The organism is Pseudomonas sp. LARHCG127, from assembly GCF_052871455.1.
Genome location: NZ_JBIXJT010000008.1, coordinates 186,334 through 242,213 on the forward strand (window position 1 = coordinate 186,334; position 55,880 = coordinate 242,213).

Genomic DNA, 55,880 nt, shown 5'->3' on the forward strand with positions numbered 1-55,880 from the left:
AGCGGGCTTGCTCGCGAAAGCGGTGGGTCAGCTTGCATCGATGCTGAACATGCCGCCCTCTTCGCGAGCAAGCCCGCTCCCACAGGGTTATGCGGAGGATTGCTAAATCTCGCACACAAAAAAGGCCTGCAATCGCAGGCCTTTTTTTGTGCTCCGAACGCCCTACGGCTTATGCGCCCGCGCCAGGAATTCGTGGGATTGCATTTCCAACAAGCGACTCAGGGTCCGCTGGAATTCGAAGGTCAGGCGACCGCCGGTGTAGAGATCCTTGAGTTCGACTTCAGCCGAAATGATCAGCTTCACGTTACGGTCGTAGAACTCGTCGACCATGTTGATGAAGCGACGGGCGATGTCGTCGGTGGTGACGCTCATCTGCTCGACATTACTCAGCAACACGGCGTGGAAGATCTTGCCCAGTTCGATGTAATCGTTCTGGCTGCGCGGGCCGTCGCACAGTTCGCGGAAGTCGAACCAGGCGACGTCGTCGCAGGTGCGAATGGCGCGGATCTTGCGATTTTCGATGATCAGTTCGTCGTTTTCGACCGCTTGGGTGCATTCCGGTGTCAGGGCGCGGAAGCTCTTGCGCAGGCTTTCTTCGGCGGCGGCATCCAACGGGAAGTGGAACAGTTCCGCTTGTTCGAGGTGGCGCAGGCGGTAGTCGACGCCGCTGTCGACGTTGACGATTTCGGTGTGTTCCTTGATCAGCGCGATGGCCGGCAGGAAACGCGCCCGTTGCAGGCCATCCTTGTACAGGCCGTCCGGCACGATGTTCGAGGTGGCGACCAGGGTCACGCCGTTCTTGAACAGTTCTTCCATCAAGGTGCCGAGGATCATCGCGTCGGTGATATCGGAAACGAAAAACTCATCGAAGCAGATCACCCGGGTCTCGTCGGAAAAACGCTTGGCGATGATGGTCAGCGGGTTCTTTTCGCCACCCAGGGTCTTCATTTCCTCGTGCACGCGCTTCATGAAGCGATGGAAGTGCGTCCGTGTCTTTTCCTTGAACGGCAGCGCTTCGAAGAAGGTATCCACCAGGTAGGTCTTGCCACGGCCAACGCCGCCCCAGAAGTACAGGCCCTTGACGGGCGCCTGGTCTTTTTTGCCGAACAGTTTGCCCAACAGGCCCGGCTTGTTCTTCGATGCCGCGACCAGGTCGTCGTACAGGCGCTGCAAATGCCGCACCGCCGTTTCCTGGGCTGCGTCGTGGAAGAACTCCGGGCGTTTCAGATCAGCTTGATATCGTTCTAGGGGCGTCATATTCGTTAGCAAGGCAACAAAAACGGGCCGTCACTGTAGCGATGGCCCGGAAGAATGGCAATCGGCCCTTATTCGGGCCGATGGTCGGGTGACGCGCCGGATCAGTCCTGGGCAGGCGTCAGGGCAATGCGCAAGGCATCAATGGCCGCGTCCCGGGCGGCACTGTCGGTGAACGCTGGGCTATTCGCCACGCATTCGCCTTCGAGCCAGACGCTGAAACTCAGCTCGTCGCTGCGTACGTCCAGGGGTTGGCCGGCCTGCAATTGCTTGGTTACCTGCCCTGCGGTCTTGCCGTCGGCAAAATTGTTCGAGAGCAACAGTTGCTCACCCTCGGCGGAAAGCAGGCGGAAACGGAAACTGCCGTCCTCCTCGCGGAAGCTGACGAAACGTGCCGCCTTGGCCGCTTTCTTTTTGGTCTGGGTGGCCACCTGGACCTGGCTGACGAAGGACCGCAAGCCAACGGCCTCGCGCAGTTCATTGAGGAACGGCGTTGCCACGGCCCGGGCCTTGCTCGCGCCCAGTTGCAGGATGTCTTCGAGGTCCGATGGACGCTCGATGAACTGGTGATAACGTTCGCGGGCCTCACCCAGCTCGCTGTCGAGCAACTGGAACAGGCGGTTCTTCGCTTCGCCCCAACCCAGGCCCTGCAACAGTTCGCTGCGGAACTCGGCGGACTGCTCGGCAGTGGCGAAAGCCTGGAACAGGGTGAACAGGTGCGAATTGTCCGGATCCTTGGCTTCGCCCGGGGCGCGGGAGTCGGTGACGATCCGCGAGATCGCGTCCTTCATGTCCTTGGCGCTGCTGAACAGCGGAATGGTGTTGTCGTAGCTCTTGGACATCTTGCGGCCATCGAGGCCCGGCAATGTGGCGACGCTTTCTTCGATCAGCGCCTCGGGCATGGTGAAGAACTCCTTGCCCTGGCCGAACAGATGATTGAAGCGCTGGCCGATGTCCCGGGCCATCTCCACGTGCTGGATCTGGTCGCGGCCGACCGGCACCTTGTGGGCGTTGAACATCAGGATGTCGGCGGCCATGAGGATCGGGTAGCTGTAGAGGCCCATGGTGACGCCGGCGTCCGGGTCTTCGCCGGTCTCGACGTTCTTGTCCACCGAGGCCTTGTAGGCGTGGGCGCGGTTGAGCAGGCCCTTGGCGGCGACGCAGGTCAGCAGCCAGGTCAGCTCCGGGATCTCGGGAATGTCGGACTGGCGATAGAACGTTACGCGGTCCACGTCCAGGCCGCCGGCCAGCCAGGTGGCGGCGATTTCCAGGCGCGAACGCTGGATACGCAGCGGGTCATCGCACTTGATCAGGGCGTGATAGTCGGCCAGGAAGTAGAACGAATCGGCGTTGCTGTCGCGGCTGGCGAGGATCGCCGGACGGATGGCGCCGGCATAGTTGCCCAGGTGCGGGGTGCCGGTGGTGGTGATGCCGGTCAGGATACGGGTACGCGTCGTCATGGGTTATCGCTTGTCAGACTGCTGTCAATTCGAGAGGCGCGGCAGGATCAGATCCTTGAGATCAGTCAGCTTGCCATGAAAAAAGTGTCCGCATTCTGCCACTTTCAGCAGCTCATGGGGACGTTGGAGCGTGTCGGACCATGCGTAGACCAGCTGCGGATCGACCACTTCGTCGGTTTCCGGCTGGATCACGGTCAATTCGCCACCGGTCGGCAAGGGCGACTGCTCATCCAGGCGCATCACCGCCGGGGCCACCATGAACAAGTGCTTGACCGGTTGTCCCTGGGCTTCCAGGCGCCCACCCAGGCTGGCGGCGACGAATCCGCCGAAGGAAAAGCCGAACAGGGTCAGGGGCAATTGCGGGTATTGTTCCCGCAGCCATTGGGCGACCGCCTGGGCGTCGTCCACTTCACCAGTGCCCATGTCATGAGTGCCGGCACTGGCGCCCACGCCACGATAATTGAAACGCAACGTAACCAGCCCGGCATCCCGGGCGGTGCGTTGCAGGGTCGAGACCACTTTGTTGAGCATGGTCCCGCCCTGCACCGGGTTCGGGTGGCAGATCAGCGCCAGGCCACGGGGGGCCTCGTTGTCCAGGTACAAGGCTTCCAGTTGGCCCACGGGGCCATCGATGACTACAGGGGTTTCGCGCATAAGCAAGGGAAAGAACTCCGTGACCCCGAATGGGGTCGACTCGTCTAGCTAAAAGTCTGTGCCTGGCATGATTGCGATGTTCTTCGCGGTATACAGCGCAGGTCCGAGCCGTTAACGTAAAGCAAAGCCGTTTATAGAGGAAGGACTCGTGGAACACTCGCTCTTAGTTTGGTTGTTGCCGACTCTTGCCCTGGTTGCCGGTGTCGCCATTGGATTCCTGCTTGCCCGACTGCTGCCCAACGCGGTGCCCAACAGCACCCAACGTCAGCTGGACGACATCCAGGAACGTTTCGACAGTTATCAGAATGAAGTGGTTACCCACTTCAACAGCACCGCCTCTCTGGTGAAAAAACTCACCCAGAGCTACCAGGAAGTCCAGGATCATCTGTCCGAGGGTGCCAATCGCCTGGCCCTGGACGAGCAGACTCGCCAGCGCCTGCTGGCTGCCCTGCAAGCCGATGCGGCACAGACGCCACGGGAACGCCTGACCCCACCCAAAGGGATCCAGGAACCGCCACGGGACTACGCGCCAAAGGCCCCGAATTCGCCCGGCATGCTCGATGAGCATTACGGTTTGAAGAAGTAATTTCCAAGCGACACCAAAAAGCCCGCCCGATCCCATGATCGGGCGGGCTTTTTATCGGTTCCTATTCCCTATTTCAATTTGATCCCCCGTGGCGAGGGAGCTTGCTCCCGCTGGGCTGCGAAGCAGCCCTATAGCAGCGAACTCGATTTTCCTGACACACCGAGTTGCCTGGTTTTGGGGCCGCTTCGCGGCCCAGCGGGAGCAAGCTCCCTCGCCACAGGGATCGGTGTCCTGAGGCATCTCAGTTAAGCCAACACCTCACCCGCCACCTGGTCGATGGCCCCTTTGGTGATGTCGACGATCAGGTCCGCATCTTCGCGGGTCAGGATCAGCGGTGGGGCGAAGCCCAGGATGTCGCCGTGGGGCATGGCGCGGGCGATCATGCCGCGCTCCAGGCAGGCAGCCGAGACCTTCGGGCCGACTTTAAGTGCCGGGTCGAACGCCGTGCGCTGTTCACGATCGGCCATGAACTCCACTGCGGCCAGCATGCCGTCGCCGCGCACCTCCCCCACCAGCGGATGACCTTCCAGCGTTTCACGCAACCGACGGTTCAAGTAGCCCCCAACATTCTCGGCGTTGGCCGTGAGGTTTTCCCGTTCGAGGATGTCGAGGTTGGCCAACGCCGCCGCCGCGCAGATCGGATGCCCGGAATACGTCCAGCCATGGCCCATGGCGCCTTCGGCCTGGGAGGCCTTTTCAATCACGCTCCAGACCTTCTCGCCGATGATCACCGCCGACAACGGTGCATAAGCACTGGTCAGGCCTTTGGCGGTGGTGATCAGGTCCGGCTTCATGCCGTAGCGCTGGCTGCCCATCTTCGACCCCAGGCGACCAAACGCGCAGACCACCTCGTCGGCAATCAACAGCACGTCGTACTTCTTCAACACGGCCTGGATCGCATCCCAGTAACCGACAGGCGGGACAATGATGCCGCCGGTGCCCATCAGCGGTTCACCGATGAACGCCGCGACGGTGTCCGGGCCTTCGGCGAGAATCATCTTCTCCAGCTCATCGGCGCAATAGCTCACGAATGCCGCTTCGTCCATGCCCACCGGGGCCTTGCGATACCAGTGCGGGCACACGGTGTGCTTGACCCCTTCCACCGGAAGATCGAAATGCTGGTGGAAGGTCGCCAGCCCCGTCAGGCTGCCGGTCATGATGCCCGAACCATGGTAGCCACGGTCCCGCGAGATGATCTTTTTCTTCAGCGGCCGGCCCAGCACGTTGTTGTAGTAGCGCACCAATTTGACTTGGGTCTCGTTGGCATCGGAGCCGGACAATCCGTAGTAGACCTTCTTCATCCCTTCCGGCGCCCAGTCCATGATGCGACTGGACAGCTCAATGATCGCCTCGCTCGAGTGGCCGACGTAGGTGTGGTAGTAGGCCAGTTCCTTGGCCTGCTTATAGATGGCGTCAGCCACCTCCGTGCGGCCGTAGCCGATGTTCACGCAGTAGAGGCCGGCGAAGGCGTCGATGAACTCACGGCCCTCATGGTCGCGAATGCGAACGCCTGACGCACTCTTGATGATCCGTCCCTTGAGCGCGCCGCTGGCATGGTCATGGGCGTGGGTCGAGGGGTGCATGAAATGCGCACGGTCTTGTTCGAATAGCGTATTGAGTTCTTGGCTCATGCGGACTCTCCTGGGAACTGGCCTTGATGGTGCAGGCAAAAATATTTGGTTTCGACAAAGGGCTCGAAGCCCTCGCTGCCACCCTCACGACCGAGGCCGGAGGCTTTCATGCCACCGAAGGGGATCGGGTGGCCGGTGAACTTGACGCCGTTGACCGCGACCATGGCGTGGTCGAGACGGCGGATCAGCGGATAAATGACATCCAGGCGGTTCGAACAAATATAGGCCGCCAGTCCGTATTCGGTGTCGTTGGCCATTTCGATGGCTTCGTCCAGGGTGTCGAACGGCATCACCCCGGCAATGGGCGCGAAGTTTTCTTCACGGTAGATGCGCATCTGCGGCGTGACATCGGCCAGCACGGTCGGTTGATAGAACAACCCGCCCAAGGCATGGGCCTCGCCCCCCACCAGGCGCTGAGCGCCCAGCGCCAGGGCATCGGTGACACGATCAGCGGTCGCATCGAACGCCGCCTGGTGCATCAACGGCCCGACATCCACGTCCTGTTCCTGTTGACCGACCATGGCCGGCCCGACGCGCAAGCCACGCACCGCCGCGGCGAAACGACTGAGGAACGCTGGGTACACCGAGCGTTGCACCATGATTCGGTTGGCCGCGCAGCAATCCTGGCCCGAGGTCTGGAACTTCGCTTCCACAGCGACTTTCACTGCCAGCGTCAGGTCGGCATCGGCGCAGACAATGAACGGCGCGTTGCCGCCCAGTTCCAGTGCGACTTTCTTCACGTCATGGGCCGCCGCTTGCAGCACCAGTTTGCCGACCCGGGTCGAGCCAGTGAAACTCACCGAGCGTACACGACGGTCCTTGACCAGGGTTTCCATGGCCATTTGCGGCTCGCCCAAGACCACGTTGAAGACTCCGGCGGGAAAGCCCGCTTCCTCGGCCAATTGCGCCAGGGCCAACGCTGAGTACGGCGTTTCGTGGGCGGGCTTGATCACCACCGTGCAGCCGGCAGCCAGGGCCGCGGCGGCCTTGCGGGTAATCATCGCCGAAGGGAAATTCCACGGTGTGAGCAGCGCGCAGACGCCCACCGGCTCCTTGATGGTGCCCAGGTGCGCATTCGGGATATGGCTGGGGATGTTCTGGCCGTAAAGGCGCCGGGCTTCCTCGGCGAACCAAGGGATGAAGCTGGCGGCATAGGCGATTTCGCCACGGGACTCGGCCAACGGTTTGCCCTGTTCCAGGCTGAGGATGTGTGCGAGGTCTTCGCTGTGTTCGGTGATCAACGCTGCCCAGCGCCGCAGGATCGCGCCGCGCGTCTCCAGGCTCTGCCCGCGCCACGCCGGGAAGGCACGATGCGCTGCGTCCACCGCCGCGACGATCTGCGGCTGATCGAGCATCGGCACATGGCCAATGACCGTACGGGTAGCAGGGTTCTGCACCGCGATGCTTTGGCCACTGTCGCTGTGGACCCAATGGCCATCGATGTAGCAAAGCGCTTTGAACAGCAGCGGATGTTGATAAGGCATGACGTTCACTCCAGACCGTTTGCGTGAATCCATGCTAGGGCAGCGATGCTTGGGTTTTCGGGTGTTTGCGCAGGGCCAGACCTTGGTTTTTTTCTGGAAAAGACCTGCTGGAACGTGTTTTCTGCGGTGCTCAGGAAGCTGGCGCCAACTCCGCCGGCAACGCGCCAACGGTCTTGATGGTCTTGGTGACGATGTAGGTGAAGTAGCGTTCGATGCCGAGGTCTTCGATCAGCAGTTGGTCGACAAAACGCTGGTAGGCATCGACGTCCGGGGCCTGGATCATCGCCAGGTAATCCACACCGCCACCGGTGGCGTAACAGAATGCCACTTCCGGCGCGGTGATCATGCGTTGCTCGAAACGGCGCATGTCCTGGGCGGTGTGTCGGGCCAGGGTGATCTCCACCAGCACCTGCTGGCGCTTGAACACCGCGCCCCAATCGATCTGCGCCCGGTAACCGATGATCAAGCCCGCCGCTTCCAGCTTGCGCACCCGCTCCCAGGCCGGCGTCACCGACAGGTTGATGGCCTCGGCCAGGCTCGACTTGGTGATGCGCCCGTCCTCGGCGAGGATCTGCAGGATCTTGAGGTCGTAGCGATCGAGCTTGTGCATGGGGCCGGGCTCTCCAGACAAATCAGAAAATCACACCGCCCTGTGGGGGCATAAATCTACAGTCACCGCAAACCCCTGTGGGAGCGAGCTTGCTCGCGAAGGCGTCGGCACATCCAACATCACCGACTCAGGCAGACCGCTATCGCGAGCAAGCTCGCTCCCACAGGGGATTTTGTGGCTGGCTGTTATCAAGCCAACACATCCGCAATCACCACCAACGTATCGCCACACTGCACCAGCCCGGGAAAGTGCCGGGCCGCTAGGAGGCCGCTGCGGGCGGCGCGGTATTCGACCGGGGCGACGCCGCTGCGGGTGGTGTCATGGATACGCGCCACCACCTCACCCCGGGTGACGTTTTCACCAAGATCACGACACATCTCCAGCAAGCCGTTGTGTTCGCTGGCGATGAAACAACTGGCATCCGGCATGTCGAGCACCAACGACGGCTGCAACTCGATCGTGCCCCTTAGGATGCCGGCGTGGATCAGCAGGTTGCGCACCCCACGCTCGGCAATCGCCACGCTGCGGGCAGTCGACGAACCGCCGCCGCCCAGTTCGGTGGTGACGAACACCTTGCCCTGGGATTCGGCCGCCGTGTCGTACATCGCCCCGGCGTCCAGCTCCAACATGCGCATGCAATATGGCGCGTTGAACGCCAGCATCCCGGCCTCGCAGCGGGCCTGTTGCTGTTTGTCCGGCAAGACGTGGCAGGCGGCGAACGGCAGGAAATCCAGGGTCCGGCCACCGGAGTGAATGTCCAGGACAATGTCTGCCAACGGCAACAACGTGCGATTGAAATAGTCGGCGATTTTCTCGGTAACGGAGCCGTCCGGCCGGCCGGGAAAACTGCGGTTCAGGTTGCCCTTGTCGATGGGTGAAGTGCGGCGCCCGCCATGGAACGCCGGGGTATTCATGAACGGCACGATGATCACTCGCCCGCTGACGTCCTCGGCGGTCAACTGCTGGGCCAGTTTGCTCAAGGCCACCGGGCCTTCGTATTCATCACCGTGGTTGCCACCGCTGAGCAGCGCCGTCGGGCCGCTGCCGCGCTGGATGACGGTGATGGGGATCATCACTGCGCCCCAGGCCGAATCGTCCCGCGAATACGGCAGCTTGAGAAAGCCGTGCTGCACGCCCTCGCGGCTGAAGTCGACCGTGGCGCTGATGGGATTGTTGGGCACGTCAGGCATGGCTCAATCCTTCACAAACAGTTGACGAGGCACGTTGCACAGCGTCTCGACGCCGTTTTCGGTGATCAAAATGCTCTCGGTGATTTCCAAGCCCCAATCGTCCATCCACAGCCCCGGCATGAAGTGGAAGGTCATGCCCGGTTGCAACACGCTGTTGTCGCCAGGGCGCAGGCTCATGGTGCGCTCGCCCCAATCCGGCGGATAACTGATGCCGATGGGGTAGCCGCAACGGCTGTCCTTGTGGATGCCGAACTTCTCCAGCACCTTGAAAAACGCCACGGCAATGTCGCCGGTGGTGTTGCCCGGCTTGGCCGCGTCCAGGCCGGCGGCGATGCCCTCGACCACGGCTTTTTCGCCGTCGAGGAAATGTCGGGGCGGCTTGCCCAGGTAAATCGTCCGCGACAGCGGGCAGTGGTAACGCTTGTAGCAACCGGCGATTTCAAAAAAGGTCCCGGCGCCCCGTTCGAACGGCGAATCGTCCCAGGTCAGGTGCGGTGCGCTGGCGTCGGCGCCGGTGGGCAACAGCGGCACGATGGCCGGGTAGTCGCCGCCATGACCATCGGCACCGAGGATGCCGCTGCTGTAGATCTCGGCCACCAGTTCGTTCTTGCGCATGCCCGGTTCGATCCGTTCGAGGATCCGGCTGTGCATGTTCTCGACGATGCGCGCGGCGATGCGCATGTAGGCGATTTCCTGGGGCGACTTCACGGCCCGCTGCCAGTTCACCAGGCCCACCGCGTCTACCAGCGTCGCCTCGGGCAAGTGCTTTTGCAGCGACAGGTACGCGGCGGCGCTGAAGTAATAGTTGTCCATCTCCACGCCAATGCTCAGCGCGCCCCAGCCACGGGCGATGATCACCTCCCGGGACAGGTAGTCCATGGGATGGCGCTCGCGGGACTGCACGTAGATGTCCGGGTAGCCGACGATGTTGTCGGCCTGCATGAACACCGTGCGCTTGGCACCGTTGGCATCCTGGCCGCGACCGAACCACACGGGCTCGCCCTCCAGCGCCAGCAGCACGCACTGGTGCACATAGAACGACCAACCGTCATAGCCGGTGAGCCAAGCCATGTTCGACGGATCGGTGACCAGCAGCAGCTCCAGGCCCTGGGCCTGCATGGCCGCGCGAACCTTCGCCAGGCGCTGGGCGTATTCCTCCCGTTTAAACGGAAGATTGACGACGATCTCTGACATCCACCTGCCCTCTGTTCAATTACTCATGAAGAAAATGATCTAGCGACCGAACGCAAAGCCCTTGCCCGCCGCCCTTGCCCGCTCGAACGCCAGGTTGGCGATGGCGGTGTCCTGGGCGCCGGTGCCGGTCAGGTCGCAAAGCGTCACTTGCGCCGCATCGGAGCGCCCCTGCCGTTGCCCTGCCAATACTCGTCCCAACTCCAGAAGCGCCAGGTCATCGTGTACGGTGCCGGCCGCCAGGGCGTGGTGCAGTTCGCCGAGTACGCGGGTCTGGCTCAGGCGATCGGCGACATAGCAGTCGACGGCCGCGAGGGCTTGCGGGGAAATTTCGTTCTTGTGCTCCGCGTCCGAACCCATCGCCGTGATGTGCAGGCCGGGATGCAGATGGCGAGCTTGGATCAACGGTTCGCGACTGGGGGTGCAGGTGATGGCGATGTCCACGGCCTCCAGGGCAGCATCAATGGAGACGCATGGCGTGACGGCGAGCCCTGTGTCGCGAGCGAGCCCGGCGCTGAACGCCTTGGCCTTTTGTACATCACGCGCCCAGACCCGCACCTCGTCGATGGGCCGCACCAGGCGCAGCGCCTGAAGCTGCAACGCCGCCTGTTCGCCGGCACCGATCAGCGCGACGCTGCGACTGTCCTCGCGAGACAGGCACCGCGCCGCCACGGCACCGGCGGCGGCGGTGCGCACGGCGGTGAGGTAACCGTTGTCCAGCAACAGCGCCTCCAGCAAACCGGTGCGTGCCGAGAGCAGCATCATCATGCCGTTAAGGCTGGGCAGGCCAAGCTTGGGGTTATCGAAAAAACCCGGGCTGACCTTGATGGCGAAGCGTTCCAGGCCCGGCAGGTAAGCGGTCTTCACATCCACTTCGCCGTTGTGCTCGGGGATGTCCAATCGCAGGATCGGCGGCATCGCCACGGCGGCGGTGGCCAACAGCACGAAAGCCTGCTCGATGGCGTCGATGCTGGCCAGGTCGAGGGCCACGCAACTGCGCAGGTCAGCCTCGCTCAATAGGGTGACTTCACTCATGGCAGGGCTCCGTTAACGGTTATCAGGCATTGGCGCCAGCGATCACGCGGGCATGTTGTTCGGTGTCGACGTTGCGCCCGCTGACCACCAGGACGATGGGGCCGCGCGGCTCGACCAGGCCGTCGAGCAGCGCCGCGATGCCCACCACGGCGGCGCCTTCGAGCACCAGGCGTTCGTGGTGATAGGCGTGGCGGACGGCGTTGGCGATGGAGGCTTCCGAGAGCAGGTGCAAGTCATCACGCAGTTGCCGCGTCATGACGAAGGTGTAGCGGTTGTCCAGGCCGATGCCGCCACCGAGGGAGTCGGCCAGGGTCGGCAACTCTTCGATGTCCACCGGTTGTCCGGCGGCTAGGCTGGCGTGCATCGCCGCGCCTCGGGCCATGCTGATGCCGTGGACCTGGATCGCGGGATTGGCACTTTTGAGGGACAGGGCGACACCGGCGAACAGACCGCCACCGGATAACGGCACCAGGACCTGGGCCACGTCCGGCTGCTGCTCGAGGATCTCCAGGCCGAGGGTGCCCTGGCCGGCGATGATCGCCGGGTGATCAAAGGGCGGCAGGAAGGTTGCGCCCTGCTCTCGGGCGATGCGCTCGGCTTCGCGTTGGGCGTCGTCCTGGGACTGGCCGACGATGCACACCTCGGCGCCCAAATCGCGAATCGCCTGTATCTTGTTGGCCGGTACCAGGTTCGACAGGCAGACAATCGCCCGGACGCCCTGCTGCGAGGCCGCGTGAGCGAGCGCCCGGCCATGATTACCGGTCGACGCGGTGACCACGCCCTGGGCCTTCTGCTCCGAACTGAGTTGCGCGACGGCATTGCTCGCCCCGCGCAGCTTGAAGCTGCCGGTGATTTGCAGGGCTTCCAGCTTGAGGTATACGGGCACGCCGATCCGGCGCGACAGGCTCGGGGAGTGCTCCATGGGCGTGCGCCGCACCAGCGACTCAATGCGCTGGCGGGCGAGGTAAATGTCCTGAAGCTGCAACCCTGTCATGACTGCGTCCCGAGCGGATGTGTTGGGCGCAGTCTAAGAGGGCTGGATTGTGGTGATGAATGTACTAGGGCAATTTACTTTGCATTCAGTGTCGGCTGAAAGATCGACAAATTCAGCATGACCCACCTATCCCTGGGGCGAGGGAGCTTGCTCCCGCTGGGCTGCGCAGCAGCCCCAAATCCATTCAACCAGATGTATCTGCAGACAGTTAACTGTTTTTACGACTGCTTCGCAGCCGAGCGGGAGCAAGCTCCCTCGCCACAAAGGCACATGCAACTTTGGAGAAAGCCCACTGCTTGCCTATCAAAAATCATGAATCTGCGGATACTGGTTGAAGATCTCGCGCATGCCGATCAGCGCATGGCGCATTTCTTCATCGCTGCATTCGGCGCCGACACACACTCGCACCGCGCGCGGTCGAGGAGTGCCGCGTACGGTGAACGGGTCGGGGGAAGTGACCGCGATGTGCTTGTGGCGCAGCGCCCGCACCAGGCTGTCCACTTCCCAGTGAGGCGGGATGCCGATCCAGGCGTTCAAGGCATGAGGATGCTGGGCCAACACATGCTCGCCCATGTATTCGGTGACCATCGCCTGGCGCCCAGCCAACAGTTGGCGCTGCAACTGCACCAGCGACTCGGCGCGGCCATCGCGGATCCAGCGGGTGGCGATCTCCGAGACCATCGGCGTGGCCATCCAGCTGTTGACCCGCAGGATGCTCTCGGTACGCAACGCCAAGCGCTTGGGCACCACCAGGTAACCGATGCGCAAACCCGTGAGCACCGACTTGGTCATGCTCGTGCAGTAGAACGACAGTTCCGGCAGGTAATGACTGATGGGCGGCGCGCGGCGTTCGTCCAGCAGCGGACCGTACACATCATCCTCGATAACGTGCACACCGAAGCGCCGGGCGATCTCGGCGATTTCCCGGCGCCGGGCGTCGGGCATCAGGCTGGTGGTGGGGTTGTTCAGGTTCGGTGTGCACACCAGCGCCGTGATGCGCTCGTTGCTGCACATGTCTTCGAAATGTTCGGGGTCGATGCCATGGCGATCCATCTCCAGGCCCTTGAGGGTGAAGCCCAACACCTGGGAATTGCCGATCACGCCGTGGTCGGTCAAACCTTCGCAGAGCACCACATCGTCGGGGCCCGCCAGGGAAGCGAGCGCCAGGAAAATCCCATGGGCCGCGCCGTTGGTGATCAGCACATCGTTACGGTCGACTTTCAGCCCTTGCCGGCCAATCCACTGCGTCGCCGCTTCGCGATGGGATTCGAAACCGGCGATGGGCCGAAACGCGTGAATCCACGGCTGATCCTCTTCAATGCTCAGCGCCGCGCAGGTATCCCGCCAGGCCTGGTCATGCTCGCGAGTATGGAGGATGCGAGTGATGGAAAAATCCACCAGCGCCCGCTCGGGGCTGTCGAGTATGTAGGTGGCGACCCGGTCGCTCATGCGCCGCGAAACAAAACTGCCGCGCCCTACTTCGCAACGGACCAGCCCTTGGCGCTCCAACTCCTTGTAGGCGTTGGTGACGGTCTGCACGCTGATGCCCATGGCGTCGGCCACCTGCCGCTGCGGCGGCAGGCGCTGGTCGTTGGCCAAGGCGCCCTGTTCGATATCGTCGGCAATGGCCTGCACCAGGATCTTGTATTTGGACTCACCGCTGCGGGCGAGGTCCAAGGCTGACTTCCACTTATCCATGACAACTGCAACCGGCGTGTGTAGGGGTGCGCACAGCATTGCGCGGCCCTCGCGGCAAAGCAATTGTCCTAGTGCAATACAATCAATGCCGGGGCTTTTGTATGCTCGGTCCAAGGTCGTCACCCAGGCGGGCTTATCGCCCCGACAAAAAGCCGGATCGACCTGTACCGGCGCCGTTCCCGATTCCAGGCCACGCCCGGATCCGCCGCTGTACGCTTTGCTCTTGTCACACTGCCTCCTACCACAGAGCCGTCAAACGACGGATCCACAAGAAACAGGAGATTTTATCGATGAGCAATTTTCTTCCCAGCACCCATGCGCCCTTGCGTCGGCTCTTGTTGACCTGTGCCGCACTGGGCCTGGCCGGCAGCGTTCAAGCGGCCACCTTGGATACCGTCAAAAGCAACAGCAGCATCCGGATCGGCTACGCCAACGAGACCCCATTCGCCTTCACCGAAACCGACGGCACCGTCACCGGTGAGTCGCCGGAGATCGCCAAGATCATTTTCGCCAGGATGGGCATCAAGCAGGTCAATGGCGTGCTCACCGAATGGGGCTCGCTGATCCCTGGCCTGCGGGCAGGTCGCTTCGATGTAATTGCCGCCGGCATGTACATCACCCCGTCGCGCTGCAAGCAAGTGTTGTTCACCGATCCGCAGTATCAATTGCCCGACGCGTTGCTCGTGGCCAAGGGCAACCCGAAAAAACTCCACAGCTATGAAGACATCGCCAAGCAACCGGACGTGAAGCTGGCCATCATGGCCGGCACGGTGAACCTGGCCTATGCCCGCGACTCCGGGGTCAAGGACGATCAGATCCTCCAGGTCCCCGACACCACCGCGCAATTGCAAGCCGTGCGCGCCGGTCGCGCCGACGCGGCCGTCGGCACCCAACTGACCATGAAGGGCCTGGCCAGCAAGGGTGGCGACAAAGTCGAGGCGATGACCGAATTCAAGGACGACCCGTCCCACATCGGCTACGGCGCCTTGGCCTTCCGCCCCGAGGACAAAGACCTGCGCGACGCGGTCAATGCCGAGCTGAAGAAGTGGCTGGGTTCGGAGGAACACCTCAAGGCCGTCGCGCCATTCGGTTTCGACAAATCCAACGTCACCAGCAAGACCGCGGCCGAGCTTTGCGCTCAGCCCTAATGGCACGCCGAAACGGGCATGACGCGCAGGCGTGATGCCTGTTCCCTGTTTCATCGGATATCGGGTTGAACCATGGGCGAATTACTTCCGTTATTGATTCAAGGGGCCTGGGTTACGCTCCAGGTGACGTTCTTCGGCTCGCTGCTGGCGATTGTCGCGGCGGTCCTCGCGGCCCTCGGACGGCTGTCGCCGTGGCGCGCGTTGCGCTGGTTTTCCATCACCTACATCGAAGTGTTTCGTGGCACTTCGTTGCTGGTGCAATTGTTCTGGCTGTTCTTCGTGCTGCCGCTGCCGCCCTTCAATGTGGAGCTGAGCCCCTACGCCGTGGCCATCGTCGGCCTGGGCCTGCACATCGGCGCCTACGGGGCCGAAGTGATGCGCGGCGCCATCAGCTCGGTCGCCAAGGGCCAATACGAAGCCTGCACAGCGTTGAATTTCAGCGGGTTCACGCGCTTCAAGCGAATCATCTTGCCCCAGGCATTGCTGGCGGCGATTCCACCGGGCACCAACCTGTTGATCGAGTTGCTGAAGAACACCTCGCTGGTGTCGCTGATCACCTTGTCCGACCTGAGCTTCCGGGCGCGCCAGTTGGATCAGGCGACGTTCCAGACCCTGGAGGTCTTCAGCCTGGCGCTGGTGCTGTATTTCATTCTCGCCCAAGCCATCAACTTCGGTATGCGCAACGTCGAGCGACGGCTGAGCCGGGGCCGGATGCGTGGAGGTCTGTCATGACGCTGTTCGACTGGTCCTACGCCGCACTGATCCTCCCGGACCTGCTGCGCGCCTCCCTCAATACCGTGGGCATTACCCTGATCGGTTTCCTGATCGCGATCGTGCTGGGGCTGTTCCTGGCGATTGGCCGGCGCAGTCGCAAGTTCTGGCTGTCGTGGCCGGCCACGGCGGTGATCGAGTTCATCCGCAGCACGCCGTTGCTGATCCAGGTGTATTTCCTCTACTACGTGCTGCCCAACTACGGCTTGAGCCTGACGGCCATGCAAGTCGGCATCCTCGGCATCGGCCTGCACTATGCCTGCTACATCGCCGAGGTCTATCGCAGTGGCCTCGACGCGGTGCCACGGGCGCAGTGGGAAGCGGTGACGGCGTTGAACATCGCGCCGTACGACGCCTACCGCAACATCATCCTGCCCCAGGCGCTGCGACCGATCGTGCCGCCCCTGGGCAACTACCTGGTGGCAATGCTCAAGGACACGCCGGTGCTGTCGGCGATCACCGTGGTGGAAATCATGCAGCAGGCCAAGAACATCGGTTCCGAGCATTTCCGTTACCTGGAACCCATCACCCTGGTCGGCCTGTTCTTCCTCGCCCTGAGCCTCGCCTTGGCTTATCTGGTACGGCGCCTTGAAACGCGCATGGAGCTACGCTAATGACTTTACCCCTGTCCACGCCCACCGATTTGTCCCGGCGCAGCACGCTGGCGTCACAGCAGGAGGCCCCGGCCATGCAAATTCCGACACCGTCCCGGCCGATTGTGAGTTTCCAGGACGTGACCAAAAGCTACGGCAGCTTCACGGTACTCGACCATCTGAACCTGGATGTCGCGCCCGGTGAAAAAGTCGCGATCATCGGCCCCAGCGGTTCGGGCAAGTCCACGCTGCTGCGGGTGCTGATGACCCTGGAAGGCATCGACCAGGGCCAGATCCGCGTCGAGGACGACTCGCTGACCCACATGCCCAACCGCAACGGCGTACTGGTGCCGGCCAACGACCGGCACATCCGCCGGGTGCGCGGCAAGATCGGCATGGTGTTCCAGAGCTTCAATCTGTTCCCCCACATGACCGCGCTGCAGAACGTGATCGAGGCGCCGGTGCAGGTGCTGGGCATGAACCCGAAGGAAGCCCGGGAACGCGCCGCCGACCTGCTGGAACTGGTGGGGCTGGGCAACAAGCTCGACCATTACCCATCGCAACTGTCCGGCGGCCAGCAGCAGCGGGTGGCGATTGCCCGGGCGTTGGCGATGCGGCCCAAGGTGATGTTGTTTGACGAGGTGACTTCGGCGCTGGATCCGGAGTTGTGCGGCGAGGTGCTGAATGTGATCCGCAAACTGGGGGCCGAACACAACCTGACCATGCTGATGGTGACCCACCAGATGGGGTTTGCGCGAGAGTTCGCTGATCGGGTGTGCTTCTTCTACAAGGGGCAGATCCATGAACAAGGCACGCCTGCGCAGATTTTCGAGAATCCGCAGCAGGAGCGTACGTGTGCGTTCTTGAGTGCGGTGAAAGAGGCGAATTGACCCCTAATTACTCAAGTGAACACCTCCGTGGCGAGGGAGCTTGCTCCCGCTGGACCGGTCCGACGCTTCGGGCGCAGCAGGCCCAAATCAGCGAACGCGGTGTGTCAGGAGAATCAAGGCGAATGCTCTCAGGACTGCTTCGCAGCCCAGCGGGAGCAAGCTCCCTCGCCACAAAAGCCCAAACGCTAGTCGCAAAAAAAGGGGGACCCATTTCCGGGGTCCCCCTTTCATTTACCGCCCAGCGATCAAGGATACTGCTGGTAAGTCTGGCCCTGCTGCTGCGGCGCCTGGTACTGCTGCCCAGGAATGGCCTTGAGATTAACCTCGACCCGACGGTTCTGCGCGCGGCCATTGACGTCGGCGTTGCTCGCCACCGGGTTGTCCGGGCCGGCGCCACGGGCTGACAGGTTGGCACCGCTCACGCCCTGGGACGTCAGGTAGGTCGCCACGCTCTGGGCGCGGCGCTGGGACAGGTCCATGTTGTGCTGGCGGCTGCCGGTGCTGTCGGTGTAACCGACGATTTCGATCTGGTTCTGGCTGAATTCCTTGAGGGAGTTGGCCAGGTTGTTCAGCGGCTGGTAGAAACTGGAAGCGATGTTCGCCGAATCGGTAGCGAAGGTGATGTTGCCCGGCATGATCAGCTTGATCTGGTCGCCCTGGCGCTGCACTTCAACACCGGTATTGGCCATGCTCGCGCGCAGTTTCTTTTCCTGCTGGTCGGCGTAGTAGCCGTAGCCGGCCGCGGAAGCCCCCACCACCGCCGCGCCGATCAAGGCGCCCTTGCCACGGTTATCGTGACCAATGGCCGCACCGGCCAGCGCCCCCGCCAGTGCCCCGAGGCCGCCGTACTTGGCGGTTTTGCTCATGCCCGACGATTCGGTAGAGGCCTGGCCCTGGTTGTCATAGGGGTTGGGCGACGCACAGCCGGACAACAAGGCCACAGCAGTAGCGACAACAATCAAGCGACGCGAGGTGAACATGAAGATGCTCCTGGGATTTTCAGTCTGGTTGCCAAAGTGTAGGCAATCGACTCTGGCAGGCGTTGGAACGCGACAACCGTTAAAAATTCCGTCCCGCTGCGTCGCGCTTCGCCCGGCTGCCGGACAAAATCCGTCGTCCGGGCGAAGTACCCTCAACCCTGCGCCAGACAGCGGCTCACGCCCCTGACAATCATCTCCACTTCGCGCCCATCGATCGTCAGCGGCGGCAGCAGGCGAATGGTCTGGCCCCGGGTGACATTGATCAGCAGGCCGTGGTCCTGGGCAGCACGAAGGGTCAGGTCGCGGACCGGTTGCTTGAGTTCGATGCCGATCATCAAGCCTTGGCCGCGAATCGCCAATACGTTCGGGTTGTCCGCCAGTTCGGCCCGCAGCCGACCCAGCAATTGTTCGCCCTGCTGCCTGGCGTTATCCACCAGGGCTTGTTCCTCGATGATGTCCAGCACCGTGCAGCCGACCCGACAGGCCAATGGATTGCCACCGAACGTGCTGCCATGGCTGCCCGGGGTAAACAGCTCGGCGGCCTTGCCCCGTGCCAGGCAGGCACCGATGGGCACGCCGTTGCCCAGGCCTTTGGCCAGGGTCATGACGTCCGGCACGATGCCCTCGTGCTGGAACGCGAACCATTGGCCGGTACGACCGATGCCGGTCTGGATCTCGTCGAGCATCAACAGCCAGGCGCGCCGACTGCACAGCTGCCGCAAGGCCTTGAGGTAACCCGGCGGGGCGAGTTGCACACCGCTTTCGCCCTGGATCGGCTCCACCAGCACCGCGACGATGCGCTCGCCATGGGCCTGTTGAATCTGTTCCAGCGCCGCAAGATCACCGAACGGCACCTTGATGAAATCCCCCGGCAAGCGGTTGTAGCCCAGCCGCACGGACGGACCATCACTGGCGGACATAGTGCCCAAGGTGCGCCCATGGAACGCGTTGTCCATGACCACCACCAACGGCTGCTCGATGCCCTTGTGCCAGCCATAGAGGCGCGCCAGTTTCAGCGCGGTTTCGTTGGCCTCGGCGCCCGAGTTGTTGAAAAACGCTCGCTCCAGGCCGGACAGCTGGGTGAGTTTTTGCGCCAGGCGCTGCTGCCAGTCGATGCTGTACAGGTTGGACGTGTGCAACAACAGGCCGGCCTGCTCGCTAATGGCGGCCACCAGCCGCGGGTGGGAATGGCCGACATTGGTCACCGCCACGCCCGCCACCGCATCGAGGTATTCGCGGCCGTCCTGGTCCCACAGGCGCGTCCCCAAGCCGCGGGTGAAACTCAGCGCCAGGGGGTGGTAAGTGGTCATCAGGCAGGCAGCGGTCATGGCATCAAGCTCCATCGGGTGGTTTTTTCCAGTATGGTTAGCCACCCTCGATGGATAAACGCCACTTTACTTAAATCATCTATAAGCTGAGCTTGATAATGGACCTGTTCCAGGCAATGACCGTTTACGTGAAAGTGGTGGAGACCGGCAGCCTGACAGCGGCAGCCCAGGCCTGCGAAATGTCGACCACCATGGTAGGCAATCATCTTCGCGCGCTGGAGCAACGTCTCGGCGTGCGCCTGATCAATCGTACGACTCGTCGCCAGCGCCTGACTGAATTCGGCGCAGCCTACTACCAGCGTTGCCTGGAAGTGCTGGGGCTGGTGGCCGATTCCGAACGCCTGGCCGAACAGACCCAGGGCGAGCCCACCGGCACCTTGCGCATCACCGCGCCGCTGACCTTCGGCACCGAACGCCTCGCGCCGGCCCTGGCCGAATTCAGCCAGCGCTTCGCTCAGGTCAAACTCGACGTGGTACTGACCAACCAGCGCCTGGACCTGCTTGACCATGGCTTCGACGTTGCCATCCGCCTCGGCCTTCCCGACCCGAAACTGATCGTGCGTCCGCTGGTGGACTACACCCTGACCATTTGTGCCTCCCCTGCTTACCTGGCGCGCAAAGGCACGCCGCAAAAGCCCGACGATCTGCAACATCACGATTGCCTGTCGTTTGCCTATTCCGCTGGTGACGAATGGCGCTTCGCCCAGGAGCACTGGCCAATCAACGGTCCGGAAGGGGAAATCAAAGTCCCGGTGACCGGGCCGATGCTGATCAATAGCTCCTCGGGCCTGCACCGCGCCGCGTTGGCCGGCATGGGTGTGGTGATGCTGCCCGACGCGCTGGTGGCAAAGGATCTACAGGAAGGGGATCTGGTGGCGCTGCTGCAGGATTATCAACTGCCCCATCGGCCAATGAGCCTGATGTATGCCCAGGATCGCTACCGTTTGCCGAAGCTGCGCAGTTTTGTCGAGTTTGCGCTGGAGAAATGGGGTAAACCCTGATGGGCGTGCTCGATAAGTGTTGGATAAATCCCGTGGCGAGGGAGCTTGCTCCCGCTGGGGCGCGAAGCGGCCCTGCTTTGGAACTGCTACGCCAGAAGCGTCGGACCGGCCCAGCGGGAGCAAGCTCCCTCGTCGGACCGGCCCAGCGGGAGCAAGCTCCCTCGCCACAGTTCAGGCGTTCACCCGAAGCGCTGCCCGCTAGTGACCCCACGCCCCATCGGCTACTCTTCACCCCTGGAGAGCATTTTGATATCAGGGCTGATTGAGGGAACAACGATGGACGACGCCTCGAAGATCGATTTGCTGCGGTTCGATTTGTCCGATCTGGACGAAAGCGTGCTGCACACCATCATGGAGCTGGTCAGCGACGGCATTTGGGACTGGAACGCCAATACCGGGTTCGTCTATCGCAACCCCGGCTGGTACACCATGCTCGGTTATACGCCCCATTCCCTGAGCAATACCGTGCTGACTTGGGAGAGCGTGATCCATCCAGAGGATTATCCCCAGGTGATGGCCCTGTTCGACGACTATCTGGAACAACGGTCGCCAAAATACCAAGCCGAATACCGCTGCCGGGCCCATGACGGCTCCTATATCTGGATCGAAGACCGCGGTTATGTGATTGCTCGCAACCCCGACGGCAGCGTTGCTCGAATGATCGGCGCCCATCGCAGCATCGACGACAAGAAGCGCCTGTTCGAGCAACTCGAACGGCGTAACAAATCCCTGGAAGCGATCATCGAAGAGCGCACTCGCGAGTTGTCTCGCGTCAACCATCAACTGCAAATCCAACTCGACGAAAACCGCAGGCTCGCCGAAACCGATGCCTTGACCCTGGTCGCCAACCGCTATCGCCTGGAGCAGGCGCTGCCACTGGCCTGTGAGCGTGCCCAGCGCTTTCGCGAACCGTTGTCGCTGATCGCCATGGACGTCGACGACTTCAAGGACATCAATGACCGCTACGGCCACGCCTTTGGTGACGCAGCGCTGGTGCAGGTGGTGCAGGCGGTCAAACGCTGCGAGCGCGACGGAGACCTGTTGGTGCGCTGGGGCGGCGATGAATTCATCATGATCTTGCCAAACACGTCGTTGGCCGATGCGGTCCTGATGGCTGAAACCATTCGCCGAGGCCTGTCCGACCTGCTTCCGGTGGGCGACTTCCCGATCACCATGAGCTTTGGTGTGGTCCAGCGGCTCGACGACGAGACGCAAGAAGTACTGATGGATCGGGCAGACCAGGCGTTGTATCGCTCCAAGATGGCCGGCAAAAACGTGATCTGCAACTGAAGCCGCGATTGCCAGGAATGAACCGATGAGGCGTTTGTCGCGGTCATAGCTTTGTCCCCCCCGCGATAGGTCTTCAAAATTGCCGACTCGACTCCCCTGCTCTTCGAACCTTTTCCTGGGCTGCGCCGGCTGGTCGTTGCCCAGGGCACATTGGCCGGCGTTTCCCGATGAAGGCAGCCATTTGCAGCGCTACAGCGCACGCTTCCCGGCGGTGGAGATCAATAGTTCGTTCTATCGCCCACATCGTCCTGCCACTTACGCCAAGTGGGCGGACAGCGTGGGGCCGGACTTTCGCTTCTCGGTCAAGGTGCCAAAGCAGATCACTCACGATCGACGACTGCACGATTGCGAGGGGCTTGTGGATGAGTTCCTTGGGCAGTGTTCACAGTTGGGCGAAAAACTGGGTTGCCTGTTGATCCAATTGCCGCCATCACTGGCCTTCGACAACACCCAAGCCGAGCGCTTCTTCGAGGCTTTGCGGGACCGGTATCAGGGCCCCGCGGTTCTTGAACCCCGACACCCGAGCTGGCTCGCGCCGCAGGCCATGGCGATGCTGGAGAACGAGCGGATCGGTCGTGTCGCTGCCGATCCGTCCCCCTTATCGGGGGGCGATCGACCGGCAGGCTGGCCTGGCATTCGTTATTACCGTTTGCATGGCTCGCCGCGAATCTACTATTCCCCTTATGAGGAGACCTGGCTGAAGCAGTTCGCGCAACAATTGAAGAGCGCTGCGGATACGCCGACTTGGTGCATCTTCGATAACACCGCCAGCGGCGCCGCAACGCCGGACGCATTGCGGCTGATGGAACTGATGCGCGACTGAAATACGTACCGGCCACCGCTCCGACCGTGACAACACCGCCCGGGTCCAATAGATTAGGCGGCCGGAAAAAAGCTCAATGCCTTTCTCGCCTCATCCCGCTAACAGAAGTAGTGAAATTTCAATGTCCGATTCCAACACCGCTGAATCCGTAGTCACCCTGTCGTCCAAAGCGGAATACGAAAACTCCATCAATCTTTCACAGCATCTGCCCCAGGCCAAGACCATCAGCGAAATGGTCCTCGATGCGTTCCAGTCAAACCGCGAAAGCGACCAGATCCGCGAACTGCGCAACGCCATTCGCCAGGCCCACGATGCGTTCGATGACGACAAGGCCTACGAGTTGATGGGTCAGCTCAAGCAGCTCAAGGACGCTGAGGCTGCGGATTTTGCTGCCCTGGAAGACCTGGGCAGCCGCTTCCCGATCAGCCGCATTCTTTCCAGCTACAAAGACGACCCGTCGTTCCAGGAGCTCGTCTACGGCCTGGCTCTGAAAGTGCTGAACCAGACCCACCAGGCCATCAGCAACCCGAGCGGCAGCAAGGGCAAGGCCTCGCGGCCCAAGAAGGAAGCCGAAGTGTTTGTCATCAGCAAGGACGGCATCAGCGTCACCCTGCCCCTGCGCACGCCACGCTCCAAGCCGAACGTCGACCGCGAAGCCTTCGAGTTCCTGGGCTTCAACTTCGTCGGCGAAGGCGACGAAGCCGAGCTGGAAAGCGAAACCTTCCTGGACAACGACGGCACTGAACAACCGGTCACCCGCAAAAGCATCGTCACCGCGCTGCAACAGCAGAAAGCGTTCGACGGCTACAGCATCGCCCAGCAATAAGCCCGAATCCGGGTCTCCTGTGGGAGCGAGCTTGCTCGCGATTGCGTCGTGTCAGTCAATATCAGTTCAACTGACCCACCGCTTCGCGAGCAAGCTCGCTCCCACAGGAATATCGATAACATCCGAATAACGATCATGAAAAAGCCCCGCGCTTCTCTCGAAGGCGGGGCTTTCCCATGGCTATGAGCGGATCAAACATCACCAAGCCGCTCGACCATATCCGGAAACTTCTCGACCAATTTGATCAACAAAGCCGCCTGGGCATTAGGCTTGGACTTTTCCTGCTCCCAGTTCCTGAGGGTGCCCGGACTGGTCCTGATGCTCTTGGCGAAGACGGCTTGGGACATATGAAGCCTGTCGCGCAAAGCTACGATTTCCTGGGCTGACACCTCGGGAACCGGCTTGTCTTCAATCGAAATCTGGCGAAGGGTAATCTTGCCCTCGCGGTGAGCAGCCATCTCCTCGACGCCTTGCATCATCTCGGCAAACAGATCGCGCTTTTTCATAAGGTACCTCGTACTTTCAACTCAGCTTCTATGGCGCGCTTGAGCATCTTCTCTTGCTCGGAGGTCAGGCTTTCCAGTTCGTCCTTGTCATAAATCGCAAACATCCAAAACTGACGATCATGCCTCAACCAATAATAAATGACCCGCAGCCCACCTCGCTTCCCTTTGCCACGACGTTCATCGAACCAACGCAGCTTACGGAAGCCCCCGGTACGTGGCATGACGTCACCGGCCTCTGGATGCTGCTGCATATAGAACTGAAGCAGGCGATATTCATCATCGGTCAGGTAATGGCCAACCGTGGCAGTGAACGTAGTCGTTTCAAAAAATAAGGTTCGCATGGCAGAAACTATAGGCAAATCGCGTATAGATCAACAAGCCACACTTTATTGCGACGAATGACAGCGGCTAGCCATGGCCCATATCAAAAAAAGCCCCGCGCTTCTCTCGAAGGCGGGGCTTTTTTTGCAGCTCTGGCGCTTAAGGCGCGTAAGTCAGCAACAACTCACTCGGCACCTTGAAATCCAGGGACATCATGACGCTCAGGGCGGTGATGGTGAAGATCGAGAACACGAACAGCTTGCGTGCCCAGACCGTATCGTCCACCGCCTTGTAGCCGGTCCAGGCCATGTACAGCCAGTACATGCCCATGGCAGCGGCGACGGCGAGGTAGCTCATGCCGGCGTAGCCGCTGAAGGTCAGCATCAAGGTCGCCACCAGGAAGGCCAGGATGTAGAGCAGGATGTGCTTCTTGGCCACGCGGATGCCGCGCTTGACCGGCAACACCGGAATCGAGGCTGCCAGGTAATCGTTGAAGCGGAAGATCGCGATGGCGTAGGAATGCGGCATCTGCCACAAGCTGAACATCACCAGCAGCGTCAGCGCCGCCATGTCGAAGCTGTTGCTCACAGCCACGTAGCCGATCACCGGCGGCATCGCCCCCGACAGGCTGCCCACCAGCGTGCCGTGGACCGACTTGCGCTTGAGGTACAGGCTGTAGAGGCCGACGTAGATGACAAAACCGATCACCGCGAACAACGCCGCCAGCGGATTGGCCACCCAGTACAGCAGCGCCACGCCGGCCACGCCCAGCACCGTGGCGAAGGCCAGGGCCAGTTGCACCGGAATCAGGCCTTGGACCAGCGCCCGGTTCTTGGTGCGCTCCATCTTGATGTCGATGTCGCGGTCGATGCAGTTGTTGAACACGCAACCGGACGCCACCACCAGGGAAGTGCCGATCATCGCCGCCAGGAAGATGGCCAGATCGACATGCCCTTTCGAGGCCAGGAAGAACCCGCCCGCCACAGAAAGCACGTTACCGAAAATGATCCCCGGCTTGGTGATTTGGATAAAGTGCTTCAGTGACATCCGGACTTTCCTCAGTGCGCCATCATGTTGGTGTGGATGCTGAACATGATCCACAACGACAGGCCGACCAGCAGGACAATCACGATCGCAGCAAACACAAACGCGACCACGTTGTTACGTTGGGCAGCGGAGCGGTCCAGGTGCAGGAAGTACACCAGGTGCACCAGTACCTGGACCACGGCGAAGATCAGGATGATCCACAGGGTCAGGCTCTTGGGCAGCGACGGGTACATCACCAGGCCGAACGGAATGACGGTCAGGATCACCGACAGGATGAAACCGATGGCGTAGGACTTGACGCTGCCGTGGCCGGCGTCATGGCCATCATGGGAATGTGCGTTAGCCATTTACAGGGTCCCCATCAGATAAACAACGGTGAATACGCAGATCCACACCACGTCCAGGAAGTGCCAGAACAGGCTCAGGCAGCTCAGGCGCGTCTTGTTGGTGGCGGTCAGGCCGTTTTTCTGGACCTGGTACATCATGATCGCCATCCAGATCAGGCCGCTGGTCACGTGCAGGCCGTGGGTGCCGACCAGGGTGAAGAACCCGGACAGGAAGCCGCTGCGGCTAGGGCCGTAGCCTTCGGCGATCAGGATATGGAACTCGTTGATCTCCATGGCGATAAAGCCGGCGCCCAACAGGAAGGTCATGGCCAACCAGCCCAGGACCTGGGTTTTCTTGCCCTTGAACAACGCCAGCATGGCGAAGCCGTAGGTGATCGAACTGAACAGCAGCAGCGCGGTTTCGCCCAGTACATAAGGCAGTTCGAAGATTTCGTGGCCCGACGGGCCACCGGCGACGTTGTTAACCAGCACCGCGTACACCGCGAAGATCGACGCAAACAAAATGCAGTCGGTCATCAGGTAGAGCCAGAAACCGAATACGGTCATCTCGCCCGAGTCGTGGTGATGGTCATCGTGCCCATGGTCATGACCATGGGCGTGTCCAACATTGGTCACTAAGTTCGACATGGTTTAAGCCTGTTCCAACGAGGTTTCAACACGGGTGGCGGTGGCGGGGACTTTCCCGGCCGCGACCAGGCGCTTGTGCTGCTCGGCTTCGATGCGTTCGATGACATCCACCGGCACCATGTAGCCCTGATCGTCACGGGCGGCATGGATCACGAAATACGCCACGGTGCCGACCAGGCTGGCGATGGCCAGCCACCAGATGTGCCAGATCATCGCGAAACCGAACACAGTCAACAGCGCACCCATGACCACACCGGTGGCGGTGTTGTTGGGCATGTGGATCGGCTCGTACTTGGCCGGAACCTGGTACGCGGTACCGGCTTCCTTGGCTTCGGTGAACGGGTCGATGGTTTCCGCTTTCGGCAGCACGGCAAAGTTGTAGAACGGTGGTGGCGACGAAGTCGACCATTCCAGGGTATGGGCATTCCACGGATCACCGTGTTCGCACATGTTTTCCGGCTTCTTGCGATCACGCACGCTGACGTACAGCTGGATCAACTGGCAGGCGATACCGACCGCGATCATCACCGCGCCGAACATGGCGACGTACAGGTACGGCACCCACTCAGGGTTGGTGGTGGCGTTCAGGCGACGGGTCATGCCCATGAAGCCCAGTGCATAGAGCGGCATGAACGCGACGAAGAAGCCCGAGATCCAGAACCAGAACGCTGCCTTGCCCCAACCTTCGTGCAGCTTGAAGCCGAACGCTTTCGGGAAGTAGAACGCAAAGCCTGCGATGTAGCCGAACACGGCGCCGCCGATGATCACGTTATGGAAGTGCGCGATCACGAACAGGCTGTTGTGCAACACGAAGTCCGCACCCGGGATGGCCAGCAGTACGCCGGTCATGCCGCCGATGGCGAAGGTCACCATGAAGCCCAGGGTCCACAGCACGTGGCTGGTGAAACGCAGGCGGCCCTGGTAGATGGTGAACAGCCAGTTGAACAGCTTCACACCCGTCGGGATCGAGATCAGCATCGTCGCCAGGCCGAAGAAGGCGTTGACGCTGGCCCCCGAGCCCATGGTGAAGAAGTGGTGCAGCCAGACCATGAAGCCCAGTACCGAGATCGCGCCGGAAGCGTAGATCATCGAGTGGTGGCCAAACAGTTTCTTGCCGGAGAAGGTCGAGATGACTTCGGAGAAAATACCGAACGCCGGCAGGATCAGGATGTACACCTCGGGGTGACCCCAGGCCCAGAACAGGTTGACGTACATCATCGGATTTCCACCCAGTTCATTGGTGAAAATGTGGAAATCCATGTAGCGGTCAAGCGTCAGCAGTGCCAGGGTAGCGGTGAGGATCGGGAACGAAGCGACGATCAGCACGTTGGCCCAGGTACAGGTCCAGGTGAAGATCGGCATGTCCATCAGCTTCATGCCTGGGGTACGCATCTTCAGCACGGTGGCCAGGAAGTTGACCCCCGTCAGCGTTGTCCCCAACCCGGATAGCTGTAGCGCCCAGATGTAGTAATCCACCCCCACGCCCGGACTGTATTGCAGCCCCGACAACGGTGGATAGGCAACCCAACCGGTCTTGGCGAATTCGCCAACACCCAGCGATACGTTGATCAGTACCACGCCGGACACCAGCAGCCAGAAGCTGAGGGAGTTCAGGAACGGATAGGCAACGTCGCGCGCGCCGATCTGCAGCGGCACTGCAAGGTTCATCAGGCCGGTGAAGAATGGCATCGCCATGAAGATGATCATGATCACACCGTGGGCGGTGAAGATCTGGTCATAGTGTTCAGGCGGCAGGTAGCCAGGCGAACCCTCGGTGGCCATGGCCAGCTGGGTACGCATCATGATGGCGTCGGCAAAACCGCGCAGCAGCATGACCATGGCGACGATGATGTACATCACGCCGATTTTCTTGTGATCGACCGAGGTCAGCCACTCTGTCCACAGGTAGGTCCACTTCTTGAAATAAGTGATACCGGCGAACAATGCCAGACCACCGAGCGCGATGATGGCGAGGGTCACCATGACAATCGGCTCGTGGAACGGGATCGCTTCCCAACTTAATTTACCTAACATCGTTTACTCCTCTGCCCCGGCAGCTGAATGCGAGCTCATGTCCATCCCTTCCATGTTGTGAGCCACTTCCTTGTCTTTCTTCTCGTGGTGCATCGGCTTGCCCGGATTCATCCCTTCATACTTGTCGATGATGGTCTGGAACAGGTTCGGCGTAACCGACGAGTAGAGTTCGACTGGGTTGTTCTGGCTCGGCTTGGAAAGGGCTTCGTATTCAGCTTTTTCAAGCTGTTTAGGTGCCTTCTTCACTTCGTTGACCCAGGCGTCGAACTCTTCCTGGGTGGTGGCGGTCGCTTTGAACTTCATGCCGGTGAAACCCGCGCCGCTGTAGTTGGCGGAGATACCTTCAAGTTCGGTGTTCTGGTTGGCGATCAGGTGCAGCTTGGTCTGCATGCCGGCCATCGCGTAGATCTGGCCGCCCAGGCCCGGGATGAAGAACGAGTTCATCACGGTGTCGGAGGTGACCTTGAAATTGATCGGCGTGTGGGCCGGGAACACGATCTTGTTGACCGTGGCGATGCCTTGTTCCGGATAGATGAACAGCCACTTCCAGTCCATCGAGACCACTTCGATGGTGATCGGCTTGACGTCGGATTCAAGCGGACGATAAGGGTCCAGGGCGTGGGTCGACTTGTAGGTGACATAACCCAGGGCAATGATGATCAGCACCGGAATGGTCCACACCGCCACTTCGATCTTGGTCGAATGCGACCATTTCGGCGTGTAGGTGGCCTGGGTGTTGGTTGCGCGGTACTTCCAGGCGAACAGGAAAGTCATGACGATAACCGGCACAACGACCAGCAACATCAGCAGCGTGGCGGTGATGATCAGGTTTCGTTCATCCAGGCCGACCTGGCCCTTGGGATCGAGCAAGGTCATGTTGCAGCCTCCCAGCAGCAACGTGCCGAGCAGCGGCAACAAGCCTAGTAATCGGGGGTACCTGTTTTTACTCATCTCACGACCTCTAAAGCAGCTTGCGCAATGCAGTTGGGTTTTGATCGCCAACACTTCACCCTGCCAAGGGTTGGCATTTTCTTGGATTGAATAAGGGCTGCCCGTCGAACGTCAGCGGCTGTTCGACACATCCTGGGCCAGCAGTGAGTTCTTATTCGTTGGTCAAAAGGCCTAGTTCAAGCCCAATTCCATTTGGTGCGGATAGTTGGAGGCACCGACACCTGGGGTCGCATGGGGCGCTGGCGCCCTTCGACCACTCTCGTGCTCAAGCTTGAGCCGGGTCGGAAAATCGGTGCGGGCGATTGTAGTGAGGTGACGCGCTGTAGACCATGTCTCATCCCGAAATAATTTTTATCCGATCCGGCAACAATCTCTTGCTGATATTGCAACGGGCCAGCATCTTATCGAAATTAATTCTCAACAAGAACCCCAAAAAACGTAGGTCTACTACGCCCGATTTAGACAGCTTGGATCGATTCGCAAGGGCTTTTTTGCCCGGCAAGCGCCCATTTTCAGGGGCCTGGGGCGCCTGACGCTGCGCTGTTAAAAATGCCTGCTACAAGCGAGACGCTGGCTGCGAAACCAGACGTTTTTTTGTTACAGGAATAAGCGTTTAATCGCCGTCGGAAAGGCTGAGCGTCGCAAGATATGTGACAACGTGTCGCACGTTGTCGCAGGTCATTCTTGCCTCGGATCAAGGACGCTCCGGCTCGGGGGTGAAACGAAAAACGCCCCGGCTCTCCAAGGGAGTAACCGGGGCGTTTCGTTGAGGCGTTTCAGCGAAGCGGTTTGCGGTTACGCGACACCAGCAACGGCACCAGCACCACCGTCAACACGAAGGCCACCAGTGCCCATTGCGCCAGGGACAGGCCCAGGATCGGTGGGTAAGGAGTAGAGCAAAAACCATCGACCTGGAACCCCAGCGGGAAGATCTTCGCCAGCGGCAGGTCATCGACAATCGGTTGCAAGACATCGATACCGCAACTGACCGCGGGGAAGAACTGCGTGTACACGTGATGCCCGGCCACACCGGCCCCAGCCAGGGCGCAGAGCACCACCAGGCCTTCGAAGATCGTCAGGCTGCGGCGGGTGCGCATGGCGGCGCCGATGAAAGCGAAAATAGCGATCAGCAACAACGCATAGCGTTGCAGGATACACAGCGGGCACGGCGCCTCGCCGAGGGCCACCTGCATGTACAGCGCACCACCGATCAGTGCCAGGCAGATCAGCCCCAGCAGCACCAGATAGCGCCGCTCGCGGCCCAGCCGCATCATTTCCTCACTCATTGCGTTTCCCTTTGTCTGCATGGATCGACGCGCAGCCTCGCAACACCCGGCGCGCGATCGGATGTACCGAAGTCTACACGCTGACCATGACAGTGAACGAGCAGCGGGCGTCGACAATTGAAGGGAATAGAGCGCAAGAAGGTTAAGCGGGGATTAATGCGGGTCAGTTGGACAGGGGTGGAGCTGCAGCCGCCATCGCGAGCAAGCTCAGCTCCCACAGGGATTTGTGATGAGTGCGATATCTGTGAACAACCCGCAACCCCATGTGGGAGCGAGCTTGCTCGCGATGGCGGTGGGTCAGCTTGCACTGATGTCGGATCTACCGATGCCTTCGCGAGCAGGCTCGCTCCCACAGTTTTTTGTGGTGTTCACAGAAATCGTGTCCACCACATGTCCCCTGTGGGAGCGAGCCTGCTCGCGATGAGACCAACCCGGCTTCCCCAGTTGGCCGCGACCTTATTCCAGCGCCGCCGCCGGGCCGAAGAATTCGTAGCGGCTCTGCCGGTCGGGCACGCCCAGGGCCTTGAGGTGGCGCTTGACGGCGCCCATGAAGCCCTTCGGCCCAAGGAAATAGGCGTCCAGGTCACGCTGCTCCGGTAGCCATTGCGCCAGTTGCTCCTGGCTCAACAGCCCCACCTTGTCCGCCGCCGGGCTTACCCCGTCGTCTTCGTCGTAGCAGTAAAAACGCTTGAGTTGCGGATGCCGCTTGGCCAAATCGTCGATCCAGTCACGGAAGGCATGGACGCGGCCGTTGCGTGCGCAGTGAATGAAATGCACCGGCCGCTCGGTTTGCAGTGCTGCCTGCAACATGGCCAGGGTCGGGGTAATACCAACGCCGCCGCTGATCAGCACCAACGGTTTTTCGCTGGCACTCAGGTAGAAATCCCCGGACGGCGGGAACAACTGGATACGACTGCCAACCTCAAAATGATGATGCAGGAAGTTCGACACCCGCCCGCCTGGCTCACGCTTGACACTGATCCGGTACTGGCCATTGTCCGCCAGGGCCGACAGCGAATAGTTGCGGCGCACTTCCTCGCCCTCGAGCACGAGTTTCATGCCGATGTACTGGCCCGGCTCGGCCACCAGGATCGGGCCCTTGTCCGCAGGTTCGAAGTAGAAAGAGGTGATTTCCGCGCTTTCCTGGACCTTGGCCGCCAGGATGAACTCGCGCTCGCCACGCCAGCCGCCCAGCGCCTCGGCCTTCTTGTCGTACATGTCGGCTTCGGCGCCGATCAGGATATCGGCCAGCTGGTTGTAGGCAGCGCCCCACGCCGCGATCACTTCGGGGGTGGCGATTTCTTCGCCCAGCACCTCGGCAATCGCCCGCAGCAGGCACGAACCGACAATCGGGTAATGTTGCGGCAGGATCTGCAGGGCAACGTGCTTGTTGACGATTTTCGCCACCAGGTCGCCCAATTGGTCGAGCTGGTCGATGTGCCGCGCATACATCAACACGCCGTTGGCCAAGGCACGTGGTTGGTCGCCGCTGGCCTGGTGAGCCTGGTTGAACAGCGGGCGGACCTGAGGGTACTCGGACAGCATCATGCGATAGAAGTGGGTGATCAGCGCCTCCCCACCGCTTTCCAGCAAGGGCACGGTGGAGCGAATGATGGCGCGCTCTTCTCGACTGAGCATAAGGTGACTCCTGGCGTATGATCGATAACAGTTGCTTATGTCATATCAGTTTCCGTGCCATATTTTTTTACCTTTAATATCAGCAAGTTAAAAAGAGTGTAGTCATATCGACACGACCCACCTTATAGTCGTTTCGACTACATGGAGTCATTATGACCGCAACCGCCCTGCTGACCTCTCTACTGCCGCTGGTAGCCGACCTGTCCCGCGAACTGCCTGAAGGTGAACGTTACCGGCGCCTGCTCGGCACCCTGCGCGCCCTGCTGCCCTGCGATGCGGCAGCGTTGTTGCGCCTGGATGGAGACTGCCTGGTACCGCTCGCCGTGGATGGCTTGAGCACCGATACACTGGGCCGGCGATTCCGGGTCAGCGAACATCCACGCTTCGAAGCGCTGCTGGCCAACCCGCACCCCACCCGCTTCGCCGCCGACAGTGGCCTGCCCGATCCCTACGACGGGCTGGTCGAGGGGCTGGCCAAGCATCTGGAAGTCCACGACTGTATGGGTTGCCCACTGTTCATCGATGAGCGCCCCTGGGGCCTGCTGACCCTGGATTCGCTGGACCCGGAGCGCTTCGAACCCATCGACCTCAGTGCCCTGCAAGCCTTCGCCAGCCTCGCCGCCGCCACGGTCAGCGCCGCCGAGCGCATCGAGCGCCTGGCCTTGAAAGCCGAGGACGAACATCGCCGCGCCGAGGTCTATCGCCAGGCCAGCGGCCAGCAACACCGCGACATGGTCGGCCAGAGCAAGGCCCACAAGCGCCTGGTGGAAGAGATCACGCTGGTGGGCGGCAGCGACCTGACAGTATTGATCACCGGCGAAACCGGCGTGGGCAAGGAACTGGTCGCCCAGGCCATCCACGCCGCGTCGAAACGCGCCGGCCAGCCGCTGGTCAGCCTCAACTGCGCCGCCCTGCCGGATACGCTGGTGGAAAGCGAACTCTTCGGCCATGTCCGGGGCGCCTTCACCGGGGCCACGAACGACCGCCGCGGCAAGTTTGAACTGGCCGACGGCGGCACCTTGTTCCTCGACGAGGTGGGTGAGTTGTCCCTGACTGTCCAGGCCAAGTTGCTGCGGGTGTTGCAAAGCGGCCAACTGCAGCGCCTGGGTTCGGACAAGGAGCACCGAGTCGATGTTCGCCTGATCGCGGCCACCAATCGCGACCTCGCCGAAGAAGTGCGCAACGGCCGTTATCGGGCCGATTTCTATCATCGCTTGAGCGTATACCCCCTGCAGGTGCCGGCACTGCGTGAACGCGGGCGGGACGTGCTGCTGCTCAGCGGCTTCTTCCTCGAACAGAATCGTTCGCGCATGGGCCTGGGCAGCCTGCGCCTGACCAGCGACGCCCAGGCCGCATTGCTGGCCTACGACTGGCCGGGCAACGTGCGCGAGCTGGAACACCTGATCGGCCGTAGCGCCCTGAAGGCCTTGGGCCGCCACCCGGCGCGCCCGAGAATCCTCAGCCTCAGCGCCCAGGACCTGGATTTGCCCCAGGCCCCTGGGGATAACGCCGAACCGTCATCCCCCAACCCGGCGCCGGTCGCACCAGGCGTGACGGGGGACTTGCGCGAAGCGGTGGACGCGTTCCAACGCAATCTGATCGCCGCCTGCCTGGAGCGTCACCAGCACAACTGGGCCAGCGCCGCCCGGGAGCTGGGGCTGGACCGCGCGAACCTGGGGCGGATGGCCAAACGGCTTGGCCTGAAATAGTCGCTTGCTCCCGCTGGGCTGCGCCGTAAGAGCTGTGTAGGAGCTGTGTAGGAGCTGTGTAGGAGCTGTCGAGTGCAACGAGGCTGCGATCTTTCCACTGGCAATTGAGTCGCAAGCGAAAGATCAAGATCAAGATCAAGATCAAAAGATCGCAGGCTTCGCCAGCTCCTACAGAGCCGAGCGGGAGCAAGCTCCCTCGCCACAAAAGCGGTCCCGCACCAGGACCTTATGGCAGCGATCCATGCGATCGACAGGCTTTCATCCTAAAGCCTGCCCCCGACAAGTCGATAACCCAATATCACAAGCTGTTCTGGCGACCTTCATGCTCGCCCCACCTTTTTCCACAGAAGGTTTTTATGTCTTCCAACAAAGCCCGCGCAGATTCACTTTCGCTTCTGCTGTTTACCTTGCGCAGCGGCAAGCTGATGGCGATCAACCTGCTCAAGGTCAGTGAAATCATTCCCTGCCCACCGTTGACCAAGCTGCCGGAGTCCCATCCCCACGTCAAAGGCATTGCCACCCTGCGCGGGACCTCGTTGTCGGTTATCGACCTGAGCCGCGCCATTGGCGAGCGGCCGCTGGAAGACCCGGACGGCGGCTGCCTGATCGTCACCGACGTCAGCCGTTCCAAGCAGGGCCTGCATGTGCAGGCGGTCAGCAAGATCGTGCATTGCCTGACCACCGACATCAAACCGCCGCCCTACGGCTCCGGCGGCGTGCGCGCGTTCATCACTGGCGTGACCTCGGTGGACGGCACGCTGGTGCAAGTATTGGATATCGAAAAGGTCATCCATGGCATCGCACCGGCGCAGATCGAAACCGCGCCGACCGAATTGAGCATGGAAGACGCCGAAGTCCTGGGCAACGCCCGGATCCTGGTGGTCGATGACAGCCAAGTCGCCTTGCAGCAATCGGTGCACACCCTTCGCAACCTGGGCCTGCAATGCCATACCGCCCGCAGCGCCAAGGAAGCCATCGACTGCCTGCTGGAGCTGCAGGGCACGGCGCAGGAGATCAACCTGATCGTCTCCGATATTGAAATGTCGGAAATGGACGGCTACGCCCTCACCCGGACCCTGCGCGAGACGCCGGATTTCGCCCACCTCTATGTGCTGCTGCACACGTCGCTGGACAGCGCCATGAACAGTGAGAAAGCGCGATTGGCCGGCGCAAACGGGGTGCTTACCAAATTTTCGTCGCCCGAATTGACCAAGTGCCTGATCACCGCGGCCAAGGCCGTCGCCGAACAAGGTCGCTGAGACCCACCCGCGTCAATGCGGGCCAGGTTCAAGGAGGCTGCGATCGTCGCGGCCTCTGACCCCTGCCCCGACCTCAGGCATACTCCTGTCCTGGTTCCCCGAACAAGGACATTGTCGATGAAAACCCCTGCACTGATGCTCCTCGGCCTCACTGCCGCCATCGCCTTTCAGGCTCAGGCTGCCAGCCCCGACGCGTGGGCCGCCTACGACAAAAAAGTGCTCGCCAGTTGCCTCAAGGCCAGCGGCCTGAAAGATCCCGAACCTGTCGGCACCGCTGCGCAATTCGACGATCGGGTAGGCTATACGGCGCTGTTGCTGCAAGGCCAATACCCACAGAAGCACATGAACGGCGCGACGGGCACCGAACTGTGCCTCTATCGCAAAAAAACCAAGACCGCCTTCGTCACCGAGTGGGACTCGATCCGCCCGGCCGAAGCCCCCCAATGAATGGCGCATAACTTGCTTCGCACGGCTTATCGCGGCGTTTTTCTGTCGCCGCTTTCAGCCTATTGCCTTCGGTCGATTAATGAACACAACGTTTTCCTGCGTAGGGTGCGGTAAATGCTGCACCGGTCATCACGTTCCCCTGACGCTCGACGAAGCCAGGATGTGGGCGAATGACGGCGGCCAGGTGATTGTCCTGGTCGAGGCCTTCCTGCCCAATGGCCTCGGCCTTCCGGTGGCGCAACGCGAACATGCCGAACGCCGTTCGGCAGTGGTCCGCAGCGGCACGAGCGAGGCGCTCGTGGCAATTACCTTCGCCGCTTATAACCCAGGCCCTTGCCATAATCTGGACGCCGACAACCTGTGCCGCATCTATGAGCGCAGGCCTTTGGTTTGCCGCATCTACCCCATGGAAATCAACCCGCACATCCCGCTCAATACCGCCGCCAAGGATTGCCCGCCAGAATCGTGGGAAACGGGGCCGCAGTTGATCGTCGGCGGTGAGTTGGTAGACCTGGAGCTGGCTCGGTTGATCGAACGTTCACGCCAGGCCGATCGTGAAGAGATCGCGATCAAGGCGCGCATCTGCGTGTCCCTGGGCATCCACACGACAGCGTTGAAGGGCGATGGATTCACAGCCTACCTGCCGAACATGGCCGCGTTTGCCACCGCGATTGATCAGGCCCGCTCGCAGCCGTTGGACCCCGAAGCGGGTGAATGGCAATTCCACCTGTCCGGCGAGGATGTTGCCAGCCAAGTGACGGCCAGTGGCGCAAGCGTGGTCACCGAGGCACCGGTCAACTACGCCTTCATTTCCCTGCGGGCCGCCTGAATTTGTAGAGATACCCTGTGGGAGCGAGCTTGCTCGCGATAGCGATTTATCTGCCAGCCTATCGGCGCCTGATACACCGCTATCGCGAGCAAGCTCGCTCCCACAAGGGGACTTGTGGTGCTGCGATTACACCACCCCCTCTCGCCTAACCCGCGCCAGGAATGTTAGCGTGCTTGGTATTCCCTGCAGATGAGCCTTGCACGATGAAAAAAACCGTACTTGCCTTCAGCCGTATCACACCTCCCATGATCGAGCGCCTGCGCCAGGACTTCGAGGTGATCGTCCCCAACCCGTCGAACGGCGACATCAACGCGCAGTTCAACGAAGCCTTGCCCCACGTCCATGGGCTGATTGGTGTCGGTCGCAAGCTCGGCCGCGAGCAACTGCAGAGCGCCACGAACCTGCAGGTGGTCTCCAGCGTGTCGGTGGGCTACGACAACTACGACCTGGCCTACTTCAACGAGCGCGGGATCATGCTCACCAATACCCCCGACGTGCTCACCGAAAGCACCGCCGACCTGGCCTTCGCCCTGCTGATGAGCAGCGCCCGGCGCGTGGCCGAACTGGACGCCTGGACCAAGGCCGGGCAATGGCAAGCGACCGTCGGTCCGCAACTGTTCGGCAGCGACGTACATGGCAAGACCTTGGGCATCGTCGGCATGGGCAACATCGGCGCGGCTATTGCCCGGCGTGGCCGGTTGGGGTTCAACATGCCGATCCTGTACAGCGGCAACAGCCGCAAGACCGAGCTGGAAAACCAATTGGGCGCACAATTTCGCGAACTGGACCAGTTGCTGGCCGAAGCCGATTTCGTCTGCCTCGTGGTGCCATTGAGCGAGAAGACCCGCCATTTGATCGGCCAGCGTGAACTGGGGCTGATGAAGCCAAGCGCCATCCTGGTCAACATTTCCCGTGGCCCGGTGGTGGATGAGCCAGCGCTGGTCGAAGCCTTGCAGAACGGTCGCATCCGCGGTGCCGGGCTGGATGTCTACGAGAAAGAACCTCTGGCCGAATCGCCGCTGTTCCAGCTGAAAAACGCCGTGACCCTGCCCCATATCGGCTCCGCCACCCACGAGACCCGTGAGGCCATGGCCAACCTTGCTGTGGATAACTTGCGCAGTGCCTTGCTGGGCGAGCGACCGAAGAACCTGGTCAACCCACAAGTCTGGAAATAAAACACACTGTGGCGAGGGAGCTTGCTCCCGCTGGGCTGCGCAGCAGCCCCTTGCGGTTTATCTGATGCACCGTGGTGGCAGATACACCTTGGGGTCGCTTCGCAACCCAGCGGGAGCAAGCTCCCTCGCTACAGGAGCTATCGCCAGACGTCTCTCATCGGGCACCCAGCGCGACTTTCACGGCTACTGGCCGGGGCTTGCGAAACACCAACACGTTCCCCAGCATCACCAGCACCAACCCCACCAATGCCGGCGCCGTCCACTGGTAGCCCTCGACAAACGCCGAGACGTTCAACGCCACCACCGGGAACAGCACGGTGCAATACGCCGCCCGCTCCGGCCCCATGCGCCCCACTAGCGTCAAGTAGGCGGTAAAGCCGATGACCGAACCCGGGATCACCAGATACAGCAGCGAGCCGACATAACGTGCATTCCATTCCATATCGAACGGGATGCCTTGGAACAGACACCACACCGACAACATCGCCGCCCCGTAAGCCATGCCCCAGGCGTTGGTCGTCAACGGCTTGAGGCCGGCCTTCTGTTGCAGGCTCGAGAGCATGTTGCCCGCTGAAAAACACAACGTCCCCAGCAGCGCCAACGCCAAGCCGAGCACCGTTTGCGGGCTCGCGCTGTGACCGGCCAGCTCCGGCCAGAACAACAACGCCAGCCCGAACAGCCCCAAGGCGCCGCCCAGCAATACGTTACGGGCAATCCGTTGACCGAAGAAAACCCGGGCATTGAGGGCGTTCCAGAGCGTGGCGGTGGAAAACACCACGGCGACCAAACCACTGGGGATCCATTGGCTGGCGGTCAGGAAGCACATGAAATTGATGCAGAACAGGCACAGGCCCTGGGCAACGCAAATCAAGTGGCCCCGCCGGTTCATCACCTGCAAGCGCCGGCTGAGCAAGAGCATGGCAAACAGGATCAATGCCGCGAGGCCAAAGCGATAAACGATCGACACCGGGATGGCGACGACACCCAACTGCAGTTTCAGGGCGATCCAGGTGGTGCCCCAAATGAGCACGGTGAGCAGGTACAACGAGAGGTTCATGACGGTGACTCCTGGCAATGGCCCCCAGTGTCACGCCGATGCTTGGCCGTCGCTTGCGTAAACTTGCGGTTTTTATGAGCGATGGGCTGGCAGGGAACGGTCTACGGAGTAGGATGCAAACGTTGGAGAACCGATCATGTCCACACTGCAGACCCTACAAGTCTTCCAAGCCCTCAACAGCTCGCCCAACGCTCGCCTGGAGCACAGTGCCGAGCTCGGAGACGGCATGGCGGCCGCTTTGTGGACCAATCACCACGACGCCCGGGACTACGAGGCGCCGACGCACCATACGCTGTCGTGCTACATCGCGGGGGGCACCGGCACGTTCCGTCGTGAACGGCCCGATACCACAGGCGCACCGGACAAACTTTGCATCTTGCCGGCCGGGCATGAGTCCGCCTGGGTCATCAATGGCGACATCCGCCTCGCCCACCTGTACTTCAGCGCGGAACAATTTGCCCTTGGCTGCATCACCCTGTTGGACCGCGAGCCCCGGCAAGTGCAACTGCACGAGGAAACGTTCCTCGACGACCCGCAACAGGCCCAGCGCTTTCGCCAGTTGATCGCACTGAACTGGGACGAACCCGGCGAACGCCTGCTGACCACCAGCCTGGCCCATGACCTGCTCAACCACTTGCTGCTCAGCCAGGTCGGCCAGCGCCAGGGGCTTCGCCTCAAGGGCGGCTTGGCTGCTCACCAGCGACGGTTGCTGGTGGATTACGTCGACAGCCATCTGGCCGAGGCCATCAGCCTCGGGCAATTGGCGGCGCTGTGTGCGTTGTCCGAATATCACTTTGCGCGGATGTTCCGCGAAAGTTTCGGGCTGCCACCCCATCAATATGTACTGGCCCGGCGCCTGGCCCGCGCGCGGCATTTGTTGCGCAACACTTCCCAACCGCTGGGCGACGTGGCGCTGGCCTGCGGGTTTGCCAGCGCCAGTCATTTCACCCACCGCTTTCGCCAGGCCTTGGGCGCGACGCCCGGAGAGTATCGGCTGGCGTTTTTGCGCTAGCCCCGACTGTCGTCATCGCGAGCAAGCTCGCTCCCACAGGGGATCCAGGGCGCTCACAAAATCTTCATTCACCGCAAATCCCTTTGTGGGAGCGAGCTTGCTCGCGATGGCGTAAGGACATTCGATAACCCTGTAAGCTGACCCACCGCTTTCGCGAGCAAGCCCGCTCCCACAGGGATTTCAGGGCGCTCACAAATACTCATTCACCGTGCCCCCCCTTTTGTGGAGCAAGCTTGCCAACCCCATCGGATCGCTGAAAACGAAACGGGCCTGCGATTGCAGGCCCGTTTGTTCGGTGAGTATTTTTAAGTGATCGTGCTTAGCCGTTGAGTGCGGCCCGCTCGTTCTCCAGGAATTCTTCTTCCAGCATGGCATCAGCCAGGGCAATCGAGTCGGCCGGGCCTTTGGTGGCGGCGCGCTTGCCGCGCAGTTTGCCGAACAAATGCTCCAGTGCACTTTCAAGTTTGGTGGCTGCACCTTCAATCGCCAGTTCCAGCGAATCGGCCTTATGGGTCACGGAAATCGGCTGATGGCCCTTTGGCCGTGCTTCAAGCTGGCAACGCAGGTCATGAGGCCCGGGCTTGTCGCCGTTCTCATCGCGCAAATGGACCTCGACCCGTGTCAGGTCTTCTTCGTAACGTTCGAGCGTGCTTTCGATGGTAGTACGTACCCACTCCTCCAGTCGGATGCTGCTTTGAATATGGTTATCGCTGTTGACTTGGATTTGCATAGTTCATCCCTTATTTCAGCTAGCTCGCCGGGGGCCGTCGACATTAGCGCAACGGCCCCTTGAATACAGAGTCGGGCTGGCGGAAGAACAATTCAAGCCCTAAAAAAAGATAAATATTCATATGCAAATAAAGCCGGACAACGGGCAAAAGCGCTGTTAATGTCGGGAGTTGCCCCGCCCTGCCTACCCGCTGCAATTCACCTCCGCGCCTGCACCGTCAACGAACATCCGCACGTTATTGCCCCGAAACGGGCAGCCGCATTCCAGAGCGTTTGGCGTTTGGGCACCGGGATCATTGTCCGACGTTTTTTCCGGCATGCCCCTTGCTAACGCCCTGTAGGAGCTGCCGCAGGCTGCGATCCTTGATGTTGAAGCCTGCCTGGCCCAGGAACCTTCAGATGAACACGATCATGGAATGGCCGATGGTCCGGTGTTGCGAACTAATCCCGATCACGGCCGGTCAACAACTGCACGTTCAATCAGGCGGTGACGCATCATGGACAACCCTTTTCAAATCATTACCGACGCTTTTGCGCCGCATTATCAAATCAACCTGAGTATCCAGGGACTGGATGGCAGCATCATGCTGACCCTGTCCAAGAGCGGGCGCATCGTCGCCAAACGCATGATCAGCGCCCAGCAGCGCAACGACCCGGAGCGGCTCAAACGCCTGGTGCAAAGCATTCAGTTCGGCATCGCCATCGAGCAGGGCCACAGCGCCGTGGCCATCCTCGAAGCCATGACCGGCGGTGACCACATCAAGCTGCCACCGCCGCATGCACAGGGGCCGGCGCCCTCGGCCGCCGGGATCTAGATTTCGCCTTTCTCCACTTCGGCATGCTCGCTGGAACCCGCGCCAACCTTGCGGTGCGGGTGCTCGATCTTCACCGAGGGGAACTGCGACGAAGCGTAGCGCACCACCAGGATCGAAAACGCCAGCAGCAAGATGCCACCGCACAAGTAGATGATTCCCAGGTCGGGCGGGCTGTGGTGGGAAACGTTGGAAATCAGCAACCGCGTCAGCGCGGTGATCGCCACGTAGATCAGGAATCGCACCGGCATGTGGTTGGTCTTGAAGTAGATCCCGACCATCGCCCCCAATTCCAGGTAGATGAACAGCAGCAGGATGTCATCGATCTTGATGTGCCCCGCCTCGAGCATCTGCAAGAACTCCATCACCGCCGCCCACGCGGTCACCGCACCGATGGCGAATAGCGCCAGGTAGTGGAAGGTCTCGACGAAGAGGTTTCCCAGGGACTCGGCCAGTTGATGGACGTTCTGGCGCAGGTTCTCGGCCCAGTTGATTTTCACGATGTAGTTTCCTTAGGTCGGTTCGACCGGATGATGCGGGTTGGACGTGACGGTTGTTCTGCATGCAGAAAAAAGGCCAGCGAGTGAGGGTGAGATGGCGATAGGCTGGCACGGGGCACTTTGGAAGCTTCATGCGACCTGATCGCGAGCAAGCTTTGCGCCCACAAGGCTTGCTCCCACTCAAGCTTTGTCCACATCAGCTTTGCGCTCACATGCTGAATTAGGTCTACATTAAAAAGCCACTATCCAAAGCAAGAGGATTCGCTTATTCTTTTGCCTGTATATAAATACAGTAGTCGCAAAGACAAACCAATGTGAAGGCATGTGAGGTGGTGAATGGCCGTCGAAGTGGTATACCGCAGCAGCCGAGATCTGGAGCGCTTGTTCATGGATAAAGCCGAAGCTGACCGTCATGACAAAATGCTGGAACTCGCCGAATTGCTGGCCGAAGTGTTGCAAAAAGCCGTTCCATCGCTAAGCGAGCAACAGGTCGAGGAAGCCGGGATCTACATGGCGAAAAATCGCGATGTGTTCGCCAAGGCATTCAAGAGCCAGCCGGACGCCTTGTCCGAACTGCTCAACCCGTCGGACGAATAACCAAAAAGATCGCAGCCCTCGGCAGCGCCTACACCGCGTAGGCGCTGCCGAGGGCTGCGATCTTTTTTAATAATAACGACGCGGATCTGAATCGATCAGGCTGGCCAACTTGGTTAGTGCGAAGCGCAGTTCGTCCTGGCTGGTGGGCGACATCAGCACCAACCGCACGCACCGGGTGGTGCCTGAACGCTCCGCCTGGAACTGGGTACCACTGAGCACCAATACGCCGTTGGCCCGGGCGAGCATGGTGAACTCGTCGCTCGTCCAAGGCTCGGGCAGCGTCAACCAGACGTGATAGGAATACGGCTGGGTCTTGAGCTCGAAATTGGCGAAGATTTCCCGAGCGATCGCTTGTCGCCCCGCCGCCTCGTTGCGCTGGATGCGGATCAATTTCTTGTCCAGGCCTTCGGTAATCACATTGCTGGCCAGTTGCGCCGTCAACGGCGACGGCATCCACACACTGCTGCGCACCATCGAGGTCAGGCGCGACAGCAATTTCGGCGGACTGTAGATGTAACCAATGCGCAGCGCCGGCATGACCGATTTCGACAGGCTGGTCAGGTAAACCGAGCGATCCGGCGCAAAGGCCGACAGGGGTTTGATCGACGGATCGGTGGCCAGGAAGCCGTAGATGTCATCGTCCAGGATGATGAAGTCGAATTCCTCGGCCAGCGCGGCAATCTGGGCACGACGTTTCTGCGACATGATCGCCGCCGTCGGGTTCTGGCAGGTCGCCACGCAGACCAGCATCGCCGGTTTCTCCCGCTGGCACAGCTCGCGCAAGGCTTCGGGAATGATGCCTTCGTCATCCATCGGCACGCCACGCAGGCGACGCTCAAGACCGTGGGCCAGGGAAATGATCCCCGGGTAGCACAGCGCCTCGCAGAGCACCAGGTCGCCAGCGTTGGTCAGGGCGCTCATCGCGACCATCAAGCCATGCTGGGCCCCGGCGGTAATCACCACTTGCTGCCATTGCGCGTCGGGCAATGAATGACGCAACCACTGCGCCCCCGCCTCGCGATGGGCCGGGTGGCCGCCGTCCGGCGCGTAGTCGAGCGCGCGCGCGAAATCAGTGCTTTTGGCCATGCCCACCAGCGCGCCGCGCAACCAGTACTCCAGCGTCTCGCTATAGGGCTTGATGATCGAAAGGTCGAGCAGTTCGGACTGCCCCAGGTTCAGCGGCGCGGACGCGCTGTTACTGGCCGGCAGCTCCAGCTGCTTCTGGTTGAGCACATAAGTGCCACGTCCCACTTCCCCCTGCACCAGCCGACGTCGATGAGCTTCGCTGTACGCCCGGCTGATGGTGCCCGGCGTGACATTCAAGGTGGTGGCCAGCTCCCGCAACGTCGGCAGGCGATCACCCTCGTTCAGTACGCCGTTGTTGATATCGCGCGCCAACGCATCGGCAATCGACAGATACATCGGCTGGCTGAACTCGCTTAGCTGGGGAACCCACATGAATGATCACTGCCCATCGTAGAAATGATGAATATCCGAGCATATCACATGGAGGTTAGGCAACTAATAATTCGACGCATTCGATCCATTGAGTCGATTGATACGATTATTGAATTGTTTATAAGCATGGCTTAAAGAAATTTTACAACAAATAATATTCATATAAATCAATCAACTATCTGCAATAAATTGCAAAATCGCCCCGTGATAGCAGAAAAATATCTCGTAACAATCACGCCCCCTATTGAATCAACTCAATCCATTCAAATACACTGATTGCGAATCGAAGCAATCGACTCAATCCCCCACTGCGCGCTCCTGCCGCGCCAAGTCGAGACATCATGGACACATTCAGAAAGGATCTATCCCTGTCAGCGGTCATCGCGGGCTTCATCGCCGTGATCATTTCCTACGCCGGCCCGCTCATCATCGTGTTCCAGGCAGCCAAGGAAGCGCACCTGCCCAACGACGTGGTGTCTTCGTGGATCTGGGCCATTTCCATCGGCAGCGGGATTACCGGCCTCCTCTTGAGCTGGCGCCTGCGTGTCCCGGTCATCACCGCATGGTCCACACCGGGGGCGGCGCTGCTGGTGTCAATGCTGCCCACCGTGACCCTGCCCCAGGCCATCGGAGCCTATGTGGTGGCGTCGGTGATCATCGCCGTGGTGGGTTTGTCCGGGGCGTTCGACAAATTGATGAGCCGCCTGCCCAAGGCCATTGCCGCCGCCATGCTCGCCGGCATCCTGTTTCGCTTCGGCGCCGAGCTGTTCACGTCGATCAAGCTGCAGCCGGCGATGGTGCTGGCGATGATCGCGGCGTACCTGGTCTTCAAGCGATTCTCGCCACGCTACGCCATCCTGTCGGTGCTGGTCATCGGCTGCGCGGTGGCCGCCTCGTTCGGTGAACTCAACAGCAACTCGATCACCATCGCCGTGGCTCATCCGGTCTTCATCGCACCGGAATGGAGCTGGCACGCAATCATCAACATCGGCCTTCCATTGGCGCTGGTGACCTTGACCGGCCAGTACGTGCCCGGCATGGCCGTATTGCGCACCTCGGGCTACAACACACCGGCGCGCTCAATCATTTCGGTCACCGCGATTGGCTCGGCCCTGATGGCCCCGTTCGGGTCCCACGGTCTTAACCTGGCGGCCATTACCGCCGCGATCTGCACCGGTCGCGAAGCCCACGAGGATCGCGACAAACGCTACATCGCCGGGATTGCCTGCGGGGTGTTCTACATCCTGATGGGCACTTTCGGGGCGACCCTGGCCTCGGTGTTTTCCGCACTGCCGAAAGAGTTGATCGCCTCCCTCGCCGGCCTCGCCCTGTTTGGCGCGATCAGTGCCGGGCTGACCGGCGCCATGGCCGACGAGAAACAGCGGGAAGCCGCGCTGATCACCTTTCTGGTCACCGCTTCGGGCATGAGTTTCCTCGGCTTGGCCGCCGCGTTCTGGGGGCTGATCTTCGGTCTCGTGGCGCATTTCGTGCTGACCTACACCCGGGAAAGCAAAGCCACCGCTATCGCCGAGGGCAGCCGACCATGACTGCTCGTTACGACTTCATTGTGGTCGGTGGCGGCATCGCCGGCGTCTCCGTCGCTTATGAACTGGCGGCCCATGGCAGCGTCTGCCTGCTCGAACAGGAACAACAACTGGCCTACCACACCACGGGGCGTTCGGCCGCGATCTCGATGGAAAGCTACGGCAACCAGCAGATCCGTTCGCTGACCTGCGCGTCCCGGCGCTTCTTCGAGAACCCGCCCGAGGGTCTGGCCGAGCATCCACTCTGGGCGCCACGGGGCGCGTTGATCGTGGCCCAGGCGGCACGGGTGGACAAACTCAAAGCGCGTTTCAGCGCCGTATTGGGCCAAGTGCCTACGGCCGAGTTGCTCGACGACAAGCAAGTACAGGAACTGGTCCCCTACCTCGCCGAAGGCACCTGGAGCGCCGGGATCTACGAGCCCAGCGCCTTCGACCTGGATGTGCACGGCATTCACGGTGCCTACCTCAGCGGGTTGCGTGCCCGCGGTGGCGTGGTCAAGCGCGAGACCGAAGTGCTGCGTGGCGAATATCGCGACGGGCATTGGCGCTTGCACACCCGGGACGGCCAGCAGCTGCAAAGCGCCATTGTGGTCAACGCCGCCGGTGCCTGGGCCGATGAGTTCGCCGAGCGCTGCGGCGTGCCCAAGGTCGGTGTCCGGCCGTTGCGGCGCACCGTGCTAGCGGTCGATCCACAGCGCGACGTGCACCACACGCCCTACCTGGGCACGGTGGACGAGGACATTTTCATCAAGCCTGAAGCCGGGCGACTGATCGTCTCGCCCTGCGATGAAAGCCCATCGTTGCCCTGCGACGCGTTACCGGAAGAGCTCGACCTGGCCATCACCATGGATCGCCTGCAAAACACCACGCGCCTGCGCCCCCGCTCGATCATCAACAAATGGGCGGGCCTGCGCACCTTCGTCGCCGACCGCTCGCCGGTGCTCGGCCAAGACCCACAGCAAGAAAGTTTTATCTGGCTCGCCGCCCTCGGTGGCTACGGCATCCAGGCCGCGCCCGCCATTGCCCGCCTATGCAGTCATGCGGCGCTGGGCATCGCCCTACCGGTCGACCTGGCGGCGCTGCAACTCAACTACCAGCACTTTTCCCCAGCCCGTTGTCGCGACGAGGAATTTTCCAGCCTGGCCGTCAAGCAGGTTGCCGATTTGCACTAACCCATCCACTTAACAAGGAACGTCCCTATGCAAACCACCGCTCACATCCAGTCCGCCGCCAAACCTTTCCTGGGCGAAGAGAACGTCATTTTCACCGACAAGGCGCCGCTACCGCTGGGCACCTATTCCCAGGGCATCAAGGTCAGCCACGGGCAGACCATCTACCTGTCGGCGCAGACCCCGGTCTCGGCGCTGAACAACGAAGTGCTGGCCAAGGATTTCGAAGGCCAACTGCGCCAGACCCTCGACAACCTGGTGCAAATGGCCGAAGCGGCAGGCGGCACCCTGGCGAACGTGGTCAAGGTCACGGCGTTCATTACCGACCTGAGTGAGTTCCCGACCCTCAACCGCGTGATGGAAGAATATTTCACCAAGCCGTACCCGGCCCGCACCACCGCCGGCGCCAGTGCGCTGGCCCGCAATACCCTGGTCGCCATCGACGCCATCATGGTGATCTGAAACACCTTCTGCCAGCGGAGTGCCAACGTCGGTCCGGTGCGCCGGACCGACGTTGGCAAGGAAAGCACCAGCACAGCGTACTTTCAGAGGGTGACCATGAAAAATTCGTACAGAGCGTATGTCTTGCAGTGCCTGGCTTGCGATCGAAGCTACCAGCCCCATGAGGTCAGCTACTACTGTCCTCATTGCCAAATCGATGGTGCCCTGGATGCGCTTTACGACTACCCCACACTCAAGCGCGAATGGTCCCGGGACAGCCTGGCCCATGACCACGCCCGTGGCATGTGGCGCTATGACCGCTTGATGCCGTTGAGCTCGACGCAGTTCATTCCACCGTTACTGGTGGGCAATACGCCGCTGTACTCGCGCCCGGAATTGCTCGGCAAAGGTGCCCGGATCAAAGTCTACGTAAAAGACGAATCGCGGCAACCGACCGGGTCATTGAAGGATCGCGCCAGCGCGCTGGCGGTGGCCCACGCCATGCAATCCGGTGCGCGCACCGTGGCGGTGGCCAGCACCGGCAATGCGGCTTCGGCATTGGCGGGGATGAGAGCCAGCCTGGGCTTGCACAACGTCATTTACCTGCCCAAGAGCGCGCCCCGGGAAAAGCTCGCGCAGATGCAGGGCTACGGCGCCGAGATCGTGCTGGTCGACGGGCAATACGACGAAGCCTTCGAACAATGCCTCGACGCCTGCGAAAAACACGGCTGGTACAACCGCACCACCGGGATCAACTCGTACATGAGCGAAGGCAAGAAGACCGTCGCCTTCGAGATGTGCGAACAGCTCAACTGGCAGGTGCCGGACCTGGTGTTCGTGCCCGTCGGCAACGGCTGCATCCTGGGCTCGGTCTACAAAGGCTTTTTCGACCTGCTGCAACTGGGCTGGATCGAACGCATTCCGCGCCTGATCGGCGTTCAGGCCGAGCACAGCAACTTCATGTACCGCGCCTGGCGCTACGACCGCTCGATGCGACAAACCGAACGCCTGCCGCCCACCAGCCTGGCCAGCAGCATTAACGTGGCATTGCCACGTGATCGCCTCAAGGCCATGCGTGCGGTGACCGCCAGCGACGGCGAGTTCATCTGCGTCAGCGACCCAAGCATTGTCGCCGCCGCCTCTCGATTGGCCGCCAGCACCGGCGTGTTTCCGGAAGCCGGCGCCGCCAGTGCCTTCGCCGGCCTGCTCAAGTACGCAGAAACACACCCCGACACCCCGCAAACCGCCGTGATCCTGATCACCGGCAGCGGTTTGAAAGACACCTCCATTTTTCTGTCCGACTCGTCCAAAAGCCAGCCGCGGGTGTTGCCGCATCCCATGACTGCGCCGCTGGCCGAAGCGTTTATCTAAGGAATCACACCATGAGTCTGCAAAATTTCGATCCCGCCGTTGCCCGCCTGATCGACCGCGAGCGCAACCGCCAGGAAACCCACCTGGAACTGATCGCTTCGGAAAACTACGTCAGCGAAGAAGTGCTCCAGGCCCAGGGTTCCGTGCTCACCAATAAGTACGCCGAAGGCTATCCGGGCAAGCGTTACTACGGCGGCTGCAAGGTCGTCGATGAAATCGAGAACCTGGCCATCGAGCGTGCGCGCAAATTGTTCAACTGCGAATACGTCAACGTGCAGCCGCATTCCGGCTCCCAGGCCAACCAGGCGGTTTTCCTGGCGGTGCTGGAACCCGGCGACACGATCCTGGGCATGTCACTGGCCCACGGCGGCCACCTGACCCACGGCGCCTCGGTGAATTTTTCCGGCAAAATCTACCGGGCCTTTTCCTATGGCCTGGACGCGGAAACCGAAACCCTCGACTACGAAGAGATGGAAGCCCTGGCCCGGGAACACCGGCCAAAGATGATCATTGCTGGAGCCTCGGCCTATTCGCGGACCATTGATTTCCAGCGCTTTCGCAAGGTCTGCGATGAAATCGGCGCCTACCTGATGGTGGACATGGCGCACTACGCCGGGTTGATCGCCGCCGGCGTGTACCCCTCGCCGGTGGGCATCGCCGACTTCATCACTTCCACTACCCACAAGACTTTGCGCGGCCCCCGCGGCGGCCTGATCCTGGCCAAGGCGCAATACGCCGCCCTGCTCGACAAGACGATTTTCCCGGTGTATCAGGGCGGCCCGCTGATGCACGTCATCGCCGCCAAGGCCGTGGCTTTCAACGAAGCCTTGGGCGACGGGTTCAAGCATTACCAGCAGCGGGTGGTCGATAACGCCCGGGTCATGGCCGACGTCCTGACCCGGCGTGGCTTGCGGGTGGTGTCCGGCGGTACCGACTGCCACATGTTCCTGCTTGACCTGCGCTCGATGAACATCACCGGCAAAGATGCCGAGGCACTGCTGGAAAGCGCCCATATCACCCTGAACAAAAACGCGATCCCCAATGACCCGCAGAAACCGGCGATCACCAGCGGCATTCGCATCGGCACCCCAGCCCTGACCACACGCGGTTTTGGTGAAGCGGAATGTGCCGAAGTGGCGAACCTGATCGCCGACCTGCTGGAACAGCCGAACAACGCCGCACGCCTGGATAACACCCGGCGCCGCGTGATGCATTTGTGTGAATGCTTTCCGGTGTACCTGCTGAGGTGATGGCTGGATAAGGGCAGCACAAAGCGCATAGAGAGGCGAACACACACCGTGGCGAGGGAGTGTTCGCCTGAAATGATCAGTCTGTGAGCGCTAGAAAAACCTGTGGGAGCGAGCTTGCTCGCGATGGCGGCCGTACATTCAACACCTTCATTGACTGGCGCACCGCTATCGCGAGCAAGCTCGCTCCCACACTTGGATTTGCAGTAAAGCTCGCCACGGTTTGATTTTCAGCGGTACAACAGGCGCTCCGCCAGTTCATCGGCCACCCGGGCCGGTGAGCGCTTTTCCGCCTGGGCATGGGCGAAGACTTCCGTGAGCCTTGCCCCGATCTTCGACAGGTGCGCGGTGATCGTCGGCAGCTCTTCACCACGATGCTTGAGGGCGACGTAGATCAGCCCGCCCGAGTTGATCACATAGTCCGGCGCATAGAGAATCCCGCGTCTTTCCAACTGATCGGCCACCTGCAGGTTGCTCAACTGATTGTGGGCCGAGCCGGCAACGGCCGAGCAGCGCAGTTGCGCCACGCTTTGGCTGTTGAGTACCCCGCCCAGGCCGCAAGGGGCGAGGATGTCGCAGGGGGTGCTGAGCAGCGCGTCGTTGGCGATCGGATGGGCGCCCAGTTGCTCCATGGCCAGTTGCACCTTGCCAGGGTCGATATCGCTGACCAGCAATTCGGCCCCCGCCGCATGCAGCTGTTCGGCCAGGGCATAACCGACATTGCCCAGGCCCTGGATCGCCACCCGCAGGCTTTCGAGGTTATCGCTGCCCAGGCGAGCCATGGCGGTGGCACGGATGCCGGCAAAGACACCCATTGCCGCGTGGGGCGCGGGGTCTCCCGCGGCGGTGGTGCTAGTGACATGGCGGGTCTGCTGGGCGATGCAATCCATGTCGGCCACCGACGTGCCGCTGTCGATGGCCGTGATGTAGCGCCCGTCCAATTGCTCGATGCAACGACCAAAGGCTTCGAACAAGGCCGCCCGACTCTCCACATGGGCCGGTCGCATGATCACCGCCACCCCGCCGCCCACGGGCAAACCAGCCAGCGCTGCCTTGTAGCTCATGCCTTGGGCCAGGCGCACGGCGTCCGCCACGGCACTTTCGTCGTCGGGGTAGGCAAGATAACGACAGCCTCCCAGGGCAGGCCCGGGACGGCTGCAATGAATGGCAATCACCGCCTTCAACCCGGTTGTCGGGTCTACGCTTAGGTGCAGCGATTCAAGGCGGGAGCTTTGCATGAGAGCAAACATCGTAAGGCTCCCGAATCACTTTTGTTTGTTTCGCCAGTATAGGCGTGCAGTCGAAAATTGCTGGAGCACGCCGGAATAAGTCGCCTGGGTGGTCAGTCTTTTTCGGCATAACCTGTCACAGCATCTGTTGGAGACTGGACGAAAATCCATGGCAGGGCTAAAACGGGAGCATAGCCCGGAGAGTTCGATGAAACCGCGCCAAGCCTTTTTTGATTGCCTGCACCGCTCGCCGCCGGCGTTGTTCGAAGCGGCGTTGTGGATCGCTGCCGAACATGATCGCGACGTCAACGTTCCGACCTTGCTGAAGGAATTCAAGGAACTGCAACAGCGGGTCAGCCATGACCTGCCGATGCTGCCTGTCAGCGAGCTGGGCCAGCCTCTGCTACGACGGCTCAACGACCTGGGTTTCGCCCAGGACGACTTCACACCCCTGCGGCCGCGAGCGGCGCTGTTGGATAAAGTCCTGGCGCGCAAACGCGGGCAGCCCCTGGCCCTCGGGCTGATTGCCCTGGAGTTGGCTCGCGGCCTGGAAATTCCGATGGTCGGTGTCAATTTCCCCGGGCATTTCCTGTTGAAGGTACCTGGGGCCGACCACCTGCTCGACCCATGCGGTGGCCGCCGGTTGTACCCCAATGACTGCCGGGAACTGCTCCAGCGCCAATACGGCGCGAACATGTCGCTCAAGGCCGAGCACTTGGTCAACGCCGAGCCGATGCAGATGCTGCAGCGCCTGTCGCGCAACCTGCGCCAACTGCATCTGGCGAACGACGACTACATCGCGGCCCTGATCGACGCCGAACGGGTGCTGGAACTGGGTAACGCCAGCGCCGCCGACTACCTGGCCCGCGCCAGCCTGTACCAGCGGCTCGATTGCCCCAACGCCGAACGCTTCGACTTGGAGCATGCGCTGATGCTCAGTGACGATCCGATCCAGCGAATCCGGCTGACGGAGCGGCTGGGGCATTTGCCGCCGAATTCGGTGGTGCATTGAGTTGTCGTGAGGCTGCACATTTTTGTGGCAGTTGAATCGTCATCGCGAGCAAGCTCGCTCCCACAATTGATCAACTGTGGGAGCGAGCTTGCTCGCGATAGCGGCAGACCAGCCAACATCAATATCAAGTGGGTGTATCCGGCTGATTCGCCGGGTGCGCCTGCTGGAACGCCGGATGCCCAGCCGCCAACGCCGCCACGCGCCGGATCCGCGGATATTCCTGCAAGGAAACATTGAACCGCTCGGCGGCGTACAGCTGCGGGATCAGGAACACATCCGCCAACCCCGGCAGCGCACCGAAGCAATAGCCGTCGTCGCCAATCAGCTGCTCCACCGCAGCCAATCCCTGGCTGATCCAATGTCCGATCCACTCCGCCACCTGCGTTTCATCGTGGCCCCACTGCCGCAGCCGGTTGAGCACGCTGACGTTGTGCAGGGGATGAATGTCGCAACCGATCAGCGCGGCGACGCCACGCTCGTGGGCGCGTACCGCCAGGTCGGCGCTGAGCAGCGGCACCTGGGGATAACGCTCCTCCAGGTATTCGATGATGGCGGGTGATTGCACCAGCAACGCGCCCTCATCGGTACGTAGCGCCGGCACCCGCCCCTGGGGGTTGATCGCCAGGTAGGCCGGCTGGCGATGCTCGCCCCCCGGCGCAGCGATCAGGTTGACGGGCAAGGCCTGGTAATCCAGGCCCTTGAGGGCCAACGCAATGCGCACCCTGTAGGACGAGGTGGAGCGGTAGTAGGTATAGAGTTCCATGGCTGCCCTCAACGCGCCGGCAGGATCTTGCCCCGGCATTCGCCGAAACCGATGGAAGCGAAACCTTCGCGGCGGCAACGGGCGCGCAAGATGATTTCGTCACCGTCCTCGAGGAATCGGCGCACTTCGCCAGATGCCAGTTCGATTGGTTTTTTCCCGCCTTCGGTGATTTCCAGCAGGCTGCCGAATTGATGGCTTTCAGGCCCAGACAAGGTGCCCGAGCCAAACAGGTCGCCGGCCTGCAACTGGCAGCCGTTGACGCTGTGATGCGCGATCATCTGCGCCACGGTCCAGTACATGTATCGGGTGTTGCTCAACGTCAGGCGCTGAGCCGGCAGGTTCTGCTCGACCATTGCCTCGGTCAGCAATAGAACTTCCAGTTCGATGTCGAGGGCACCGCCGGCCTGGTCACGGGTGTCCAGCAGATAGGGCAGCGGTTGCGGATCGCCTTCCGGGCGCGCCGGCTGTGGGCGGCGGAACGGCTCCAAGGCTTCAGCCGTCACTACCCACGGCGAAATGCTGGTCAGGAAACTCTTCGACAGGAACGGCCCCAGGGGCTGGTATTCCCACGCCTGGATGTCCCGGGCCGACCAGTCGTTGAGCAGGCAGAATCCGCCAATGTGCTCGGCGGCATCGCCAATGGGGATCGGTTCGCCCAGGGCATTGCCCTTGCCGATCCAGATGCCCAGCTCCAGCTCATAGTCCAGCCGCGCGCACGGGCCTAAGGTCGGTTCGGCCTGGCCAGCCGGCAGGGTCTGGCCCTTGGGGCGGCGCACGTCGGTGCCGGACGGGCGAATGGTCGAGGCGCGACCGTGGTAGCCGATAGGCACGTATTTGTAGTTGGGCAATAGCGGGTTATCGGGGCGGAACAGTTTGCCGACATTCTGGGCGTGTTCGATACCGACGTAGAAGTCGGTGTAGTCGTTGATCCTGGCGGGCAGGTGCATCTGGCAGTCGGCGGCGACGAGCAGCAGCTTCGCCGCTTCAACCTTGCCACGCAACGGACTGTCTTCGCGCAACAGTTCCAGCAGCCGTTCACGCAGGGCCACCCGGGCGCTGCGGCCCAGGTCGAAAAATCCATTCAATTGGCCGTCGGCCATGGCCTCTACGGCTTGTCGGGCCGCACCGTCAAACAGGCCCGCGTGCAGCGCCGCCTGCAGATCGAAAATCCGCTCGCCAATCGCCACGCCGCTGCGCAGGGCACCGCCATCGACGCTGAAGACACCCAATGGCAGGTTCTGCAACGGGAAGTCGGCGTGGCCGTTGGCGCTGGCGACCCAGCTACGGGCAGGGGAAAGTTGAGTCATGGTTATCTCCGGGTCGGGTCGAACGTGACAGGCAGCGAAGCCCAACAAGCATCGTAGTCGGTTTGCAGTTGCGGGCAGTCCAGGGCGAAACGACTTGGGCGCAGCACTTGGCTGGTCTCGAACATGAACGCCATGGTGTTGTCGATTTTCGCTGGCTGAAGATCAGCGTTGATCGCCTTGGTACAGGTTTCGCCGTCCGGGCCATGGGCGCTCATGCAACTGTGCAGGGACGCACCGCCCGGCAGGAAACCTTCGGCCTTGGCGTCGTAGGCACCCTGGATCAGGCCCATGAATTCGTTCATCAGGTTGCGGTGGAACCACGGTGGACGGAAGGTGTTTTCCGCCACCATCCAGCGTGGCGGGAAGATCACGAAATCGAGGTTGGCCAGGCCGTGGACACTCGTGGGCGAGGTCAGCACGGTGAAAATCGACGGGTCAGGGTGATCGAAGCTGACCGTACCAATGGTGTTGAATCGGCGCAGGTCATATTTGTACGGCACGTTGTTGCCGTGCCAGGCCACCACATCGAGGGGCGAGTGATCCAGCTCGCACACCCACAACTCACCGAGGAATTTCTGCACCAAGGTGGTCGGTTGCGCGAGGTTCTCGTAATGGGCGACCGGCGTCAGGAAGTCCCGCGGGTTCGCCAGGCCGTTGCTGCCGATGGGCCCGAGGTCCGGCAGACGCAACGGCGCACCATGGTTTTCGGCGAGGTAGCCACGGGCCTGGGGGTCGAGCAGCTCAACGCGAAACTTCAGGCCCCGGGGCAGCACGGCGATTTCCAGCGGTGCCAGTTCCAGCATGCCCAGCTCGGTAGCGATCCGCAGCCGTCCCAGTTGCGGCACGATCAGCCACTCACCGTCGGCATTAAAAAACACCCGCTCCATGGAGCGGTTGGCCCGGTAGTGATAAAGGCTGACGCCCGCCGGTTTATCCGCGCCGGCATTGGCCGCCATGCGCACCAGCCCGTCGATGAAGTCGGTGGGCTCGGCGGGAATGTCCAGCGGGTTCCAGCGCAGGCGATTGGGGGTGACTTCGCCCAATGGGCCTCCCGCCAATTGCCGTTCGAGCTTGGTGAAGGCCGGATGGTTGGCCGACGGTCGGATGCGATACATCCAGGTGCGCCGCGCTTCGCTGCGGGCCATGGTGAACGCCGTGCCAGAAAACAACTCGGCATAGAGACCGTACGGGGCTTTCTGCGGGGAGTTCTGGCCGATGGGCAAGGCGCCGGGCAAGGCTTCGCTGGCAAATTCGTTGCCCAAGCCTGATTGATAAACCAGGTCCGACGCGGTGGAATCGAGGTTCATGGAGCCTCCTGGGGATGCGGCCCGTCACTCAACGGAGGGGTTGAGGCGCACCGGGTTATTTTTATCGTAATTCAATTACGCTTAACGTAATTTGCTCGACAGCGACCGTCAAGCTATAAAGACGCCCATTCGCCCCAATGCCGATCAGTTAAGCGAAATAAAGCCCGGCAGTAACCCTGAGGCGAGGGAGCTTGCTCCCGCGGGGGCGCGAAGCGGCCCTGTTTTTGGGGCGGCTACGCAGCCCAGCGGGAGCAAGCTCCCTCGCCACGGGTTGTGTGTTTGCCCGTGCGATCCACTTCACTGACAAGCATTAGCCCATTCGCCTCTGGACCTGCGCCTCCATGGAAAACCCGCTCAGCAACGGTAAACAGAAAGTTCGCTCGGCCGAAGTCGGCACCGACATTCTCAAGGCCCTGGCCGAACTCTCCCCCTCCACGTCGCTGTCGCGCCTGGCCGAGCACGTGCAAATGCCGGCGAGCAAGGTCCATCGCTACTTGCAGGCCTTGATCGCCAGCGGGTTTGCCGAGCAGAACGCCGCCACCAACCACTACGGCCTGGGCCGTGAAGCCCTGCGTGTGGGCCTGGCAGCGCTGAATGGCATGGACGTGCTGCAAGTGGCCGCCCTGCCCCTGGCCGAGTTGCGCGACGACTTGAACGAAACCTGCTTCCTCGCCGTGTGGGGCAACCATGGCGCGACCGTGGTGCGCATCGA

General features: G+C 61.4%; 54 protein-coding genes (1 of these 54 running past the window's edge). 24 read left to right on the plus strand and 30 right to left on the minus strand.

All coding sequences use genetic code 11. The features are described from left to right. Positions 1-162: 162 nt before the first annotated feature. The 3 genes from zapE to ACIPQ1_RS15685 form a co-directional block, all read right to left on the minus strand. Entirely contained in the window at positions 163-1,257 is a 1,095-nt protein-coding gene (zapE, locus tag ACIPQ1_RS15675; RefSeq protein WP_411385572.1) for a cell division protein ZapE, read from the minus strand. A 101-nt stretch (positions 1,258-1,358) separates the two neighbouring features. Next, complete coding sequence (locus ACIPQ1_RS15680; protein ID WP_250962894.1) at positions 1,359-2,714, minus strand: tryptophan--tRNA ligase; 1,356 nt, start codon at positions 2,712-2,714, stop codon at positions 1,359-1,361. A gap of 24 nt (positions 2,715-2,738) precedes the next feature. Beyond that, on the minus strand, positions 2,739-3,368 hold the full coding sequence (locus ACIPQ1_RS15685) for an alpha/beta hydrolase (RefSeq protein ID WP_411387553.1): 630 nt from the start codon (positions 3,366-3,368) through the stop codon (positions 2,739-2,741). 148 nt (positions 3,369-3,516) lie between these two features. Between ACIPQ1_RS15685 and ACIPQ1_RS15690 the strand changes: the two genes are divergently transcribed. Continuing rightward, positions 3,517-3,954 carry a YhcB family protein gene (locus ACIPQ1_RS15690; protein WP_181287677.1) on the plus strand — a complete coding sequence of 146 codons (438 nt, stop codon included), beginning with the start codon at positions 3,517-3,519 and terminating at the stop codon, positions 3,952-3,954. Between the two features lie 245 nt (positions 3,955-4,199). Here ACIPQ1_RS15690 and ACIPQ1_RS15695 read toward each other — a convergent pair whose 3' ends face one another. From ACIPQ1_RS15695 to ehuR, 8 genes are all read right to left on the minus strand, one after another. Then, positions 4,200-5,585, minus strand: a complete 1,386-nt coding sequence (locus ACIPQ1_RS15695) for an aspartate aminotransferase family protein (RefSeq protein WP_411385574.1) — start codon at positions 5,583-5,585, stop codon at positions 4,200-4,202. Then, positions 5,582-7,069 carry an NAD-dependent succinate-semialdehyde dehydrogenase gene (locus ACIPQ1_RS15700; RefSeq protein ID WP_446534408.1) on the minus strand — a complete coding sequence of 496 codons (1,488 nt, stop codon included), beginning with the start codon at positions 7,067-7,069 and terminating at the stop codon, positions 5,582-5,584. The genes ACIPQ1_RS15695 and ACIPQ1_RS15700 overlap by 4 nt, the downstream gene beginning before the upstream one ends. A 130-nt stretch (positions 7,070-7,199) precedes the next feature. Continuing rightward, a complete protein-coding gene (locus tag ACIPQ1_RS15705) occupies positions 7,200-7,679 on the minus strand; it encodes an Lrp/AsnC family transcriptional regulator (RefSeq protein ID WP_446534409.1) in 480 nt (159 codons plus the stop codon). 188 nt (positions 7,680-7,867) lie between these two features. Further along, positions 7,868-8,869, minus strand: a complete 1,002-nt coding sequence (gene doeB, locus ACIPQ1_RS15710) for a N(2)-acetyl-L-2,4-diaminobutanoate deacetylase DoeB (RefSeq protein ID WP_250965168.1) — start codon at positions 8,867-8,869, stop codon at positions 7,868-7,870. A gap of 3 nt (positions 8,870-8,872) precedes the next feature. Beyond that, the gene (doeA, locus tag ACIPQ1_RS15715; RefSeq protein WP_411385578.1) at positions 8,873-10,063 is read right to left on the minus strand and encodes an ectoine hydrolase DoeA; all 1,191 of its coding nucleotides are present in this window, start codon (positions 10,061-10,063) and stop codon (positions 8,873-8,875) included. Positions 10,064-10,102: 39 nt separating this feature from the next. Further along, entirely contained in the window at positions 10,103-11,095 is a 993-nt protein-coding gene (locus ACIPQ1_RS15720) for a cyclodeaminase (RefSeq protein WP_411385579.1), read from the minus strand. Between the two features lie 22 nt (positions 11,096-11,117). After that, a complete protein-coding gene (gene eutB / locus ACIPQ1_RS15725) occupies positions 11,118-12,089 on the minus strand; it encodes a hydroxyectoine utilization dehydratase EutB (protein WP_446534410.1) in 972 nt (323 codons plus the stop codon). A gap of 303 nt (positions 12,090-12,392) precedes the next feature. Continuing rightward, complete coding sequence (gene ehuR, locus ACIPQ1_RS15730; RefSeq protein WP_446534411.1) at positions 12,393-13,787, minus strand: MocR-like ectoine utilization transcription factor EhuR; 1,395 nt, start codon at positions 13,785-13,787, stop codon at positions 12,393-12,395. 290 nt (positions 13,788-14,077) lie between these two features. On the opposite strand from ehuR, the gene ehuB reads away from it, so the two are divergent. From ehuB to ehuA, 4 genes are all read left to right on the plus strand, one after another. Beyond that, the gene (gene ehuB / locus ACIPQ1_RS15735; RefSeq protein WP_446534412.1) at positions 14,078-14,935 is read left to right on the plus strand and encodes an ectoine/hydroxyectoine ABC transporter substrate-binding protein EhuB; all 858 of its coding nucleotides are present in this window, start codon (positions 14,078-14,080) and stop codon (positions 14,933-14,935) included. A gap of 72 nt (positions 14,936-15,007) precedes the next feature. After that, positions 15,008-15,667: an ectoine/hydroxyectoine ABC transporter permease subunit EhuC gene (ehuC, locus tag ACIPQ1_RS15740; RefSeq protein ID WP_411385583.1), complete on the plus strand. Its 660-nt coding sequence runs from the start codon at positions 15,008-15,010 to the stop codon at positions 15,665-15,667. Next, positions 15,664-16,320 carry an ectoine/hydroxyectoine ABC transporter permease subunit EhuD gene (gene ehuD, locus ACIPQ1_RS15745; protein ID WP_250965161.1) on the plus strand — a complete coding sequence of 219 codons (657 nt, stop codon included), beginning with the start codon at positions 15,664-15,666 and terminating at the stop codon, positions 16,318-16,320. Before ehuC ends, ehuD begins: the two co-directional genes overlap by 4 nt. Continuing rightward, positions 16,320-17,189 carry an ectoine/hydroxyectoine ABC transporter ATP-binding protein EhuA gene (gene ehuA, locus ACIPQ1_RS15750; protein WP_408003292.1) on the plus strand — a complete coding sequence of 290 codons (870 nt, stop codon included), beginning with the start codon at positions 16,320-16,322 and terminating at the stop codon, positions 17,187-17,189. Before ehuD ends, ehuA begins: the two co-directional genes overlap by 1 nt. A 245-nt stretch (positions 17,190-17,434) precedes the next feature. Here ehuA and ACIPQ1_RS15755 read toward each other — a convergent pair whose 3' ends face one another. Continuing rightward, complete coding sequence (locus tag ACIPQ1_RS15755) at positions 17,435-18,169, minus strand: OmpA family protein (RefSeq protein ID WP_446534413.1); 735 nt, start codon at positions 18,167-18,169, stop codon at positions 17,435-17,437. 152 nt (positions 18,170-18,321) lie between these two features. Beyond that, positions 18,322-19,497, minus strand: a complete 1,176-nt coding sequence (locus ACIPQ1_RS15760) for an acetylornithine/succinylornithine family transaminase (protein ID WP_446534414.1) — start codon at positions 19,495-19,497, stop codon at positions 18,322-18,324. A 98-nt stretch (positions 19,498-19,595) separates the two neighbouring features. Here ACIPQ1_RS15760 and ACIPQ1_RS15765 point away from each other — a divergent pair, with 98 nt between their 5' ends. The 4 genes from ACIPQ1_RS15765 to ACIPQ1_RS15780 all read left to right on the plus strand — a co-directional run bounded on the left by ACIPQ1_RS15765 (position 19,596) and on the right by ACIPQ1_RS15780 (position 23,437). Continuing rightward, the gene (locus tag ACIPQ1_RS15765) at positions 19,596-20,498 is read left to right on the plus strand and encodes a LysR family transcriptional regulator (RefSeq protein ID WP_446534415.1); all 903 of its coding nucleotides are present in this window, start codon (positions 19,596-19,598) and stop codon (positions 20,496-20,498) included. A gap of 276 nt (positions 20,499-20,774) precedes the next feature. Then, positions 20,775-21,788 (plus strand): sensor domain-containing diguanylate cyclase, encoded by a 1,014-nt coding sequence (locus tag ACIPQ1_RS15770; RefSeq protein WP_250965157.1) that lies wholly within the window; start codon positions 20,775-20,777, stop codon positions 21,786-21,788. Positions 21,789-21,867: 79 nt separating this feature from the next. Further along, positions 21,868-22,611 carry a DUF72 domain-containing protein gene (locus ACIPQ1_RS15775; protein WP_446534416.1) on the plus strand — a complete coding sequence of 248 codons (744 nt, stop codon included), beginning with the start codon at positions 21,868-21,870 and terminating at the stop codon, positions 22,609-22,611. 121 nt (positions 22,612-22,732) lie between these two features. Then, positions 22,733-23,437: a hypothetical protein gene (locus ACIPQ1_RS15780; protein WP_411385587.1), complete on the plus strand. Its 705-nt coding sequence runs from the start codon at positions 22,733-22,735 to the stop codon at positions 23,435-23,437. Positions 23,438-23,628: 191 nt separating this feature from the next. Here ACIPQ1_RS15780 and ACIPQ1_RS15785 read toward each other — a convergent pair whose 3' ends face one another. From ACIPQ1_RS15785 to hmpA, 9 genes are all read right to left on the minus strand, one after another. Next, the gene (locus ACIPQ1_RS15785) at positions 23,629-23,943 is read right to left on the minus strand and encodes a helix-turn-helix domain-containing protein (RefSeq protein WP_446534417.1); all 315 of its coding nucleotides are present in this window, start codon (positions 23,941-23,943) and stop codon (positions 23,629-23,631) included. Beyond that, the gene (locus tag ACIPQ1_RS15790; RefSeq protein ID WP_250965154.1) at positions 23,940-24,284 is read right to left on the minus strand and encodes a toxin; all 345 of its coding nucleotides are present in this window, start codon (positions 24,282-24,284) and stop codon (positions 23,940-23,942) included. The genes ACIPQ1_RS15785 and ACIPQ1_RS15790 overlap by 4 nt, the downstream gene beginning before the upstream one ends. A 139-nt stretch (positions 24,285-24,423) precedes the next feature. Further along, the gene (gene cyoE, locus ACIPQ1_RS15795; protein WP_003178131.1) at positions 24,424-25,311 is read right to left on the minus strand and encodes a heme o synthase; all 888 of its coding nucleotides are present in this window, start codon (positions 25,309-25,311) and stop codon (positions 24,424-24,426) included. 11 nt (positions 25,312-25,322) lie between these two features. Next, on the minus strand, positions 25,323-25,658 hold the full coding sequence (gene cyoD, locus ACIPQ1_RS15800; protein ID WP_014340102.1) for a cytochrome o ubiquinol oxidase subunit IV: 336 nt from the start codon (positions 25,656-25,658) through the stop codon (positions 25,323-25,325). Continuing rightward, on the minus strand, positions 25,659-26,285 hold the full coding sequence (locus ACIPQ1_RS15805) for a cytochrome o ubiquinol oxidase subunit III (RefSeq protein ID WP_186705091.1): 627 nt from the start codon (positions 26,283-26,285) through the stop codon (positions 25,659-25,661). Between the two features lie 3 nt (positions 26,286-26,288). Further along, complete coding sequence (cyoB, locus tag ACIPQ1_RS15810) at positions 26,289-28,319, minus strand: cytochrome o ubiquinol oxidase subunit I (protein WP_053187161.1); 2,031 nt, start codon at positions 28,317-28,319, stop codon at positions 26,289-26,291. 3 nt (positions 28,320-28,322) lie between these two features. Next, positions 28,323-29,270: a ubiquinol oxidase subunit II gene (gene cyoA, locus ACIPQ1_RS15815; protein ID WP_186705089.1), complete on the minus strand. Its 948-nt coding sequence runs from the start codon at positions 29,268-29,270 to the stop codon at positions 28,323-28,325. Between the two features lie 776 nt (positions 29,271-30,046). Further along, positions 30,047-30,556: a disulfide bond formation protein B gene (locus ACIPQ1_RS15820; RefSeq protein WP_060740730.1), complete on the minus strand. Its 510-nt coding sequence runs from the start codon at positions 30,554-30,556 to the stop codon at positions 30,047-30,049. A 456-nt stretch (positions 30,557-31,012) separates the two neighbouring features. Further along, on the minus strand, positions 31,013-32,194 hold the full coding sequence (gene hmpA / locus ACIPQ1_RS15825) for an NO-inducible flavohemoprotein (RefSeq protein WP_250965151.1): 1,182 nt from the start codon (positions 32,192-32,194) through the stop codon (positions 31,013-31,015). A 152-nt stretch (positions 32,195-32,346) separates the two neighbouring features. On the opposite strand from hmpA, the gene norR reads away from it, so the two are divergent. The 5 genes from norR to ACIPQ1_RS15850 all read left to right on the plus strand — a co-directional run bounded on the left by norR (position 32,347) and on the right by ACIPQ1_RS15850 (position 37,613). Beyond that, positions 32,347-33,903: a nitric oxide reductase transcriptional regulator NorR gene (gene norR / locus ACIPQ1_RS15830; RefSeq protein ID WP_411385589.1), complete on the plus strand. Its 1,557-nt coding sequence runs from the start codon at positions 32,347-32,349 to the stop codon at positions 33,901-33,903. 356 nt (positions 33,904-34,259) lie between these two features. Next, on the plus strand, positions 34,260-35,162 hold the full coding sequence (locus tag ACIPQ1_RS15835; protein ID WP_030139917.1) for a chemotaxis protein CheV: 903 nt from the start codon (positions 34,260-34,262) through the stop codon (positions 35,160-35,162). 117 nt (positions 35,163-35,279) lie between these two features. Continuing rightward, a complete protein-coding gene (locus ACIPQ1_RS15840) occupies positions 35,280-35,609 on the plus strand; it encodes a hypothetical protein (RefSeq protein WP_250965149.1) in 330 nt (109 codons plus the stop codon). A gap of 79 nt (positions 35,610-35,688) precedes the next feature. Next, entirely contained in the window at positions 35,689-36,438 is a 750-nt protein-coding gene (locus ACIPQ1_RS15845; protein WP_446534418.1) for a YkgJ family cysteine cluster protein, read from the plus strand. 203 nt (positions 36,439-36,641) lie between these two features. Next, on the plus strand, positions 36,642-37,613 hold the full coding sequence (locus ACIPQ1_RS15850; RefSeq protein WP_411385592.1) for a 2-hydroxyacid dehydrogenase: 972 nt from the start codon (positions 36,642-36,644) through the stop codon (positions 37,611-37,613). A 154-nt stretch (positions 37,614-37,767) separates the two neighbouring features. Here ACIPQ1_RS15850 and ACIPQ1_RS15855 read toward each other — a convergent pair whose 3' ends face one another. Further along, positions 37,768-38,670: a DMT family transporter gene (locus ACIPQ1_RS15855; protein ID WP_186705081.1), complete on the minus strand. Its 903-nt coding sequence runs from the start codon at positions 38,668-38,670 to the stop codon at positions 37,768-37,770. A gap of 136 nt (positions 38,671-38,806) precedes the next feature. Between ACIPQ1_RS15855 and ACIPQ1_RS15860 the strand changes: the two genes are divergently transcribed. Beyond that, a complete protein-coding gene (locus tag ACIPQ1_RS15860) occupies positions 38,807-39,682 on the plus strand; it encodes a helix-turn-helix domain-containing protein (protein ID WP_250965567.1) in 876 nt (291 codons plus the stop codon). Positions 39,683-40,001: 319 nt separating this feature from the next. Here ACIPQ1_RS15860 and ACIPQ1_RS15865 read toward each other — a convergent pair whose 3' ends face one another. Next, the gene (locus tag ACIPQ1_RS15865; RefSeq protein WP_411385593.1) at positions 40,002-40,412 is read right to left on the minus strand and encodes an HPF/RaiA family ribosome-associated protein; all 411 of its coding nucleotides are present in this window, start codon (positions 40,410-40,412) and stop codon (positions 40,002-40,004) included. 496 nt (positions 40,413-40,908) lie between these two features. Between ACIPQ1_RS15865 and ACIPQ1_RS15870 the strand changes: the two genes are divergently transcribed. Beyond that, the gene (locus ACIPQ1_RS15870; protein ID WP_250965565.1) at positions 40,909-41,226 is read left to right on the plus strand and encodes a DUF3509 domain-containing protein; all 318 of its coding nucleotides are present in this window, start codon (positions 40,909-40,911) and stop codon (positions 41,224-41,226) included. Here the strand turns inward: ACIPQ1_RS15870 and ACIPQ1_RS15875 are convergent. After that, positions 41,223-41,723, minus strand: a complete 501-nt coding sequence (locus ACIPQ1_RS15875) for a phosphate-starvation-inducible protein PsiE (RefSeq protein WP_053125067.1) — start codon at positions 41,721-41,723, stop codon at positions 41,223-41,225. The two genes, ACIPQ1_RS15870 and ACIPQ1_RS15875, sit on opposite strands and share 4 nt — an antisense overlap. A 336-nt stretch (positions 41,724-42,059) precedes the next feature. On the opposite strand from ACIPQ1_RS15875, the gene ACIPQ1_RS15880 reads away from it, so the two are divergent. Next, a complete protein-coding gene (locus tag ACIPQ1_RS15880; protein WP_003205410.1) occupies positions 42,060-42,320 on the plus strand; it encodes a YebG family protein in 261 nt (86 codons plus the stop codon). Between the two features lie 66 nt (positions 42,321-42,386). Here the strand turns inward: ACIPQ1_RS15880 and ACIPQ1_RS15885 are convergent, their stop codons facing one another. Continuing rightward, positions 42,387-43,778, minus strand: coding sequence for an aminotransferase-like domain-containing protein (locus tag ACIPQ1_RS15885; protein WP_446534419.1), 1,392 nt, complete (start codon positions 43,776-43,778; stop codon positions 42,387-42,389). 341 nt (positions 43,779-44,119) lie between these two features. On the opposite strand from ACIPQ1_RS15885, the gene ACIPQ1_RS15890 reads away from it, so the two are divergent. From ACIPQ1_RS15890 to glyA, 5 genes are all read left to right on the plus strand, one after another. Further along, positions 44,120-45,325 (plus strand): benzoate/H(+) symporter BenE family transporter, encoded by a 1,206-nt coding sequence (locus ACIPQ1_RS15890; protein ID WP_446534420.1) that lies wholly within the window; start codon positions 44,120-44,122, stop codon positions 45,323-45,325. Next, positions 45,322-46,494 carry an NAD(P)/FAD-dependent oxidoreductase gene (locus ACIPQ1_RS15895; protein ID WP_446534421.1) on the plus strand — a complete coding sequence of 391 codons (1,173 nt, stop codon included), beginning with the start codon at positions 45,322-45,324 and terminating at the stop codon, positions 46,492-46,494. Before ACIPQ1_RS15890 ends, ACIPQ1_RS15895 begins: the two co-directional genes overlap by 4 nt. Before the next feature lie 27 nt (positions 46,495-46,521). Further along, positions 46,522-46,953 (plus strand): Rid family detoxifying hydrolase, encoded by a 432-nt coding sequence (locus ACIPQ1_RS15900; RefSeq protein ID WP_250965561.1) that lies wholly within the window; start codon positions 46,522-46,524, stop codon positions 46,951-46,953. 96 nt (positions 46,954-47,049) lie between these two features. Next, positions 47,050-48,303 carry a threonine synthase gene (gene thrC / locus ACIPQ1_RS15905; protein ID WP_446534422.1) on the plus strand — a complete coding sequence of 418 codons (1,254 nt, stop codon included), beginning with the start codon at positions 47,050-47,052 and terminating at the stop codon, positions 48,301-48,303. Between the two features lie 11 nt (positions 48,304-48,314). Further along, on the plus strand, positions 48,315-49,553 hold the full coding sequence (glyA, locus tag ACIPQ1_RS15910) for a serine hydroxymethyltransferase (RefSeq protein WP_186705071.1): 1,239 nt from the start codon (positions 48,315-48,317) through the stop codon (positions 49,551-49,553). Between the two features lie 227 nt (positions 49,554-49,780). On the opposite strand, the gene ACIPQ1_RS15915 is transcribed toward glyA, so the two are convergent. Continuing rightward, positions 49,781-50,800, minus strand: a complete 1,020-nt coding sequence (locus ACIPQ1_RS15915; protein WP_186705070.1) for a Glu/Leu/Phe/Val dehydrogenase family protein — start codon at positions 50,798-50,800, stop codon at positions 49,781-49,783. A 187-nt stretch (positions 50,801-50,987) separates the two neighbouring features. Here ACIPQ1_RS15915 and ACIPQ1_RS15920 point away from each other — a divergent pair, with 187 nt between their 5' ends. Beyond that, on the plus strand, positions 50,988-51,791 hold the full coding sequence (locus tag ACIPQ1_RS15920) for a SirB1 family protein (RefSeq protein WP_411385596.1): 804 nt from the start codon (positions 50,988-50,990) through the stop codon (positions 51,789-51,791). A 124-nt stretch (positions 51,792-51,915) separates the two neighbouring features. Here the strand turns inward: ACIPQ1_RS15920 and maiA are convergent, their stop codons facing one another. Genes maiA through hmgA form a run of 3 tightly spaced genes read right to left on the minus strand, consistent with a single transcriptional unit; the run spans position 51,916 to position 55,168 of the window. After that, positions 51,916-52,554 (minus strand): maleylacetoacetate isomerase, encoded by a 639-nt coding sequence (gene maiA / locus ACIPQ1_RS15925; RefSeq protein WP_446534423.1) that lies wholly within the window; start codon positions 52,552-52,554, stop codon positions 51,916-51,918. Positions 52,555-52,562: 8 nt separating this feature from the next. Next, positions 52,563-53,861, minus strand: a complete 1,299-nt coding sequence (gene fahA / locus ACIPQ1_RS15930; RefSeq protein ID WP_411385598.1) for a fumarylacetoacetase — start codon at positions 53,859-53,861, stop codon at positions 52,563-52,565. A gap of 2 nt (positions 53,862-53,863) precedes the next feature. Continuing rightward, entirely contained in the window at positions 53,864-55,168 is a 1,305-nt protein-coding gene (gene hmgA, locus ACIPQ1_RS15935) for a homogentisate 1,2-dioxygenase (protein WP_446534424.1), read from the minus strand. A gap of 341 nt (positions 55,169-55,509) precedes the next feature. On the opposite strand from hmgA, the gene ACIPQ1_RS15940 reads away from it, so the two are divergent. Continuing rightward, on the plus strand, positions 55,510-55,880 hold the 5' end (the start) of the coding sequence (locus ACIPQ1_RS15940; RefSeq protein WP_411385600.1) for an IclR family transcriptional regulator. 451 nt of this gene lie beyond the right edge of the window; the window shows 371 of its 822 coding nt (coding positions 1-371); its start codon is at positions 55,510-55,512; the stop codon falls past the right edge of the window.

Excerpts from the sequence above, each read along its gene's own strand:
- zapE (WP_411385572.1), bottom strand. The coding sequence starts at position 1,257 with ATGACGCCCCTAGAACGATATCAAGCTGATCTGAAACGCCCGGAGTTC.
- ACIPQ1_RS15680 (WP_250962894.1), bottom strand. The coding sequence starts at position 2,714 with ATGACGACGCGTACCCGTATCCTGACCGGCATCACCACCACCGGCACC.
- ACIPQ1_RS15685 (WP_411387553.1), bottom strand. The coding sequence starts at position 3,368 with ATGCGCGAAACCCCTGTAGTCATCGATGGCCCCGTGGGCCAACTGGAA.
- ACIPQ1_RS15695 (WP_411385574.1), bottom strand. The coding sequence starts at position 5,585 with ATGAGCCAAGAACTCAATACGCTATTCGAACAAGACCGTGCGCATTTC.
- ACIPQ1_RS15700 (WP_446534408.1), bottom strand. The coding sequence starts at position 7,069 with ATGCCTTATCAACATCCGCTGCTGTTCAAAGCGCTTTGCTACATCGAT.
- ACIPQ1_RS15705 (WP_446534409.1), bottom strand. The coding sequence starts at position 7,679 with ATGCACAAGCTCGATCGCTACGACCTCAAGATCCTGCAGATCCTCGCC.
- doeB (WP_250965168.1), bottom strand. The coding sequence starts at position 8,869 with ATGCCTGACGTGCCCAACAATCCCATCAGCGCCACGGTCGACTTCAGC.
- doeA (WP_411385578.1), bottom strand. The coding sequence starts at position 10,063 with ATGTCAGAGATCGTCGTCAATCTTCCGTTTAAACGGGAGGAATACGCC.
- ACIPQ1_RS15720 (WP_411385579.1), bottom strand. The coding sequence starts at position 11,095 with ATGAGTGAAGTCACCCTATTGAGCGAGGCTGACCTGCGCAGTTGCGTG.
- eutB (WP_446534410.1), bottom strand. The coding sequence starts at position 12,089 with ATGACAGGGTTGCAGCTTCAGGACATTTACCTCGCCCGCCAGCGCATT.
- ehuR (WP_446534411.1), bottom strand. The coding sequence starts at position 13,787 with ATGGATAAGTGGAAGTCAGCCTTGGACCTCGCCCGCAGCGGTGAGTCC.
- ehuB (WP_446534412.1), top strand. The coding sequence starts at position 14,078 with ATGAGCAATTTTCTTCCCAGCACCCATGCGCCCTTGCGTCGGCTCTTG.
- ehuC (WP_411385583.1), top strand. The coding sequence starts at position 15,008 with ATGGGCGAATTACTTCCGTTATTGATTCAAGGGGCCTGGGTTACGCTC.
- ehuD (WP_250965161.1), top strand. The coding sequence starts at position 15,664 with ATGACGCTGTTCGACTGGTCCTACGCCGCACTGATCCTCCCGGACCTG.
- ehuA (WP_408003292.1), top strand. The coding sequence starts at position 16,320 with ATGACTTTACCCCTGTCCACGCCCACCGATTTGTCCCGGCGCAGCACG.
- ACIPQ1_RS15755 (WP_446534413.1), bottom strand. The coding sequence starts at position 18,169 with ATGTTCACCTCGCGTCGCTTGATTGTTGTCGCTACTGCTGTGGCCTTG.
- ACIPQ1_RS15760 (WP_446534414.1), bottom strand. The coding sequence starts at position 19,497 with ATGACCGCTGCCTGCCTGATGACCACTTACCACCCCCTGGCGCTGAGT.
- ACIPQ1_RS15765 (WP_446534415.1), top strand. The coding sequence starts at position 19,596 with ATGGACCTGTTCCAGGCAATGACCGTTTACGTGAAAGTGGTGGAGACC.
- ACIPQ1_RS15770 (WP_250965157.1), top strand. The coding sequence starts at position 20,775 with ATGGACGACGCCTCGAAGATCGATTTGCTGCGGTTCGATTTGTCCGAT.
- ACIPQ1_RS15780 (WP_411385587.1), top strand. The coding sequence starts at position 22,733 with ATGTCCGATTCCAACACCGCTGAATCCGTAGTCACCCTGTCGTCCAAA.
- ACIPQ1_RS15785 (WP_446534417.1), bottom strand. The coding sequence starts at position 23,943 with ATGAAAAAGCGCGATCTGTTTGCCGAGATGATGCAAGGCGTCGAGGAG.
- ACIPQ1_RS15790 (WP_250965154.1), bottom strand. The coding sequence starts at position 24,284 with ATGCGAACCTTATTTTTTGAAACGACTACGTTCACTGCCACGGTTGGC.
- cyoE (WP_003178131.1), bottom strand. The coding sequence starts at position 25,311 with ATGTCACTGAAGCACTTTATCCAAATCACCAAGCCGGGGATCATTTTC.
- cyoD (WP_014340102.1), bottom strand. The coding sequence starts at position 25,658 with ATGGCTAACGCACATTCCCATGATGGCCATGACGCCGGCCACGGCAGC.
- ACIPQ1_RS15805 (WP_186705091.1), bottom strand. The coding sequence starts at position 26,285 with ATGTCGAACTTAGTGACCAATGTTGGACACGCCCATGGTCATGACCAT.
- cyoB (WP_053187161.1), bottom strand. The coding sequence starts at position 28,319 with ATGTTAGGTAAATTAAGTTGGGAAGCGATCCCGTTCCACGAGCCGATT.
- cyoA (WP_186705089.1), bottom strand. The coding sequence starts at position 29,270 with ATGAGTAAAAACAGGTACCCCCGATTACTAGGCTTGTTGCCGCTGCTC.
- ACIPQ1_RS15820 (WP_060740730.1), bottom strand. The coding sequence starts at position 30,556 with ATGAGTGAGGAAATGATGCGGCTGGGCCGCGAGCGGCGCTATCTGGTG.
- hmpA (WP_250965151.1), bottom strand. The coding sequence starts at position 32,194 with ATGCTCAGTCGAGAAGAGCGCGCCATCATTCGCTCCACCGTGCCCTTG.
- norR (WP_411385589.1), top strand. The coding sequence starts at position 32,347 with ATGACCGCAACCGCCCTGCTGACCTCTCTACTGCCGCTGGTAGCCGAC.
- ACIPQ1_RS15835 (WP_030139917.1), top strand. The coding sequence starts at position 34,260 with ATGTCTTCCAACAAAGCCCGCGCAGATTCACTTTCGCTTCTGCTGTTT.
- ACIPQ1_RS15840 (WP_250965149.1), top strand. The coding sequence starts at position 35,280 with ATGAAAACCCCTGCACTGATGCTCCTCGGCCTCACTGCCGCCATCGCC.
- ACIPQ1_RS15845 (WP_446534418.1), top strand. The coding sequence starts at position 35,689 with ATGAACACAACGTTTTCCTGCGTAGGGTGCGGTAAATGCTGCACCGGT.
- ACIPQ1_RS15850 (WP_411385592.1), top strand. The coding sequence starts at position 36,642 with ATGAAAAAAACCGTACTTGCCTTCAGCCGTATCACACCTCCCATGATC.
- ACIPQ1_RS15855 (WP_186705081.1), bottom strand. The coding sequence starts at position 38,670 with ATGAACCTCTCGTTGTACCTGCTCACCGTGCTCATTTGGGGCACCACC.
- ACIPQ1_RS15860 (WP_250965567.1), top strand. The coding sequence starts at position 38,807 with ATGTCCACACTGCAGACCCTACAAGTCTTCCAAGCCCTCAACAGCTCG.
- ACIPQ1_RS15865 (WP_411385593.1), bottom strand. The coding sequence starts at position 40,412 with ATGCAAATCCAAGTCAACAGCGATAACCATATTCAAAGCAGCATCCGA.
- ACIPQ1_RS15870 (WP_250965565.1), top strand. The coding sequence starts at position 40,909 with ATGGACAACCCTTTTCAAATCATTACCGACGCTTTTGCGCCGCATTAT.
- ACIPQ1_RS15880 (WP_003205410.1), top strand. The coding sequence starts at position 42,060 with ATGGCCGTCGAAGTGGTATACCGCAGCAGCCGAGATCTGGAGCGCTTG.
- ACIPQ1_RS15885 (WP_446534419.1), bottom strand. The coding sequence starts at position 43,778 with ATGTGGGTTCCCCAGCTAAGCGAGTTCAGCCAGCCGATGTATCTGTCG.
- ACIPQ1_RS15890 (WP_446534420.1), top strand. The coding sequence starts at position 44,120 with ATGGACACATTCAGAAAGGATCTATCCCTGTCAGCGGTCATCGCGGGC.
- ACIPQ1_RS15895 (WP_446534421.1), top strand. The coding sequence starts at position 45,322 with ATGACTGCTCGTTACGACTTCATTGTGGTCGGTGGCGGCATCGCCGGC.
- ACIPQ1_RS15900 (WP_250965561.1), top strand. The coding sequence starts at position 46,522 with ATGCAAACCACCGCTCACATCCAGTCCGCCGCCAAACCTTTCCTGGGC.
- thrC (WP_446534422.1), top strand. The coding sequence starts at position 47,050 with ATGAAAAATTCGTACAGAGCGTATGTCTTGCAGTGCCTGGCTTGCGAT.
- glyA (WP_186705071.1), top strand. The coding sequence starts at position 48,315 with ATGAGTCTGCAAAATTTCGATCCCGCCGTTGCCCGCCTGATCGACCGC.
- ACIPQ1_RS15915 (WP_186705070.1), bottom strand. The coding sequence starts at position 50,800 with ATGTTTGCTCTCATGCAAAGCTCCCGCCTTGAATCGCTGCACCTAAGC.
- ACIPQ1_RS15920 (WP_411385596.1), top strand. The coding sequence starts at position 50,988 with ATGAAACCGCGCCAAGCCTTTTTTGATTGCCTGCACCGCTCGCCGCCG.
- maiA (WP_446534423.1), bottom strand. The coding sequence starts at position 52,554 with ATGGAACTCTATACCTACTACCGCTCCACCTCGTCCTACAGGGTGCGC.
- fahA (WP_411385598.1), bottom strand. The coding sequence starts at position 53,861 with ATGACTCAACTTTCCCCTGCCCGTAGCTGGGTCGCCAGCGCCAACGGC.
- hmgA (WP_446534424.1), bottom strand. The coding sequence starts at position 55,168 with ATGAACCTCGATTCCACCGCGTCGGACCTGGTTTATCAATCAGGCTTG.